The organism is Pseudomonas arsenicoxydans (assembly GCF_006438915.1).
GTDB lineage: Bacteria > Pseudomonadota > Gammaproteobacteria > Pseudomonadales > Pseudomonadaceae > Aquipseudomonas > Aquipseudomonas arsenicoxydans_A.
On record NZ_RCZE01000015.1, the window covers coordinates 1 to 57,123 of the forward strand.

Genomic DNA, 57,123 nt, shown 5'->3' on the forward strand with positions numbered 1-57,123 from the left:
TCGCGCGATGTACATGGCCTGTTGGGTGGTGATCCGGCGACAGCCTGAGTTCAAGGCTCGGTATCAAGCATTACGCCAGAAAGGTAAATGCGCCAAAGTAGCGCTGATCGCCTGCATGCGAGTGTTGTTGATACGGCTGAATGCCATGATTCGAGAGAAAACTGAGTGGCGAGAACAGGCAGCCTAAACAGGCTGCGTGTTTTGTAAGGAATTTGCATGGCCTGGAGCCGTGGGAGTTCAGCTGTCTTCCGATAAGCCTTAAAAATAAAGTCATCAAGACAGTTGCTCCCACATTTGAACGAGTTGTCTGAACTTACTCGGTTAAATGTGGGAGCGGGCTTGCTCGCGAAGGGGCCCGAAAAAGCACCGATCATCACACTGACACACCGCCTGCGACACCCCGCCACGCCACGACCTTGGTCGACACTGACTAACCGGGGCGGGCGTGCGAGACTGTCTCACCGGGCGGGAGTCCCGGGTGTCTTTCGTCTGGAGTTCCCATGTCGCTGTCCAGCGGGCTGATCGCCGCCGTCGCCCTGGCCTATATGGCCATCATGTTCGCCATCGCCTTCTACGGTGACCGTCGCAGTACGCCGCTGCCTCCGCGCATGCGCGCGTGGGTGTACAGCCTGTCACTGGCAGTCTATTGCACCAGCTGGACATTCTTTGGCGCTGTGGGCCAGGCGGCGGAACAGCTCTGGTCGTTCCTGCCGATCTACCTTGGGCCGATCCTGCTGCTGGTGGGCGCGCCGTGGGTCCTGCAAAAAATGGTGATGATCAGCAAGCAGGAAAACATCACCTCCATCGCCGACTTCATCGCCGCCCGCTACGGTAAATCCCAGTCACTGGCGATTGTAGTGGCACTGATCTGTCTGGTCGGCGTGCTGCCCTACATCGCCTTGCAGCTCAAGGGCATCGTGCTCGGGGTGAACCTGCTGATTGGCGCGGGCGCCGACGCCATGGGGGTTCGCGCCCAGGACACGGCGTTGATTGTGTCGCTGGTGCTGGCGCTGTTCACCATTGTCTTCGGTACCCGCAACCTCGATGCCACGGAACACCACCGTGGCATGGTGCTGGCCATTGCGTTTGAGGCTTTGGTCAAACTGTTCGCGTTTCTCGCCGTCGGCGCGTTTGTGACGTTCGGCCTGTACGACGGTTTCGACGATCTGTTCAACCAGGCCATGCTCGCCCCGCGCCTAGAAGAATACTGGAAGGAAACCGTCAACTGGCCCTCGATGGTGGTGCAGACCGGCGTAGCGATGATGGCGATCATTTGCCTGCCCCGGCAGTTCCACGTGACGGTGGTGGAGAACATTGATCCTCAGGATTTGCGTCTGGCCAAATGGGTGTTTCCGGCCTACCTGGCCTTGGCCGCGTTGTTTGTCGTACCGATCGCCCTCGCCGGTCAGATGATGCTGCCCAGCTCGGTGCTGCCGGACTCGTTCGTCATCAGCCTGCCGCTCGCCCAGGCTCACCCTGCCCTCGCCTTGCTGGCGTTTATCGGCGGTGCCTCGGCGGCGACCGGCATGGTGATTGTCGCCAGCGTCGCGCTGTCAACCATGGTGTCCAACGACATGCTGCTGCCCTGGTTGTTACGCCGCAACAATGCCGAGCGGCCGTTCGAAGTGTTTCGCCAGTGGATGCTCTCGGTGCGCCGCGTGAGCATCGTGGTGATTTTGCTCCTCGCCTATGTCAGCTATCGCCTGCTGGGCTCGACCGCCAGCCTGGCAACCATCGGCCAGATCGCCTTTGCCGCCGTGACGCAACTGGCCCCAGCCATGCTCGGCGCGCTGTACTGGAAGCAGGCCAACCGTCGCGGCGTATTCGCCGGCCTCGCCGCCGGAACATTCTTGTGGTTCTACACGCTGATCTTGCCGATTGCGGCCCGTAGCCTCGGCTGGCCATTGGAGAGCTTCCCGGGCCTTGCGTGGTTGCACAGCAACCCGATGAACCTGCCGATCACCCCGCTGACCCAAGGCGTGGTGCTGTCGCTGGCCGGTAATTTCACCTTGTTTGCCTGGGTCTCGGTGTTGTCCCGCACGCGGGTGTCGGAGCACTGGCAGGCCGGTCGTTTTATCGGCCAGGAAATCAGCGCACGCCCCAACGCCCGTTCGATGCTCGCCGTGCAGATCGATGATTTGCTGCAACTGGCCGCCCGTTTCGTCGGTGAAGAACGGGCGCGTCAGAGTTTCATCCGTTTCGCCTACCGCCAGGGCAAAGGCTTCAACCCGAATCAAAACGCCGACGGTGAATGGATCGCCCACACCGAACGCTTGCTGGCGGGTGTACTCGGCGCGTCTTCGACTCGGGCGGTGGTAAAAGCGGCCATCGAAGGTCGGGAAATGCAGCTGGAAGATGTCGTGCGGATCGCCGACGAAGCATCGGAAGTGCTGCAGTTCAACCGCGCCCTGCTGCAAGGCGCGATCGAAAACATTACCCAGGGCATCAGCGTGGTCGACCAGTCGCTGAAACTGGTGGCCTGGAACCGGCGTTATCTGGAGCTGTTCAACTACCCGGACGGCCTGATCAGCGTCGGACGACCGATTGCGGACATCATTCGCCACAACGCCGAACGCGGCTTGTGCGGTCCCGGGGAAGCCGAAGTGCATGTCGCACGCCGCCTGCACTGGATGCGCCAGGGTCGCGCCCATACCTCGGAACGACTGTTCCCCAACGGGCGGGTGATCGAGCTGATCGGCAATCCGATGCCCGGTGGTGGTTTCGTCATGAGTTTCACCGACATCACTGCGTTCCGCGAAGCCGAACAAGCGCTGACCGAAGCCAACGAAGGCCTGGAGCAGCGGGTGGCCGAGCGCACCCACGAGTTGTCGCAACTCAACGTGGCGTTGACGGAAGCCAAGGGCACTGCCGAATCCGCCAACCAGTCGAAAACCCGCTTCCTGGCCGCCGTAAGCCATGACTTGATGCAACCGCTGAACGCTGCGCGCCTGTTCTCCGCCGCGCTGTCTCACCAGGACGATGGCCTGTCGGGCGAGGCGCAAAAACTGGTCCAACACCTGGACAGTTCGTTGCGTTCGGCAGAGGACTTGATCAGCGACCTGCTGGACATTTCCCGCCTGGAAAACGGCAAGATCAACCCGGACATCAAACCGTTCGCGCTCAATGAACTGTTCGCCCCCCTCGACGCCGAATTCAAGGCGCAGGCTCAGGAGCAAGGACTGACCTTTCGGGTTCGCAGCAGCACGTTGCGGGTCGACAGCGACATCAAGCTGCTGCGACGGATCCTGCAAAACTTCCTGACCAATGCGTTCCGCTATGCCAAAGGGCCGGTGCTGCTGGGCGTTCGCCGGCGCAAAGGAGAACTGTGTCTGGAGGTCTGGGACCGCGGGCCGGGCATCGAGCAAGACAAACTGCAGGTGATTTTCGAAGAATTCAAACGTCTGGACAGTCACCAGACTCGCGCCGAGAAAGGCCTGGGATTAGGCCTGGCGATTGCCGATGGGTTGTGTAATGTCTTGGGACACACGCTACAAGTTCGCTCCTGGCCGGGACGCGGCAGTGTGTTCAGCGTCAGTGTGCCGCTGGCGCTGGCACAAACCGTGGCGCCGACCAAGACCGCCGAACTCAACGGCCATGTGTTGAGCGGCGCGCAGGTGCTGTGCATCGACAATGAAGACAGCATTCTGATCGGCATGAACAGCCTGCTGACACGCTGGGGTTGTCAGGTCTGGACGGCACGTAACAGAAAGGAATGTGCCGCCCTGCTCAATGCCGGGGTTCGTCCGCAACTGGCGCTGGTGGATTACCATCTGGACCATGGCGAAACCGGGACCGAGCTGATGGCGTGGTTGCGCACTCAACTGGGGGAACCGGTGCCGGGGGTGGTAATCAGCGCCGATGGCCGGCCCGAGACGGTGGCACAGGTGCATGCGGCGGGGCTGGATTATTTGGCTAAACCGGTGAAACCGGCGGCGCTTAGGGCGTTGTTGAGTCGGCATTTGCCGTTGTAGCGCGGCCTTTCTGCCAATACAAAACCTGTGGCGAGGGAGCTTGCTCCCGCTCGGCTGCGCAGCAGTCGTAATTCAGGTTTCGCGGTACACCCGGAATGCGCAGTGGCCAGGACATGGGGCCGCTTCGCAACCCAACGGGGGCAAGCCCCCTCGCCACAAGTTCAGTGGAAACTTACTCCGGCAACTCGGCCAAGCCATCCACATCGGTCATCGCCCGCTCAAGCAAGTCCGCCGGCAAGCTCTTGCTGGCGCGCGCCCCGAGCAACTTCAGCTGTTCGCTGCGACTGACCAGATTCCCGCGGCCTTCTGTCAGCTTGTTGCGCGCAGAGCTGTAGGCTTTATCCAGTTGCTGCAAGCGATTGCCGACTTCGTCCAGGTCCTGGATGAACAACACAAACTTGTCGTACAGCCACCCGGCACGCTCGGCGATTTCCCGGGCGTTCTGGCTCTGGCGCTCCTGCTTCCACAGGCTGTCGATGACCCGCAGAGTCGCCAACAAAGTGGTGGGGCTGACGATCACGATGTTGCGGTCGAAAGCTTCCTGGAACAGCGTCGGCTCTGCCTGCAAAGCCGCGGAAAACGCCGCTTCGATCGGTACGAAAAGCAAGACGAAATCCAGGCTGTGCAAGCCGTCGAGCCGTTTGTAATCCTTGCCGGACAGACCTTTGACGTGATTACGCAGCGACAGTACGTGCTGTTTGATGGCGATCTGGCCGATCGCATCGTCTTCGGCCGCTACGTACTGCTGATAGGCCGTCAGGCTGACCTTGGAGTCGACCACCACCTGCTTGTCGCCCGGCAGGTAAATAATCACATCCGGTTGGAAGCGCTCGCCGTCCGGGCCTTTGAGAGTGACCTGGGTCTGGTACTCGCGGCCCTTCTCCAGGCCCGCGTGTTCAAGCACTCGCTCGAGAATCAGTTCGCCCCAGTTGCCTTGGGTTTTTTGCCCTTTCAAAGCGCGCGTGAGGTTGGTGGCTTCGTCGCTCAGGCGCAGGTTCAGCTGTTGCAGGCGTTCCAGTTCCTTGGCCAGCGAGAAACGCTCACGGGCTTCGGCTTGATAACTTTCCTCGACGCGTTTTTCGAAGGACTGAATGCGTTCTTTCAACGGATCGAGCAGTTGGCCCAACCGCTGTTGACTGGTTTCGGCGAAGCGCTGCTCACGCTCATCGAAAATCTTGCCCGCCAGCTCGGCGAACTGCGCTCGCAGCTCGTCTCTCGAACCTTGCAGGTCACTGAGGCGTTGCTGATGGCTTTCCTGTTGCTCGCGCAGCTCGGCGTTGAGCGACGCCGCCAGCGTGTCCAGGCGACGCAGCTCAGCCTCTTTACCGGCGCGCTCGATGTTCCAGGCGTGAGACGCATCGCGGGCGTCATCGCGCTCGATTTGCAGCAGTTCGACTTCACGGCGCGTGGCAGCAAGGTCCGCTTGCTTGGCGGCATTGGCTTGGCTCAGGTCACCGATTTCATCGCGACAGGCGTCGAGTTGGGCATTCAGGCCGTCCTGCGCCAGTTGGGCCATGGCCAGACGTTCTTCCAGCAGAGCGGCCTCGGCTTGCGAGCCACTCGCACGGCGCTGAATTTGCCAGGCCAGTACCAGCAATGGCAGGCCCGCGCCCGCCAGACCGAGTAATAGGCTGGTCAAGTCCATAGCCATAGAGATTCCTGCCGATGAGATAAAGCTTGAAGGTTAACCAAGGCCACCTGACTTGGACAGCTCAGTCTTCGATCAGACCCAGTTCCTGCTGGGCGCGCGAGTCCCCTGCCCGGGCGGCCTGACGCAGCAGGTCCTGACCAATGCGGCGATCACGGGCATTCCCGCATTCACGGCACATCAGTTGCCCAAGGCGACTTTGCGCAGCCACCACGCCTTCACGGGCAGGCTGTTTGAGCAATCGCCCGGCGAAGTGCTTGATGGTGGGGTTATCCCCAAGACGCGGACTGTCCAGCAGCCATTCGGCTACACGCATCGAAAAACGCTTAGGTGGGGTAACACGTGAAGGTGTGGAGGTAGCAGAGATTGATACTGAGCGAAACTTCATAAAGCACTGTGGGACAGATCGGAAGGCGCGCAACTCTACTCTTTTTTTCTTACAGGTAAAGCCTAAAAAAACCCGGCACGCCCGTGCTAGAGCAAGCGCTCGGGACAATCCACAGAAGCTGTGGATAACTCAGTGGACAACCGCCCTTGAACTCGCGCAAAGCCCTGTGGAATGGGGCTCGCAGTCAAACTGACGATTTTTTCACCAGTAAAAAAAAGCGATGTTTTTCATTGACTTAAATTTTCAATACAGGCACCCACTGTAGGTGAGGCCTGGATGACAGTGGGGTTACAGTCTGCGCAACTTTTGTGCACAAGTACCTTGACGGCGGTTATATGGATGCACTTTTTCGGCGCGTTTTGGCACGGCCTCTGGGGATAAATCGGCAAAACCCTTGATCCAGCCAGATCGCGAACCGATGAGTGACAGCCACCACCGGTCGGAATATGAGCCATTTCAGGAGGAGCGACCAAGGTTCTTCAATCTTTTTTGCCAACATACTTCCATTCTCAAATTCAATCCGTTAGTATCCGCGGCGTTAGTACCAAGCTGAAAGTCAATTCTGGTCGAACAAATCCTCGCGGTCAGCCTTCCCTCAAGAGAAGCCTCCACCGACAAAACAGGATCGACCACCTCGATGGTTTCCAGGTAAACCTTGCGCCAACACAGCCTTCGAACCAAGCGAAGGGTGTTGCGAAGCTCACTTACTCTGACCGAACCAGCCTGCAAATTGATCAGGATCTTCACCCCGGGCCCCGAACCTTTGCCCTTGATGTGTTGCCTGCCCTCCTAAGTACCTACCTGCCAGCCCAAGCGCGCCAATTATCAGCGCTTCAAACTGGCTGCTTTGTTCCAGTCGGGTTCTTCGTTCGACCAATGGTGGTTGTCGTCACTGGAACGTTTTAATTTTGCACGGCTCTTATCCGTGTCGCTTGTAGGAACACCAACACTATGTCTACTCAAATCCACACTCAGGATGCCATTCGCACCCTAACCAACGCTTTTGCTCCAATGAACTGCCTGATCATGGCTGCTCGCAAAGGCTGCTTCAGTTTCACTCTGGTCAACGAACACGGCATCGCTCGTCACAGCGAACGCCTGTACCCCGATCAATACTCCAGCGCAGAGCCGCTGCAGGCCGTGATCGAGCGTACCCGCCAGGCATTGATTGCCTGAGACGCCAGAAAGACTGAAAAACCAAAGCCCCGCTCAAAAAAGCGGGGCTTTTTATTGCCCGATATTTCCCTTTTTGCGGTATCTCACTAAGCACTAACCGATATAACGGTTATAACTCGAAGCTGGAAATATTTTAAAAACAGTCCTTTACAGCGCGATTTTGACACTACACTTCAACTCAAGCGGCTTGATCCGCTTCCGGCGAGCCTGATTCGAACCACCGCTGCCAAGGCCTCCTTCAGGTATCGCCGCCCACTTCATGTTTCGAGGGCTTTATGGGTATCGCTGCCAGCGAACTGTGCCGTTATGTGATTCGTCCGACCTTGATCTACCTCGGACGCCATAGCGCAACTGCCGAATCCTTGCTGCTGGGCATCGCCGCCAGTCAGTCAGCCCTTGGTTCCGCCCTGCATGACCGCCGTGGACACGGCCTGTACCGAATCGCCGAACCCCGCCACCAGGCACTCTGGGATCACTATCTGGCACTGGACCCGGAACGGGCAAGCCTCGTTCGTGGCCTGGCCAGCCAACATGCCTTTCTCAGCGGGCCGCACCTGGAATTGACCGTTAACCTGCGTTACGCCACCGCCATTGCCTGGCTGCTGGTCGAAGAACAGAACACTCCCCTCCCCGCCGCCGATGATTTGTTGGGCATGGCCCGAATCTGGCGTCAGACCTTTCAGCCTCAGGGACGCCTGCGCGACTTCACTTACGCCTGGCAAACCTGTGTTTCACCGCTGAATCAGGTCGCCTGCTGACCCCCCGGTTTTACAAAATCGTGCATCCGGCCGCGAATCTGGTCTGATTGTCCTACAAAACCGCTCTAACTCAAGCCATACAGCCTATAGCGCTGGGACGAAAATGTTGGTAATTTTCGCCCCGGTGATCACCAGGAGTTCTAATAATGAAAAAAGTAATGCTCAAAACCACCCTTAGCCTCGCCGTTACCCTGGCATCCACCCAGCTCTTTGCAAGTGGCTTTGCCCTGAACGAACAAAGCATCAGCGGGATGGGAACAGGTTTTGCCGGGCGATCTTCTTCTGCCGACGACGCATCCACCATTGTTGGCAACCCTGCCGGCATGTCTCGCATCAAGCGCGAACAAGTGACCGGCGGTGTTGCATTCATCGACGCGCACACTGACATCAGTGACGCCAGCTCCCGTCCGAATGGCGGTACCAACAAAGGTGACATGGTCCCTTTCATGGGCGTGCCGATGGGTTACTACGTCAAGCCAATCGACGACCACTGGGCATTCGGTATTGGTGTATACGCACCGTTCGGCCTGGTGACCGACTACGAAAACGGCTTTGCCGGTCGTTACTTTGGCAGCAAGAGCGAAGTTAAGATCGTTACCCTGCAACCGACTGTCAGCTACGCCTTCAACGACAAGGTGTCCATCGGTTTCGGCCCAACCATCAACCGCATCGACGGCACCCTGGAATCGAACCTGTCGATCACCCAGGCTGCGCCAGATGGCAAGGTCAAGATCAAGGGTGACGACACCGCGCTGGGCTACAACATCGGCGTGCTGGTTCAAGCCACCGACAGCACCCGCGTCGGCCTGACCTACCACTCGAAAGTGAAATACAAGCTCGACGGTGACACCAAGGTCAACTACAACGTGCTGGGCCTGATCGGCCAGAACCCGAACCAGAAGTATGACGCTTCGCTGGACCTGACCACGCCTGAATCGGTGGACTTCTCGGTCACTCACCAGCTCGACGACAAGTGGACTCTTTACGCAGGCAGCACCTGGACTCGCTGGAGCCGCCTGAAAGAAATCACCGTCGAAAACAAAGGTGTTCCGGCCGTGCTGAACGGCCAATTCGGCACCATTACCGAAGAACAGAACTGGCACGACACCTGGGCTCACGCCATCGGCGCGTCTTACCAGCTGAACAAGGAATGGGTCCTGCGTACCGGTCTGTCCGTTGACCAGGCGCCGACCAACAACACCGACCGTTCCCCACGCATCCCGACTGGCGATCGCAAGATTTTCAGCCTGGGCGCTGGCTGGAGCCCAACCGACGACCTGACCATCGACGTGGCGTATTCGTACCTGCGCGAAGAATCGGTCAAGATCAACAACACCAACGACCGTGGCCAGACTTACAACGCCAAGTATGAAAACTGGGCGAACGGTTTCGGTGTCGGCGCGACCTACCGCTTCTGATGATCCAAGGCGAGGTTGAACCGCTCGCCAGTTGAATCAAAAAAGCCCCGCTCTCTTGTACAGAGGCGGGGCTTTTTAGCGGGGCGCTGATCAGGGTTGGGAAGCCAGCGCTTGCTGCACCGCGGCAATGAACTCGGGATCATCGGGTTTGGTCAGGCTGGAGAAATTGGCGATTACCTGGCCTTTGCGATCGACCACGTATTTGTAGAAATTCCACTTCGGCGCGCTGCTCTGCGCGGCCAGGATCTTGAACAGGTGTGTCGCGTCGTCGCCTCGCACGCTCCGCGGTTCGGTCATGGTGAACGTCACGCCGTAATTCACGTAACAAACCTTGGCGGTCTCAGCGGTATCCTTGGACTCTTGCTTGAAATCGTTGGAAGGAACGCCAATCACCTCCAGCCCCTCTCCCTTGAAACGCTGATTGAGCGCCTCAAGGCTCTTGAACTGCGGGGCGAAACCGCAGTGACTGGCGGTATTGACCACCACCAGCGGCTTACCTTCAAACCGTTGGCACAGGTCGATCGATTCTTTGGCCCGCAATTTTTGCAACGAACCTTGTAGCAGTTCAGGGCACTCGGCCCGAGCCAGCCCGGTCATTGCCATCAGCAACGCGGGGACTGCAATCCAGCGCATCAGTATGTCGGTGCATCCTTGATAAGTCGTCAAAAACGAAGTTACTCGCCCTCGCCGCCCGCTAGCAAGCACCCATGCCCAACTGCATCAGCGCCAGACCGCCCTGATGCCAGCCCCACCATGACAATGCCAGCAGCAAGGCGCAGACAGCCGCTACAGCGATTCGCGGCCAAAGACTGTTCATATCGCACTCATCTGCGTTTGCAGGCGCGCCACCGGCTGCTCACGCACCGGCCAGTTGAGGGCCGCGGCCAGCAGACTCAAGAGAATTGCCACTTGCCAGATCAAGTCATAGCTCCCGGTCCGGTCATACACCACCCCGCCCAACCAGCCGCCAAGAAACGAACCGAGCTGGTGAAACAGGAACACAATCCCGCCAAGCATGGACAGGTTGCGCACACCGAACAAGGTCGCCACGGTGCCGTTGGTCAGCGGTACGGTAGAGAGCCACAAGAACCCCATGGCCATGCCGAACAGGTACGCCGTGGTCGTCGTGACCGGTGCCCACAGGAACAGCGTGATCACCACCGCCCGCAACAGGTACAAGACGGTGAGCAAGCGCGGTTTGGACAGGCGCCCGCCTAGCCATCCGGCGGTGTACGTTCCGAAGATGTTGAACAACCCGATCAGTGCCAGCACTGTGGTGCCGACCGTGGCTGGAAGGTGTTGATCCACCAGATAGGCCGGCAGATGCACGCCGATGAACACCACCTGGAAACCACACACGAAAAAGCCGAACGCCAACAGCCAGAACCCCGAATGGGAGCAGGCTTCGCGCAGCGCCTCGGAGAGGGTTTGTTCATGGCCGAGAGTCGGCAGCGGCTTGTCCTTGAGCATGCTCACCAACGGCACGATCAATGCCACCAACAGACCCAGCACCAGCAACGCGGCGGACCAGCCGAGCCAGCCGATCAAGCCCAACGTGCCGGGCAACATCGCGAACTGTCCGAACGAGCCGGCCGCACTGGCGATGCCCATGCCCATGCTGCGCTTCTCCGGCGGCACCGCACGCCCCACCACACCGAGGATCACCGAGAACGAAGTGCCGGACAGGCCGATGCCGATCAACAGGCCGGCGCTCAGGGACAGGGTCATAGCGGAATCGGACATCCCCATGAACACCAGGCCCAGCGCATAAAATACGCCACCGACCAGCACCACTTTCGCCGCCCCGAAGCGGTCGGCCAGCGCGCCGGTGAAGGGCTGCGCCAGGCCCCAGATCAGATTCTGCAAGGCGATGGCAAACGCAAAGGTCTCACGTCCCCAGCCGAACTCGGCACTCATCGGCGCCAGAAACAGCCCGAAGCCGTGGCGCACGCCCAACGACAACGCGAGGATCAGCGCACTCCCCACCAACACCCAACCGCATGTACGCCACATCGATGTCATTTCTTATTCTCCGGTAGCGGGTATATACCCGCTTAAAATCGGAAAAACCGGCGTCAGGCCAGTTCGTCCAGCAGTCGCAGCAAGGTTTCGCGTTTCTCGGCGCCCAGTCGGTCGATCAACCGTTGTTGAGCCGCTTCCCAAGCCGGCAAGGCCGCTGCCAGCCGTTCGGCACCGGCCTCGGTCAGGCGAACAATGCGATTGCGCATGTCCTCGCCCTCGACCAGCATCACCAGCCCCTCGCCCTCCAGCACACGCAAATTGCGCCCGAGAGTGCTGCGGTCCAGGCCCATGGCTTCAGCGAGGGTGGAAATACTCGGTTGATCCAGACGCTGCAAATTGCACAGCAAAGAATACTGGGCAACGTTGATCCCGAAGCCGTCGAGAGCGCCGTCGTAATGCCTGCTGACGCCACGGGCGGCACGACGCAGGTTGATGCATAAACATTGGGAGTCGAGCATGGTGCGTGTATATACCCGCGGTTGTGTTAAATCAAGTTACAGATGGTTTTAATCTCAAGATTTGGAGTGTCTGGCAGGCCGTCTTCGCGAGCAAGCCCGCTCCCACATTCGACCGCATTCTCTCTGGAGGAACTCTGTTAAATGTGGGAGCGGGCTTGCTCGCGAAGAGGCCAGCACATCCTGCACAAAAACCATCAGATCAACGCCATTCCTACCAGCACTGCCATCTCCAGCAACTCCAGCATCGCCCCGGCCGTGTCCCCCGTCGTCCCGCCCAATCGACGCACCATCAACTGCCGCAGCCACGCAAAAACCACTGCCGCCAGCACCAGCGCCCAAACACCGCTAAGCCCCGCAATCAGCACACACGCTACCGCACTGACCGCCAACACCTGCTGACCCGCCAATCGTGGCAGATGATCCGCCAGCGCCTGGCCCAATCCGCCCGCACGCACATACGGCGTGGTCAGAAACAAGCCCAGCATCGCGCTGCGGCCAATCAGCGGAACGATGATCAGTACAATACCGTGCTGCTGCTCGATCAACGCCAATAACGCCGCGAACTTCAGCAACAACACCAACACCAGCGTCACCACCGCAATCGGCCCACTGCGCGGGTCTTTCATGATAATCAGCGTGCGTTCCCGATCACCAAAACCACCCAGCCACGCGTCGGCGCTATCGGCCAGACCGTCCAGGTGCAACGCGCCGCTGAGCAAGACCCAAGCCGTCAGCAACAACGCCGCATGCAGCAACAACGGCGTGCCCAGTAACAGCCAGTTCAGTGCCCACAGAATCGCGCCGAACAGCAGCCCCACCAGCGGATAAAACAGCAGCGACCGGCCCAGCTCCTGAGGCGTCGGCATCCCGGGCAGACGAATCGGCAGACTGCTCAGAAATTGCAGGGCGATCCAGAATGGCAGCATGGTCAAATCGCTTCCTTGAGAATGACGCCGGGTTCGACGCGCAACGAAAACAATGCGCCATGAGCCACTTCGACATTGAGCAATTGCTCACGCGGCAACCCCCGCGCTTGAGCCAGCAATAAACGCATGACCCCACCATGGCTGATCAACAGGACCCGCTCGCCAGCGTAGGCCAGGGACAAGCGCTCAATGGCCGCCAGTACTCGAACGGAAAAGTCAGCCACCCGCTCGCCGTCCGGCGGCGTAAACGAATAAGGATCAGCCCAGAACAACCCCAACGCCTCGGCATCGGTTTCCATCAATGCCGCTGCGCTCTGCCCTTCCCAGGCACCGAAGTGCAGCTCTTGCAGGTCTTTGTCTAACTGCACCAACAAACCCAGTTGCCCACCAAGCTCTTCAGCGAAGCGCGCACAACGCTGCAACGGCGAACTGACCAATCGATCCCACGGCCCCTGCTCGATCACCGCTGCGCGCATCTGCGCCCAGCCTTTTGCGGTCAGCGCATCATCGAGACTGCCACGCAACCCGCCACCGAGCTCGGTCTCGCCATGGCGCAGCAGGTCCAGACGCAACGTCATGCCGGGCGGTCCGCAACCGCCGCTTCGGCGAAGGTCGCCATCCGCCCGTGAAGGTCGCAGGCCAGGCGCAACAACGGCACAGCCAACGCGGCACCGCTGCCCTCGCCCAGTCGCAAACCAAGATCCAGCAACGGTTCGGCGTTCAGGGTTTCCAGCACATGACGATGACCCGGCTCGGCACCGCGATGGCCGAACAGCAGCCACGCGCGGCACTCGGGATTCAAGCGCACTGCCACCAGTGCCGCGACGCTGCAAATGAAGCCGTCGACCAGCACCGCCACGCCTTCCTGCGCGCACGCCAGATAGGCACCCACCAGCGCGGCAATTTCAAAACCGCCCAGATTGAACAATGTCTGTAACGCGTCCCCGCGCTGTGCACCGTGCAGCGCCAACGCGCGCTCGATGACCTGAACCTTGTGGCTGACACCCGCCACATCCAGACCGGTGCCCGGCCCGGCCAGATGCACCACCGGGCAATCGAGCAAGGCACAGGCCAACGCACTGGCGGCGGTGGTGTTGCCGATGCCCATTTCGCCGCCGATAAACAACTGCGCCCCGGCTGCGATGGCGCGCTGCACGCTGTCACGACCGGCCTGTAAGGCCAACTCGCCCTGGGCCGGCGTCATGGCCGGGCCTTTGACGAAATTCGCCGTGCCGGGGCCAACGTTCAAGTGGCGAACACCGGGCAGATTCAAAGTCGGGGTCACCGTGCCCAGATCCACCACTTCCAGGGACGCGCCCAGCTGCCGCGCCAACACGCTGATCGCCGCACCGCCGGTGACGAAGTTGTGCAGCATCTGCCCGGTGACTTCCTGAGGAAACGCCGACACGCCTTCAGCCACGACACCATGGTCACCGGCAAAAATCGCGATCCACAGCTGATCGAGGCTCGGCTTGACCTGCCCCTGCAACCCGGCCAATTGCACCGCCACCGACTCCAGTCGACCGAGGGAGCCGGCCGGTTTGGTCAGTTGCTGTTGACGCGCCTGCGCCTGTTCGACGGCTTGGGCATCGATCGGTTTGCATGGGTTCAGCCACCAGGATTGAGTCATAACGCAGTTCCTTTCAAAGTCAGGGGCAGGCCGGCGACGGTCAGGACGACACGTTGGCAGCGCTCGGCCAGGGCTTGATGGAGCCAACCGGCTTCATCGACATAGCGGCGAGTCAATTCGCCCAGCGGCACGACACCCATTCCGGTCTCGTTGCTGACAAAAATGATTTCACCCGGCAACGCGGCCAGGCAGTCCAGCAGGGCTTCACGCTCAGCATTGAGGCGTTCGGCGTCGTCGAGCATCAGCAGATTGGTCATCCACAGCGTCAGGCAATCCACCAGCAGGCAACGATTGGCGCTGGCGGTTTCACGCAGGACGCGGGCGAGTTCGACCGGTTCTTCGATCAATGCCCATTCGGCGGGACGGCGGGCGCGGTGATGGGCGACGCGGTCGTTCATTTCGCCGTCCAGCGGTTGGCTGGTGGCGATGTAGGTCACGGCGAGCTGGCTGTCGGTGGCGAGTTTTTCGGCCAGTCGACTTTTACCGGAGCGGGCGCCGCCGAGGATGAGTTGGAGCATGGGTTATTCCTTAAAATCATCGGTGAGGCGCCTGCCGCCTTCGCGAGCAAGCCCGCTCCCACATTAAATCTCCAGTGAACATGGATTTTGTGTTCAACGCCGATCAAATGTGGGAGCGGGCTTGCTCGCGAAGAGGCCAGCAAAACCACCCTAAATCCCGCAGAGTTTACGCAGCAATCGGGTATCCAGATGCTTATCCACCAGATCCGCCAACCGTTCGATATCGCGCTCGCGCAACGCGTGGTAATCGACCTCCTGCACATTCCGCAACCCCGCCCAGCGCAGCAACGCACTGCATGCCGCCGGCGATTCAAACAGACCATGCAGGTACGTGCCGAAAATCTGCCCATCCACACTTTGCGCGCCATCGCAGCGACCATCGTCCAGCTGCACGGCGGCGTTTTCCAGCGCAGGCCCGGTAGTCACGCCGGCATGAATTTCATAGCCGCTGACAGCCGCCTCTTCCAACGCCAGACGACCGCGCACATTGCGCAATTGCTTCTCTTCTTCGAGCTGCGTTTCAAACGCCAGCAACCCCAGACCAGCGCTGGAACCCGGTGCCCCTTCCAGGCCCAACGGGTCGTGTACGTGCTCGCCGAGCATTTGCAAACCGCCGCAAATCCCTAAGACTTTGCCGCCATAGCGCAGATGACGACTGATCGCCGAATCCCAGCCATTGGCCCGCAAATACGCGAGGTCGCTGCGCACGCTTTTCGAGCCGGGCAAGATGATCAGGTCAGCCGGCGGAATCGCCTGCCCGGGGCCGATGAATTGCAGATCGACTTGTGGATGCAATCGCAGCGGATCGAAATCAGTGTGGTTGCTGATGCGCGGCAGCACCGGCACCACGACTTTCAGTACCTGGTCGGCCTTGTCGGTCTGGCGCTGATCGATGCCATCCTCAGCCTCCAGATGCAGGTCCATCACGTACGGCAGGACACCGATCACCGGTTTGCCGGTGCGTTCTTCAAGCCAGTCGAGACCGGGCTGCAGCAAGGCGATGTCGCCACGAAAACGATTGATGATGAAGCCCTTGACCCGCGCCTGTTCGGTCGGCGACAGCAACTCCAGCGTGCCCACCAGATGCGCGAATACCCCGCCGCGATTGATGTCGGCGATCAACACCACCGGGCAATCCACCGCTTCGGCAAAGCCCATGTTGGCGATATCGCCGGCCCGCAGATTGATCTCGGCCGGCGAGCCTGCGCCTTCGACCATCACCACCGGATACGCCGCACTCAGGCGTTCGTGGGAGGCCAGCACCGCTTGCATGGCGATGGCTTTGTAGTCGTGATAGGCGACGGCGTTCATCGTCGTGACCGCCCGACCGTGGATGATCACTTGGGCGCCGGTGTCGCTGCTGGGTTTGAGCAGCACCGGGTTCATGTCAGTGTGCGGCTCGAGGTTGGCGGCTTGGGCTTGCACGGCTTGCGCACGACCGATCTCGCCACCGTCCGCCGTCACCGCGCTGTTGAGCGCCATATTCTGCGGCTTGAACGGCACGACGCTTACGCCCTGGCGCACCACCCAGCGACACAGCGCCGTCACCAGCGTGCTTTTGCCGGCATCGGACGTGGTGCCCTGCACCATTAATGTGGTCATTGTGCTTCCTTGGCGTAGGCTTCAAAGGCTTGCGTCAGGCGAGTCCAGTCCGCTTCGTCAGCGGGCAGTCCAAAACGCAGGCTGCTGTTGTGTGGGAACAAACGCAGCAAAATGCCCTGACGGGCCATGAACTCATGCAACTGCTCGGCTTGATCGGTGATCAGCCACTGAAACAAGGCGCATCCGCCCTGCGCCTTGAACCCGAACTGCTCCAGCAGTCGCGCCAGACGTTCACTGGCTTCTTCACTGCGCTGGCGTTGGCGGGCGTGACCTTCGGTGTCCAGCAGACAAGCCCGGCCAATCACTCGGGTCGGCCCACTGACCGCCCACGGCCCGACTTGCTCGGCGAGCAGTTTGAGCAGCTTGCGTTCCGCCAGCACAAAGCCCAGCCGTACACCGGCCAGACCAAAAAATTTGCCGAACGAACGCAACACGATCAAGCCGACCAGATGGGTAAACGGCGCCACACTCAACTGCGGCGTGTTGTCCATGAACGCCTCGTCTACCACCAGCCAGCCACCGCGCGAGGCCAGACGAGTGTGCCAGTCGAGCAGGCGGCTCGGGGCCAGGCTCAGGCCGGTCGGGTTGTTCGGGTTGACCACCACCAGCACGTCGAGGCTGTCGATAAAGAAGTCGACTTCCTGCTCCAGCACTTCGCGCACGATGTAACCGCAGCGACGCCAGGCTTCGGCGTGCTCGGCATAACACGGCGACAGCACGCCGACCTTGCCGGCACGCCGTAAACGCGGCAGCAACTGGATGGCCATCTGCGAACCGGCCACCGGCAGCACCTGCGCTGCGCTGTAATAATCGCAGGCCGCCTGTTCCAGGCCGTCATCGGTTTCCGGCAGGCGCGACCAGGCGCGCAGCGGAATGTCCGGGACCGGAAATGGCCAGGGCGCCAAGCCGCTGGACAGGTCAAGCCAATCCCCTTCTGCAATGCCGTATTCGAGCGCCGCCTTGCGCAACCGGCCACCATGCTCAAGCATAGAATTCAGCCCCCACGCAGAGAATCAGCAACCATAACCATACCCCGCGCTGAACCAATTGCCAGCCGCGATCAATGGAGTCGGCGTCCGCTGGCACACCTTCGCCCAGTTGCGGACGCTGATGCAGTTCACCGTGATAAATCGCCGCCCCGCCCAACTCCACGCCCAATGCGCCGGCACCCGCCGCCATCACCGGGCCGGCATTCGGGCTGTCCCAGGTCGGGCCTTGGGTCCGCCAGCATTTCAACGCCAGTCGGGTTTTTCCCAGCAGCGCGTAGGTCAACGCCACCAGTCGTGCAGGAATGTAGTTGAGGACGTCGTCGATCTTCGCCGCGGCCCAGCCGAAGCGTTCGAAGCGTTCATTGCGATAACCCCACATGGCATCCAGCGTGTTGCTCAATCGATAGAGCACCACGCCGGGCGCACCGGCCACGGCAAACCAGAACAGCGCGGCGAACACCGCATCGCTGCCGTTCTCCAGCACCGACTCGGTGGCCGCGCGGGCGACTTCGGTCTTATCCAGTTCGCTGGTCTGGCGGCTGACCAGATAGCCGACCCGTGTGCGGGCTTCTTCCAGATCATCACTGCGCAGCGCCTTGGCCACCGGCTCGACGTGTTCACCCAGGCTGCGCATGCCGAGGGCGCAATACAAAGCGAGAATCTCGACGATCCAACCGACATAAGGCGCCCAGGACAACGCCGTGGCGAGTAACGTCAGCGGCACGACCGCCATCACCCACGCGGTGACCCCATGACTGCGCCAGCCGCGACCGCCCCCATTAAATCGTTGCTCGATGCGCTCGGCAAAACGACCGAACGCCACCAGCGGATGCCAGCGTTTGGGTTCACCCAGCAGCGCGTCCAGCGCTACCGCGGCGACACTCAATAACGCCACACTCATTGACTCACTCCCCAATAATTTTCATACAGCAATTCGCTAAGCGGACGCGCTTGCGCCCAGCCTTCGAGTACCAGCATCGGCGCCGGATAGAATTCCTTGACCGGCCCCAGGCAAAGAACCGCCAACGGCTTGGCTCCGGCTGGCAAACCCAGCAGGTCCGCCAGCGCTTGTGGCTCGAACAGCGACACCCAGCCCATGCCCAGACCTTCGGCGCGGGAGGCCAGCCACAGGTTCTGGATCGCGCAGGACAACGAGGCCATGTCCATTTCCGGCAAGGTGCGACGGCCGAAGATGTGGCGCTCGCGATCATCCATCAGCGCGGCGACCAGCACCTCGGCGCAGTCGCTGATGCCTTCGACCTTGAGCTTCATGAATTCGTCGGTGCGCTCGCCGAGCGCTTCGGCGGTGCGCATGCGCTCCTCTTCCACCAACGACTGGATCTTGCCGCGCAGGGCCCGGTCGCTGATGCGGATGAATCGCCAGGGCTGCATCAGGCCGACGCTGGGTGCCTGGTGTGCGGCTTCGAGCAGGCGACGCAACAGCTCGGGCTCGACGGTGCCGCCGCTGAAGTGGCGCATGTCGCGGCGTTCAGCGATGGCTCGGTAGACCGCTTCGCGTTCGGCTTCGGAGAATGCGTTGTCGGTCATGGCCTCTTCGCGAGCAAGCCCGCTCCCACATTAGAAAGTGGTTTACCGGAAGAAGCGTGATCAAATGTGGGAGCGGCGGTGCGACGATTCGACTTGCTCGCGAAGGCGTCCTGATGGTCAGGCGCAAACAGCGCGGCAACCGCCGATGGATTGGACGGAAAATAAAAGTGCACATATGAAGCCGTCATCCGCCCCTCACGATAAACCGCCTCCGCCCCCCGCCCGCCGTTCGGGCTCAGGCCACGCGCAATCGGCTCAAGCTCGGTGCTGGTCAACGAATGGTGATACGTGTGCCCGCGCAACGAACCTTCCGGCAGTTCGACCGCTTGCAACGCCAACGCGGCCAGACGCTTTTGCATCACCGCATCGCCCTTCAACAAGCCCACCAGTTCGGCGCGAGTGCCGTCGACATCCGTCAGCGAATCGAGCAGATACAACATGCCGCCACACTCGGCCAACAACGGTTTACCGGCCGCATGATGCGCACGGATCGCGTCGAGCATCGTGGTGTTCTGCGACAGCGCAACATGGTGCAGTTCCGGATAACCGCCCGGCAGATACAGGCTGTCTGCCTCGGGTAATTGGCTGTCACGAATCGGCGAGAAAAACCGCAACTCGGCGCCCATGGCTCGCAGCAAATCCAGGCTAGCGCCGTAGGTGAACGCGAACGCCTCATCACGCGCCACGGCTATTCGTACACCAGCGAGCAAGGGCTCGGCAGGGATCACATCCGGGGCGGCGAATTCGACCGCGGGAGGCAGCGCGACCTCGCAACTGCTGGCCAATGCATCGGCCGCCGCATCAAGGCGCAGATCCAGATCGTTCAACTCGCTGGCCTGAACCAGCCCCAAATGACGGCTCGGTAATTCGATCCCGGTTTCCCGCGACAAAGCGCCGTACCAGCGCAAGCCTTCGGTCAGGCTGCCTTCGAGCAATTGCGCATGACGCAGCGTGCCAACGCGGTTGGCCAACACGCCGGCAAACGGCAAGTCCGGCTGATACTTCGCCAGGCCCAACGCCAATGCACCAAAGGTCTGAGCCATGGCGGTGCCGTCAATTACCGCGAGCACCGGCACACCAAAGTGCCGCGCCAGATCGGCGCTGGATGGCGTGCCGTCGAACAAGCCCATGACGCCTTCGATGAGGATCAAGTCGGCTTCAGCGGCGGCTTCCCACAACAGTCGACGACTTTCCTGTTCGCCGACCATCCACATGTCCAGTTGATACACCGGCGCACCGCTGGCGCGCTCGAGAATCATCGGGTCGAGAAAGTCCGGGCCGCATTTGAACACGCGCACCTTGCGCCCCTGATTGCGGTGCAAACGGGCCAGCGCGGCGGTGACGGTGGTCTTGCCCTGACCGGAGGCCGGCGCGGCAATCAGTACCGCCGGGCAATGACGAGGTTGATTCACAGCTCGACGCCTTTTTGCGCTTTGATCCCGGCCTGGAACGCGTGCTTGATCACGCCCATTTCGGTGACGGTGTCGGCGAGTTCGATCATCTCTGGCTTGGCGCCGCGACCGGTCACTACCACGTGCTGCATCGGCGGACGTGCCTGCAAATCGCTGAGCACCTGATCGAGGTCGAGATAACCGTGTTTGAGCGCGATGTTCAGCTCATCCAGCACCACCAGCCCTATGGACGGATCGTTGAGCAATTCGCGGGACACCGCCCAGGCGGCTTCAGCGGCGGCAATGTCACGCTGGCGGTCCTGGGTTTCCCAGGTGAAGCCCTCGCCCATGACATGGAAACGCACTTGCTCCGGGAAGCGACGGAAGAACAGTTCTTCGCCGGTGCTGTTGCGGCCCTTGATGAATTGCACCACACCGCACTGCATGCCGTGGCCCATGGAACGGGCGAGCATGCCGAACGCCGAACTGCTTTTGCCTTTGCCGTTGCCGGTCAGCACCAGCAACAAGCCGCACTCGTTCGGGGAATTGGCAATGCGTTCGTCGATCACGGCTTTTTTGCGCTGCATGCGCGCCAAATGGCGTTCGTCGCGATCTGGGGTATCGGTCATGGGGGAGCTCTCCGTTGAGGCTGGATAACGGCGGGCAGGCACAAGAATAGACGGCAAGAAGCCTGGCATCGCCCACCGTGATGCCGCTGGTTGAATCAGGCCGGTCTCCGGGCTCATGAGCGGCTTTGGCCGGACTGCGCGCCTTCCCATGTCAACAATAGACACAGTGGCTCAAGGCGCAGTCTTCACTCATTTACCGTTGCGGGGGCAGCGCCGGGATCGTGACACTTCGTCGCTTGACGATAGTCACTCACCGACTTCCCTGTTTCACTCTGTCGGCCATCGCCACAGAGCACCTGAAACAAGCCGCGAAGGTTAGAGGGTTGGGGGTGGAGCGTCAAATGAAGACAAAGCCACGGCGAGCGATATACTGCCGCCGATCAATTTACTGACGCCAATCTTGCACCACACTGTCAGCAGTGATATCAAAGAGCCACAAACCCAACAACACAATTACAAGGGTGAGCAACATGCAAGGCATGATTATCAGCAATCCGAAGCTGGAATTCCTGCGACCGGTGCTGGAACGCTGGTTTGACTGTATCGACCGCTACAACTCGGTTCGCGGCGATAACGAAGCGCCTTACTGGCATGACGAAAAGGCCAACCTTGGCCTGCTCAATGCCGCTGCGTGGATGGCGGAAATGGTCACACTGCAAAACACCACGACGCGCAAACAGAACGAAGAAGGCGAGCGCAATGCCCGCGCGGACCTGTTTATCGCGACCGCCGAAGAGCGCGCCTATTTTCAGGCCACTCAACGCTGGCCCAAGGTCAACAGCTTGAATCTGACGCAAGCGCTGCAAGACATCACCAGCGACGCCAAACGCATCAGCTATGCCAGCGACCTGAAACTCGGCTGCCTGTTCGTGGCGCCGCAAAAAGCCCAGCAGAGCGCGACCCCCGAAGAACTTCAGGACATGGTCGACGACCTGCAAAAGGAACACAGCTGCGCCGTCGCCTGGTATTTCCCTTACGCCTACCGCAAGTTGCGCAACGAAGCCGGCAACTATCACCCCGGTATCGCGGTGCTGCTCAAGGAAGCTCGCGGCTGAGCCGTTGAACCATCGCTCTGTTTATCTTCTCTATGAATTAAGACACTGCATTCATAGGGAAGACCAGTATGCGCAAGCCCCCGCTCGTTCTCGTCATCATGCTCGCCGGAGGGCTTGCCGCCTGTGGTGAAACCTCCAGCCTGCAAGTCTCCGACGGCACCGGACCGTCACCCAAGTTACCCGAACCGAATAAAACCCTGATCCCGACGGTGAACATCGCCCCGGCGATCGGCTGGCCGGCCGGCGCGAAACCCACCGCTGCCGCCGGCACCCAAGTCGCGGCCTTCGCTGAAGGCCTCGATCACCCGCGCTGGCTCTACGTGCTGCCTAACGGTGATGTGCTGGTGGCCGAAACCAACGCGCCGCCTAAACCCGATGACGGTAAAGGCATTCGTGGCTGGGTCATGAAGAAAACCATGGCCCGCGCTGGTGCGACCGTCCCCAGCCCGAATCGCATCACGCTGCTGCGTGACAAGGACCACGACGGCGTCGCCGAAACCCGAACGGTGTTCCTGGAAAATCTCAATTCGCCGTTTGGCATGACACTGGTTGGCAATGATCTGTACGTGGCCGACACTGACCGCTTGTTGCGTTTTCACTATGAGAACGGTGACACCGCGATCAAGTCGCCGCCGATCAAGGTCGTCGATCTGCCGGGAGGCACGCTGAATCATCACTGGACCAAAAACGTCATCGCCAGCAAGGACGGCAGCAAGCTGTACGTCACGGTAGGTTCGAACAGCAACGTCGGTGAAAACGGCCTGGACAAGGAAGAAGGCCGCGCAGCGATCTGGGAAGTGGACCGCGCCACCGGAAATCACCGGATATTCGCCTCAGGGATTCGCAACCCCAATGGTTTGGCCTGGGAGCCTCGCAGCGGCGCGCTGTGGACCGCCGTCAACGAACGGGACGAGATCGGCAGCGACCTGGTGCCGGATTACATTACTTCGGTCAAGGATGGCGCGTTCTACGGCTGGCCCTTCAGCTATTACGGCCAGCACATCGACATTCGCGTCGAGCCGCAAAATCCGGACCTGGTGGCCAAGGCCATAGCGCCGGACTACGCGGTCGGCCCGCACACCGCTTCGTTGGGCCTGACGTTCGCTGAAGGCAACACCTTGCCTGCGCAATTCAGGGAAGGCGCGTTCATCGGCCAGCATGGCTCGTGGAATCGCAAGCCGCACAGTGGCTATAAAGTGATTTTCGTACCATTCACGGGTGGCAAACCGACCGGGCAACCGGTGGATGTGCTGACCGGCTTCCTTAATAAAGACGAGGACGCCATGGGCCGGCCGGTGGGCGTGGTGATTGATCAGCAGGGCGGGTTGCTGGTCGCGGATGATGTCGGCAATAAAGTCTGGCGCGTGTCCGCAACCAAGTAACCGCCTCCCCCATTCCCTGTAGGAGGGCAGCAGCGGGACTAAGGATTACGCGCCAGGTGCTCGGACTGCAGAACGCGCTTAGCGCTCAGGTACGCTTTCTGCCAGTACGCCTTGGACAGGCTGTCGAGCTTCACCGTGCCGCCCGTGGCGGGCGCATGAACGAAGCGCCCTTCGCCGACGTAAATCCCGGCATGACTGACCTGAGAGCCGCCATTGGTGGCGAAGAAAATCAGGTCACCGGTTTGCAAACCTTCCTTGCCTACATTGGCGGCTTGCATGCTGATCATTTCGCGCGTGGTGCGCGGCAGGGAAATGCCGGCGGCATCCCGGTAGACGTAGCCGATCAGCCCACTGCAATCGAACCCGGAGTCAGGTGTATTGCCGCCCCAGCGGTAAGGTGTGCCCACCAGGCCCAACGCACGGAACAACACTTCTTCAGCCTCGGGCGAGAATGCTTGGGAAGAACCAAAGACGATGGGCGCGCGAACCACCGGCGCAGGAGGCGGTGTGCGGCTGGCGCAGGCGCTGAGCAGCGCTGCGAAGAACATGAGTGCGAGGCGGGCCGACATCGTCATAAGCAGAACATCCTGATCTGGCTGCGGCTTTTTCTGCCGGGAAGACAGAAAAGAAAACCGCCTGCGTTGGACGCAGGCGGTTTGCCATCAATATTAGATCAGGATTCTAGCGGCTACGCGGCAAACTTCAAGTAAGACTTTAACTTCGCCTTACAAACTGTAAGTTTACTTGCGAGCGGTGACCACGGTCGGGGCCATCGCGAGGGCGCGCTTGGCTTCGATGAAGGTCTTGCTCCAGTAGCTGTCACCCAGGCTATCGACCCGGACACCACCGCTTTTGCGGCTGCTGGAGTGAATGAACTGGTTGTCACCCAGGTAGATCCCGGCGTGACTGACGCGTCCGCGGCGACCGTTGGTGGCGAAGAACAGCAAGTCGCCAGGCTTCAGCGCGCTGCGAGCCACCAGGGGTGCGTTAACGTTGATCATTTCGCGAGTGGAGCGTGGCAGGTTCATGCCCGCTTCTTCACGGAACAGATAACCGATGAAGCCGCTGCAATCGAAACCGGCTTCCGAGGTACCGCCGAAACGGTAACGGGTACCGATCAGGGACATGCCACGTTCGAGGATGCTGTCGGCCAGAACTGGAAGCTGGTACGACTTGCCGTCGGCGAAGGCAGCCAGTTCTTTATCGGTGGCCAGTTCTTCCTGGAAAAGAACGGAAGAGGATTGCGCGGTGACTGAATTTTTAACCTGCTGTTGTTGCTCTTGCTGAGACACTGGGGAGTGAGCAGCGCAACCGAACAACAGGGTGACGAGTGCGAGAGGCACGAGGGGTGCGAAGCGCTTTAGCATGGGCACGACCGTGGCTGATAGTTGTAAAGAAGTCGAGACTATGCCCGCTATCATCCTCATTTGCAAATTCAATCGAACTTTATGTGACTTATCGGTTTCTCGTTAACATCTAAGCGCTTAAGCCCGTTTTAGACGCTTGCGCAGCCTGCAACCCTGTAGGAAGGCGCATTTCCTGGCGCCTGAAATATGCCGAACCCCCTGCCGGGCTTAGGTTTACCAGGCTTTTTTACCAGCCAAGGGTTTCTTTCAGGAAGGGGATGGTCAGCTTGCGCTGAGCTTGAAGAGAGGCCTGATCGAGACGCTCCAGCAGTTCGAACAGCGCACTCATGCTGCGAGTACCGCGGGTCAAGATAAAATGTCCGACTTCATCGGTCAGGTGCAATCCGCGACGCGACGCGCGCAATTGCAAGGCGCGCAATTTGTCTTCGTCGGAGAGCGGACGCATCTGAAAGATCAGGGCCAGGGTCAAGCGCGATTTCAAGTCCGCCAGCTTCACCGGCAGTTCACGTGGCGAGGTCGACGCGGCGATCAGCAGGCGCCGACCACTATCGCGCAAGCGATTGAACAGATGAAACAGCGCCTCTTCCCAATCCGCCCGGCCGGCAACCGCCTGCAAATCATCCAGGCAGACCAGTTCGTATTGTTCGAGGTTATCGAGAATTGAGATACCACGATCAAGCAGCTCGGCCAGTGGCAAGTAGACCGCTGGCTCCCCCAGTTGCTCGAAGCGCAGGCAGGCCGCCTGCAACAAGTGCGTACGCCCTACCCCGTCCTTGCCCCAGAGATAAATCAGGCTTTCGGTCCACCCGGCGTCGGCTTCGCATAGCCGCTCGACATAGCCGAGTGCAGCGGCATTGGCGCCTGGGTAGTAATTGATAAAGGTAGCGTCATCACGCAGACGCACACCTAGGGGCAGCTGAATCGGTTTCATGCTGACTGAACAGTTCCAAAGGAACCGTTAGTGGCCTCTGTGTAAAGTTTGCGAAGTTTATACCCGTGACGCTAGTCGCACAATGCGACAGACCACAAGCAAAATCAAAGGTTTGCGTTAACGCACTGGTTTTATGCCAGTTTTGTTGGCGGTGCATGTGACAGCCTGGCGAGGAACGCAAGCCAACCCGGCGATGATCCGGGGTGGCCGCGACGACCTTTCAACGAACCTTACAGCTGCGGCTCGTCCTCACCGCCGTACATCTCAGAATCTTTATACAAATCATGCACATGGCGCACCAGCACCATAATCACCGCCGCCACTGGCAACGCCAGCAACACACCGGTGAAACCGAACAGCTCGCCGCCCGCCAGAATGGCGAAAATCACCGCCACCGGATGCAGCCCAATCCGGTCCCCAACCAACAATGGCGTCAACACCATACCTTCGAGTGCCTGCCCAACCATGAACACCGCGACAATGCCCAACATCGGATAAAGGTCACCATGAAACTGGAACAGACCGGCAATCAACGCCGCGCCAATCCCGATGACAAAACCCATGTACGGCACGATCGCGGCCAAACCGGCGATCAGACCAATCAACAGCCCCAACTCCAGCCCCACCAGCATCAGGCCTGACGCGTAGATCACGCCCAGCGCCACCATCACCAGCAATTGACCCCGCACAAACGCACCGAGCACTTCATGACATTCACCGGCGAGCTCGACTACGCGCTCTTCGCGATCACGTGGCAGCAGGCTGCGGATCTTCGCCACCATCAGGTCCCAGTCCCGCAGCAGATAAAAACTCACCACCGGGATCAACACCAGATTGGCCAGCCAGCCAATCAACGCAAGACCGGACGCCGTAGCCTGACTCAACACCACACCGACAATGTCGCTGGTCTGGCCCATGTGCTCGCTGATCGCGGCCTTGAGCTTGTCGAACTTCCAGAAGCCCTCCGACAACCCGAATTTTGACTGCGCCCACGGCAATGCAGTGTGCTGCAGCCAGTCGAGCATTTGCGGTGCCAGCTCATACAAGCGAAACAACTGCCGGGCCAGCAGCGGCACCAACACCAGCAGCAACGTGGTGAAAATCAGCGTAAAGAGCGCGAACACCGCCACCACGCCCCACGTTCTTGAAAGCCCGAGCCTCTCCAGCCGATCCACCAGAGGATCGAACAGATAGGCCAGCAACAGCGCCACCAGAAATGGCGTCAGGATAGGATGCAGCAGCCAGACAAACGCGCAGAGCAGAACCACTCCACCCAACCAGAACCAACGGCGCGTATCGACCATGTACCACTCCCTATGCATCTATATAAAGAAAGAAAACCTTACCAGCGGAATCGCAACTGCGGCGTCGGTGCCGGAGCTGGCGCTGCAGCAGGGGTCGCACCCTGCGTGACAGGCTGAACCGGGGCGACGGCTACAGGCGCTTCACCGGCTGGCACTTCCTGCAACTTGGCCAGCGACAACTGCGAGCGCAACTGTTCGGCGCTGCCATTCACCCGATAAAGAATGCGATCACCGTCAACACTTTGCAGGCGCGCGCCAAACGGGTCGAGCAAGCGTCCCAGCGCCGCGTAACGCTCCAGGTTCATGCCCTGCACTTCCAGCAATTGCTCGCCCGACGCCCCTGCCTTGACCACAAACCGCGGCGCCAGTCGCTCGCTGACCGCCAGCATCACGGCATCAGCCACGGCAGCCTGATCCGCGCCTTGCACGCTGCCTGCTTCCTTCTTGTCGCCCAGCCACAAATTCCACTTGGCCTGCCACTGGCCACCCTCTTCCTTGGCATGCACCGCGAGCAAGGCGTCAGCGTTGTAACGCTCCGAGGCATTGTGCAGCGGCGTCGCATCCGCACCTTCAAGCGTCGGCGCGGTCGCCACCAACTGCTCACTCAAATCCGCCAGCGGCAAACGCAATGGCAAACCACGGTGCTGCGCCGCGCGCCGCAATGGCGCAGCACTGGACTGGCCATCGCCCACCAGGCTCGAACCTTCGGTGGAGTCGTTCAGCCACCAGCCGAGGATCGAAGGCCGATTTGCGCCCCACAACGACAGCCCCGCACGACGCAACGCCTGCTCGGTGGTGGCTGGATCGAAATCGACCTTCAACACTTCCGGGGGTCCTGCATCAAAGCCGTACTGACTGATGATCTGCTGAGGGTCTTTGCGCAGTGCCGCCAACCCCGGGCTCTGCGCGGCTTTCGGATCGCCGGTCAGGCGCAGCACCAGCGTGTCCAGCGCCCGCTGGGTCGCCTGGTCACGCTCCTCGGTCGACTGACTGGTGACCGGCTCGCGCACCTGATAAAGACCTTTGACGTTCTCGGCATGGCTCGCGAGGCTGAAAAGGGAAAAACAGCTCAGACACAAAAATTTAGAAAGAAAACGCATGGAAGATTCCTGACGACAAAAGCGGCTGGAAACAAACCGCATGAAGACGATCGAACAGGGCTGTGACCACATCCCTGTGCAAAACATTCACACGGCCGCGATAAGTTTTCGCACTGTCATAACGATAGACGGTTAATCGGGATACCTTATACAGCCATGCAAGAGGCCACTAACACGGCCAATATCAATTTTTTTAATAGGATATGCCCCTGCTGTCGGCCTGAGGATGGCCGCTGCCCCTCAAGCCTGATAAAATCGCGCGCCTTCGCAGACCGGCAACAGCCGGACGGCTCGAATTTCGCGTGAGGCAATCGCCCCCGTCGAATTCGGCGTCCCCGCTGGACTCGGTCGTTACCCCTGAATCCCCCCTAAAGGCCTGGATCATGAGCAAGCAACCCTCCCTGAGCTACAAGGACGCCGGTGTAGACATCGACGCCGGTGAAGCATTGGTCGAACGCATCAAGAGCGTCGCCAAGCGCACTGCGCGCCCGGAAGTCATGGGCGGCCTGGGCGGTTTCGGCGCCCTCTGCGAAATCCCGGCTGGCTACAAGCAGCCTGTGCTGGTTTCCGGCACCGACGGCGTGGGCACCAAGCTGCGCCTGGCGCTGAACCTGAACAAGCACGACAGCATCGGCATCGACCTGGTGGCCATGTGCGTAAACGACCTGGTGGTCTGCGGCGCCGAGCCACTGTTCTTCCTCGACTACTACGCCACCGGCAAACTCAACGTCGAAACCGCGACCCAGGTCGTGACCGGCATCGGTGCAGGCTGCGAACTGTCCGGCTGCTCCCTGGTCGGCGGCGAAACCGCTGAAATGCCTGGCATGTACGAAGGCGAAGACTACGACCTGGCCGGCTTCTGCGTCGGCGTCGTGGAAAAATCCGAAATCATCGACGGTTCGAAAGTCGCTGCCGGCGATGCCCTGCTCGCCCTGCCGTCTTCCGGCCCGCACTCCAATGGCTACTCGCTGATCCGCAAGATCATCGAAGTGTCCGGTGCCGATATCGAAAACATCCAGCTCGACGGCAAGCCGCTGACCGATCTGCTGATGGCCCCGACCCGCATCTATGTGAAGCCGCTGCTCAAGCTGATCAAGGACACCGGCGCGGTCAAAGCCATGGCGCACATCACCGGCGGCGGCCTGCTGGACAACATCCCGCGCGTTCTGCCAAAAGGCGCACAAGCCGTGGTTGACGTGGCGAGCTGGACCCGCCCTGCCGTGTTCGACTGGCTGCAAGAGAAAGGCAACGTCGACGAAAACGAAATGCACCGCGTGTTGAACTGCGGCGTCGGCATGGTCATCTGCGTGGCTCAAGAGCACGTTGAAACCGCGCTGAACGTGTTGCGTGAAGCCGGCGAGCAGCCTTGGGTCATCGGTCAGATCGCTACCGCTGGCGAAGGCGCAGCCCAGGTTGAACTGAAGAACCTCAAGGCTCATTGATGTCTCAGACCTGTGATGTGGTGGTGCTGTTGTCCGGCACTGGCAGTAACTTGCAGGCCTTGATCGACAGCACGCGGACCGGCGACAGCCCGGTCCGCATCGCTGCGGTGATTTCCAACCGCGCCGACGCCTACGGCCTGCAACGCGCCAGGGACGCGGGTATCGACACCCGCTCCCTGGATCACAAGGCTTTCGAAGGCCGCGAGGCCTTTGATGCCGCGCTGATCGAACTGATCGACGCCTTCAATCCCAAACTCGTGGTACTGGCCGGTTTCATGCGCATTCTCAGCGCTGATTTCGTGCGCCACTACGCGGGTCGCCTGCTCAACATCCATCCCTCGCTGCTACCCAAATACAAAGGGTTACACACTCATCAGCGCGCGCTGGAGGCCGGCGACACCGAGCACGGCTGCTCCGTCCACTTCGTCACCGAGGAACTCGATGGCGGACCACTGGTCGTACAGGCAGTAATACCGGTAGAGTTGCACGATTCGCCGCAGAGTCTGGCGCAGCGAGTCCATGCTCAGGAACACCTGATCTACCCGTTGGCTGTACGCTGGTTTGCCGAGGGTCGGTTATCACTCTGCGAACAAGGTGCTTTACTGGATGGAAAGTTACTCGCGGCCAGCGGCCACTTGATTCGAAACTAGGAGATATTATGCGTCGCGCCCTGCTCTTCGCTTGCGCTCTGTTTGCCTTGCCCCTGGCACAGGCTTCGGAACTTCAACCTTTCTCCGCCAGCTACACCGCCGACTGGAAACAGCTGCCCATGAGCGGCACGGCTGAACGCAGCCTGACCCAACAATCCAATGGCGTCTGGAAACTCAGCTTCAAGGCATCGATGATGATCGCCAGCCTGACCGAAGAAAGCACCCTGACCCTGGACAAGGGCACTCTGCTGCCTCAGTCCTACAACTTTGAACGTAGCGGCCTGGGCAAAGCCAAGAAGTCGAATCTGGATTTCGACTGGACCACCAAGATGGTCACTGGCACGGATCGCGGCGACCCGGTCAAGGTCCCGCTAAACACTGGCATGGTCGACAAATCCACTTATCAACTGGCCTTGCAACGCGACGTCGCCGCCGGCAAAAAAAGCATGAGCTATCAGGTAGTCGACGGCAATGACGTCGATACCTACGATTTCCGCGTGTTGGCCTCGGAAAAGGTAGAGACCAAGGCTGGCAACATCGATGCGATCAAGGTCGAGCGTGTGCGCGACCCGACACAAAACAAGCGCACCACCGTCCTGTGGTTCGCCAAGGACTGGGATTACCTGCTGGTCCGCCTGCAACAAGTTGAAACCGACGGCAAGGAGTACAACATCATGCTCCTCGACGGCAAGGTCAACGGTAAGTCTGTCAAAGGCAGCTGATCCGCGATCGACACAAAAATCCGGAATCTGCTGAGGGTTCCGGATTTTTTTGCCTGTCGAACAGTCAGATCCGCGCCAGCGCCTGCGCCAGATCGGTGCGCAGGTCTTCGACATCCTCGACCCCCACGGACAATCGCACCAACGCATCACCGATGCCGAGCTCCGCACGGGTATCAGCGGGGATCGTGGCGTGGGTCATGATCGCCGGGTGCTCGATCAGGCTTTCCACCCCGCCGAGGCTCTCCGCCAGCGCAAAGATGTGCACGTTCTCCAGAAAACGCTTGGACCCCGCCAGGTCAGTGTTCAGGTCGAGTGAAATCATCCCGCCGAAACCGCGCATCTGCTGCCGCGCCAGTTCATGTTGTGGATGCGACGGCAATCCCGGGTAATAGACCCGCGCGACTTGCGGCTGTTGCTCCAGCCATTGCGCCAGCGCTAATGCGTTGCTGCAGTGACGCTCCATGCGCAACGCCAGGGTCTTCACGCCGCGCAAGGTGAGGAACGCGTCAAACGGCCCGGCGATAGCGCCCACGGCGTTTTGCAGAAAGCCCAGACGCTCGGCCAACTCTGCGTTCTGCCCGACGACTGCGATGCCGCCGATGACATCGGAGTGGCCATTCAGATACTTGGTGGTCGAGTGCACCACGACATCGAAGCCGAGTTCCAGAGGACGCTGGATCCACGGGCTCGCAAAGGTGTTGTCAGCCACGCAAATGATTCCGCGCTGACGGCAGATGCGTGCGATGGCGGCAAGGTCCGTGAGGCGCAGCAACGGATTGCTCGGCGTCTCGACGCAGACCATGCGCGTGTCGTCCTGCAACGCTGCTTCGAAGGCCGCGAGGTCCGTCAGATCAACAAAGCTGAAGCGATGCCCGGCGCTGCGCCGACGCACCTTGTCGAACAGGCGGAACGTGCCTCCATACAAATCATTGCCCGAGACGATATGCGAATCGGCATCGAGCAGTTCGAGCACCGTGGAAATCGCCGCCAGCCCGGACGCAAACGCGAACGCCTGGGTGCCACCTTCAAGATCCGCCACGCAACGCTCCAGCGCAAAGCGCGTCGGGTTATGCGAGCGTCCGTAGTCGAAGCCTTTGTGCACGCCCGGGCTTTGCTGCAAATAGGTGGAGTTGGCGTAAATCGGCGGCATCAACGCGCCGGTGGAAGGGTCCGGCGCCTGCCCCGCATGGATCACGCGAGTGGCAAAGCCATGGGGCGCAGCATCTTTATCGTGACTCATGTCAGGGATCTCCGTAGATGATTGAGTAGGTCGACGCGGGTAATCAGGCCATGGAAGCCCGAGGCATCGGCAATGATCGCCACCAGCCCACGATCAAGTTCCGCCTGCAATTCAGTCAGGCTGGCAGCGGCCGGCAGGGTTTGCAGTTTGTCGGTCATCGCGCTGGCCACCGTCAAGCGAAACTGCGAGGCGTCCTGGTGCACCCGCAGCAGAATGTCGGACTCGTCGATGACACCGACCAGCCGCTGGCCGTCCACCAGCACCGGCAGTTGCGACACGTCCGCCAGACGCATGCGCTGGAAAGCGGTCAGCAGCGTGTCATCCGGACCGACGCTGATCACCCGGCCGTCCTCGAAACGGCGCGAGATCAGGTCGCGCAGATCACCGTAGCGTTTGTATTGCAGCAGGCCCTGATCGTTCATCCACTGGTCGTTGTAGACCTTCGACAGATAGCGTGTGCCGGTGTCGCAGACAAAACTCACGACCCGTTTCGGCTCGGTTTGCTCACGGCAATAACGCAGCGCCGCCGCCAGCAAGGTGCCGGTCGACGAACCGCCGAGAATGCCCTCGGCGCGCAGCAGTTGACGGGCATGATCGAAGCTTTCTTCGTCGCTGATCGAATACGCGTGGCGCACGCTGGACAGGTCGGCAATCGAGGGAATGAAGTCTTCGCCAATGCCTTCTACCGCCCACGAACCGGGCGTCCCGAGGGTGCCGCTGCGGCTGTATTCGGCCATCACCGAGCCGACCGGATCGGCCAGCACCATGGCCAGGTTCGGCTGCACGCGTTTGAAAAACCGGGTCAAGCCAGTCAGCGTCCCCGCCGAACCGACACCAACAACGATGGCATCGACGTCATGCTGGGTTTGCGCCCAGATCTCCGGCGCGGTGCTGCATTCATGGGCCAGCGGGTTGGCCGGGTTGTTGAATTGATCGGCAAAGAACGCGTCGGGAATTTCCCTGGCCAGCCGCGCGGCCACGTCCTGGTAGTACTCGGGATGACCCTTGCCGACATCGGAGCGGGTGATGTGTACCTCGGCGCCCATCGCCTTGAGGTGCAGGACTTTCTCGGTGGACATCTTGTCGGGTACCACCAACACCACGCGGTAACCCTTGGCCCGGCCGACCAACGCCAGGCCGAGGCCGGTGTTGCCAGCCGTGGCCTCGACGATGGTGCCGCCGGGTTGCAGGCGACCGTCGCGCTCGGCGGCGTCGATCATCGCCAAGCCGATGCGGTCCTTGATCGAACCGCCGGGGTTTTGTGATTCAAGCTTGAGGAACAGCGTGCACGGGCCGGTATCGAAGCGGCTGACACGCACCAGTGGCGTGTTGCCGATGAGTTCGAGTACCGCGGGGCGGGAGTCGTTTGGCATGTCTTCACCTTGCTATGGTTTTCGCACTGGATGGACACCAACCTGCGGCGCGTCATTGTGTGACAGTCGCAGGCAATACCTCGCTTGGACCATAGGCCGCGATTGCCTCATTCGCAACCGCGCACGGCCGGCCGGTAAGCCGGTATCCATTCAGCGAACCGGGAACCCCCGCAAGAAAGTGGAACGCGCCCGCTGAGGAATGCTCTATAACTTCAAGGTCTTTTTGATCGAACGACTTTTCCAGCCTGGGAGGCTTTCCATGACCGTTACCGTCAATACCGTTTCCGCCGAAGGTTTTCGCCACAGTGTTCAAATCGATGAGCACGAGCTGTTTGCCGACGTGCCGACCGCTTCCGGCGGCGAAGGCTCGGCGCCAGAACCCCACGATTATTTCGATGCAGCCTTGGGTGCGTGCAAAGCCTTGACCCTGAAGATGTACGCGAAGAAAAAGGACATCCCGCTGACCGGTGTCACCGTCGAGGTCAAACGCGACAACAGCGAAGAACAGAAAGGCAAATACGCCCTGCACGTCAAACTGACCCTCAAGGGTGTGCTGACCGATGCACAGCGCGACGAATTGCACCGCGTCGCCGACCGCTGCCCGGTTCACAAGCTGATGACCACCACAGACGTCAGCATCGAAACCCACCTGTCCGAAGGCGCGTTCAGCCAATAGCGGCAAGGGCTGCGCAAGCGGGTTATGCTCAACGCATCACCCGCTCAGCCTGGAATGCAGCATGAACTCTCCGCTCGTGATCCGCCCCCGCGCCGAAGATGTCGAAGGCCAGCCGATTCTTCGCCCGTTGCCGTCAGCCCAATGCCGCAGCGTCGGGCCTTTCGTGTTTTTCGACCACATGCTGCAAACCCGGTATCCGGCGGGCAAAGGCATGAACATCCGCCAGCATCCGCATATCGGCCTGTCGACCCTCACCTATCTGTTTGAAGGGCAAATCCAGCACAAGGACAGCCTCGGCTCCGATCAGGTGGTCAATGCCGGTGATGTCAGCTGGATGACCGCCGGCAGTGCGATAGCCCATGTCGAGCGCACACCGCAGGCGTTGAAGGACAGTGGCTTTACGATGCACGGTTTGCAGATCTGGCTGGCATCGCCGAAGGAGCATGAACAAGGCCCGGGGCACTACAGCCATCATCCGGCGAGCACCTTGCCGGTCAGCGATAACCTTGGCGTGAAGATCCGGATGATTGCCGGGTCAGGCTTTTGTCTGGAATCGCCGGTGCCGGTACTTTCTCCTACGTTGTACGCGGAGTTAAGCCTGCAAACGGCGACCACGCTGCTGATCCCTACCGAGCATGAAGAGCGCGCGTTGTATGTCTTGAGCGGCGAAGCGCAGCTGGATGGCGAGTCGCTGGAATTGAATTCGCTGGTGGTGTTGCCTGCGGGGGAAGAAATGACGCTGTTTGCCGAGAGCGACTGTCACGCCGTGTTGTTTGGCGGCGCGCCACTGGACGGGCCACGGCGGATCAACTGGAATTTTGTCGCGAGTGACTCGGCGGTTATCGATGAAGCCCGGCGGCGCTGGGCGGCAGGGGATTGGCCGACGGTGCCGGGGGAAAGTGAGCGGATCGAACTGCCCTGAGATATTTCTCGCCAGCGACTCCGCTTTCGCGAGCAAGCCCGCTCCCACATTTGACCGCGATCTAATGTGGGAGCGGCGGTGCGACGATTCGACTTGCTCGCGAAGAGGCCGGCACTAACAGCAAAAGTGTCAGGGCCAAGAGCAGTGATCAGCCTTTAAACACTTCATCCAGCAAGTTGTGCATCGACGTAAACGCCCGAGCCGCAATCTTCGCGTCGTACATCATCATGCCCGGCACATTGGCATGCGGATCGGTAAAGGAATGCACCGCACCGCCGTAGCTCAGCAATTGCCAGTCCACACCCGCCGCATTCATTTCCGCCTCAAAAGCAGGCAGTTGCTCTTTAGGCACCAACGGATCGGCTGCACCGTGCAGCACCAACACCGAGCCCTTGATGTTTTTGGCATCCGCCGGATTCGGCGAATCCAGTGTGCCGTGGAACGACACTGCCGCTTTCAATGGTACGCCCGTGCGGGCCAGGTCCAGCGCGCAGCAACCACCAAAACAGAAACCGAATGCCGCCAGTTTCGAGGTATCGACCGCTGCTTCGCCCTGGCTTTGCAGCTGTTCAAACGCTGCTTGCAGACGTTTGCGCAACAACGCACGGTCATGCTTCAACGGCATCATCGCCGCGCCCGCCTCGTCGCCATTCTGCGGACGAACTGATTGACCGTACACGTCTGCAATCAGCACCACATAGCCCTTGGACGCCACGGACTTGGCAATCACTTCGGCCCCGGCGCTGACACCCATCCAGTTCGGCGCCATCAGCAAACCCGGGCGCGGGCCTTTATGGTCGACGTCGTACGCCAGGCGGCCTTCATACGGCTGGCCATCAATTTGATATACGACAGAACAAACAGTGATTTGACTCATGACCCACTCCCAGTAACAAACACCAGAATGAAAAAAACCCGCCGAAGCGGGTTTTTTTACAACGCAGTTAAACCGACAGTTCAACCAGCAGCTTATTCAGACGGCGCACATACGCGGCCGGATCCTTCAAGCTGTCACCGGCAGCCAGCGCTGCCTGATCGAAGAGAATGTGCGACAGGTCGCCGAAGCGCTCTTCGCTCTGCTCGTTGTCGAGCTTCTCGATCAGCGGGTGAGCCGGGTTGAATTCAAAGATCGGCTTCGAGTCCGGAACCTTCTGACCGCTGGCTTCGAGGATCTGACGCATTTGCATGCCCAGGTCCTGCTCGCCGATGGCCAGAATCGCCGGGGAGTCGGTCAGACGGTGGGAAACCCGTACTTCAGCCACCGAGTCGCCCAGTGCGGTTTTCAGGCGCTCAACCAGACCTTCTTTGGACTTGGCGACTTCTTCCGCAGCTTTCTTGTCCTCTTCCGAGTCCAGATTGCCCAGGTCCAAGTCACCGCGTGCCACGTCGACAAAGCTCTTGCCGTCGAAGTCGTTGAGGTAGCTCATCAGCCACTCGTCGATACGATCGGTCAGCAGCAGCACTTCGATGCCTTTCTTGCGGAAGACTTCCAGGTGCGGGCTGTTTTTGACTTGTGCGTAGGTTTCACCGGTCAAGTAGTAGATCTTGTCCTGACCTTCCTTGGCGCGAGCCAGGTACTCGGCCAGGCCCACCACTTGCTCGCCTTCATCACCGTTGGTCGATGCGAAACGCAGCAGACCCGCGATTTTCTCTTTGTTGGCGAAATCTTCTGCCGGGCCTTCTTTCATGACCTGACCGAAGTTCTTCCAGAAGCTCTTGTATTGCTCAGGCTCGTTCTTCGCCAGTTTTTCCAGCATGTCCAGAACGCGCTTGGTCAGCGCCGACTTCATCGAATCGATGATCGGGTCTTTCTGCAGGATTTCCCGCGAGACGTTCAGCGACAGGTCGTTGGAATCGACCACGCCTTTGATAAAGCGCAGGTACAGCGGCAGGAACGATTCGGCCTGGTCCATCACGAACACACGCTGGACGTACAGCTTCAGGCCTTTCGGCGCTTCACGCTGGTACAGGTCGAACGGAGCACGGGCCGGCACGTACAGCAGCGAGCTGTATTCGAGCTTGCCTTCGACCTTGTTGTGGCTCCAGCTCAGCGGGTTCTCGAAATCGTGAGCAACGTGCTTGTAGAACTCCTGGTATTCCTCGTCCTTCACTTCAGTGCGAGGACGGGTCCACAGGGCGCTGGCGCGGTTAACGGTTTCCCATTCGGCGGCAGGCTGCTCTTCACCTTCGGCAGCGGCCACTTCTTTTGGCAACTCGATCGGCAGGGCGATGTGGTCGGAGTACTTCTTGATGATGTTGCGCAGACGCCAGCCATCGGCGAACTCGTCTTCACCGGACTTCAGGTGCAGGACGATGCGAGTGCCACGCTCGGCTTTCTCAACGGTGGCGACTTCGAAATCGCCTTCGCCCTTGGACGACCAGTGCACGCCTTCGCTGGCCGAATCACCGGCACGACGGCTGAACACGTCGACTTTGTCGGCGACGATGAAGGCAGAATAGAAACCCACACCGAACTGACCGATCAGGTGCGAATCTTTCTTCTGATCGCCCGACAGGTGTTTCATGAAATCGGCAGTGCCGGATTTGGCGATGGTACCCAGGTGGGTGATCGCTTCTTCACGGTTCATGCCGATGCCGTTGTCTTCGAGGGTGACGGTTTTGGCGTCCTTGTCGAAGCTCACACGGATTTTCAGTTCGGCGCCACCTTCCAGCAACTCAGGCTTGGACAGGGCTTCGAAACGTAATTTGTCGACAGCGTCAGAGGCGTTCGAGATCAATTCGCGAAGGAAAATTTCCTTGTTGGAATACAGCGAATGGATCATGAGGTGCAGCAGTTGCTTCACCTCGGTCTGGAAGCCCAGGGTTTCCTTTTGAGTTTCCACACTCATGGTCATCAAACTCCAATCAGATGGCAGTGGCCGCGACCTGAAGGGTCGGCGGCGGGTTGTCATCAAAGTTGGGGGCTGAGTTCAGGATTTCAAGGGCTCTTCAATTTTGAAATGGCCGCGGGCCGTCGCAATGGGCTCGGCTTCGGTGCTTTGCCAGGCGGTAACGGCCACGTTGGCGACTCGGCGCCCCTGTCGGCACACCTGACATTTGGCCCAGGTATCGCGAAACTGCCCGGCCCGCAGGTAGTCGAGGGAGAAGTCGATGATTTTCGGCACACCCGGAGAACCGGTGCAAATCAGCAGATGCAGCGCCGCCGAGAGCTCCATGAACCCGGCGATCACGCCGCCATGAATTGCCGGCAATAAAGGGTTACCAATGTTGTCCTTGTTGGCCGGCAGGCGGAACAGCAGATCGTCCCCGACCCGCGAACATTCGACGCCGATCAGTTTTGCGTAGGGAATCAGGTGCAACAGCGAGGCATAGTCGCCTTTCTCGTGGGCCTGCTGCAGTTGTTCCTTGAAGAAATCGGTCATTGCGCACCTCCGGCGATGACGCCGCCAAAGCCTTTGGTGCCTTTGATGGCTTTGCCCATGCGCATGAACGTGCCGACAACGTGGGCGATGGGGTGCTCGGGATCATCCTGATAGGCAAAACCACGGGCGAAGATCACGTCAGTGGTGACCCGATAGCATTGGGCGAAGCCGTAGACGTCCTTATGCGGCTCGGCGGCATGCATGTAATCGATGCGCAAATCGAGGGTCGGACAGACTTCGAATTCGGGCAGCACGCACAGGGTCGACATGCCGCACGCGGTGTCCATCAGAGTGGTCAGTGCGCCTCCGTGGATCACGCCAGTTTGCGGGTTGCCAACGATTTGAGGACCGTACGGCAAGATGACCGTTAGTCCGTCATTACTGGCGCTGTGAACCCGCAGCCCGAGGACCTGACAATGACGCAACGCCGACATGAATCGCGTCGCACGCTCAAAAACGGGGTTTTCGGCCATTTCAAAAAACTCTTCTTAATGTTCGATCAAAGTAGCTCGCCTGCGAGCAAAAGTTCCATCGCATCACAAACTTATATATCTGAACGAATTGAGGAACTTAACGCTGAGGGCTGTGCTCGAAAGGCCAGTAGTTATTTCCATAAGGAGAAACACCCCATGCGTAAGACTTTAGCTATTGCCTTGATGTTGACCGCTTCCCTCGGTCTCGCTGCCTGCGATAAAAAATCCGAGGACAAAGCTCAAGATGCTACTAAACATGCTGAGCAAGCTCAGCAAGACATGAACAAAGCTCAGGATAAAGTGAACGACGCTGCGAAAGAAAACGCCGAAGCTGCCAAAGCTCAGGCTGAATCGAACGAAGCCGCCGCAAAAGAAGCACCTAAGAACTAAATCAGTTTTTAGCGTGTTAAAGAAAACCCGCCAAGTGCGGGTTTTCTTTTGCCTGCGATTTGCGTCGTTAGAGCAAAACGGTTCTAAAAGTCGGACTAATCATCAATAACAATGAACAGACGAAACCAATAACCCAGACGAGACTGCGCTGCCAGGGCAAATCGCCCCAGTAACACAGTAAGTAAATAACGCGCGAGATCACAAAAATGATCGCCAGCAAGTCAATCAGCCACCCCGCTGTTTGCGTGGTGTGCGCCATCAACACCCCCACCGCAAACACTATAAAGGCCTCGAAACAGTTCTGGTGCGCGGCCACGGCACGGGCGCCGAAGCCAGTGAGGTGCGCCTGTTGCTCGCGTGGGGCGTGATTGTTGTAACCGCCCTGCTCTTTCATCGCCTTGGCCACCGGCATGCGGGCCACGTAAATCAGTAATGCACTGATAAACACACACCAGAACGGGATACTCATCAAACGGCCTCTCTGTTCGCCTCGGGCAAGGGTGCCTCTGTAGGGGTATAGACCATCACGTCGAGAACGTCGGAATGAAACTCCCGGCGATACAACACCAGCACTACCCCCGCACTCATCAGCATGAACAGCCACGGACTGACGAACCAGGCCAGCATGGTCATGCCGAAATAATAGGAACGCAGGCCGAAGTTGAACTGGTTGGCTGCCATCGAGATGACCCGAGCCGCGCGGGCCGCGAAGGCTTTGCGTTCCTGTTCGGATACATGGCGCTCACCCACCATCGGCGCCGAGCCAATCAGAATCGCCGCGAAGTTGTACTGGCGCATGCACCAGCTGAACGTGAAAAACGCGTAGACAAACACCAGCGCCAGGCACAGCAACTTGATCTCCGACATGCCTTGGGACGCCTGCTGCACCATCGGGATGTCCGCCAGCAACGACACTGCCCTTTCGGAAGCACCGAGCACCGTAAGAATGCCGGCGAGGATAATCAAGGTGCTGGAGGCGAAGAACGAGGCGTTGCGCTCCAGGTTGCCGATCACACTGGCGTCAGCGATGCGGTTGTCGCGCAGCAGCATGCGGCGCATCCAGTCTTCGCGGTAGAGGTGCAACACGCTGGCCAGGCACGCGGTGTCGCGGCCCTTCCATGAGGCATACCGGGTGTAACCGCCCCAGCAGATGACAAACCAGAGCGCGGCGAGGATGTGGATCAGGTTGGCGTGGATGAACGACATGCAGGTCCTTGTGATGTAGGTGCGGAAAACCGAAAACCTGTGGGAGCGGGCTTTTGTGGCGAGGGGGCTTGCCCCCGTTGGACTGCGCAGCAGTCCCCGAAACGCGCAGGGCCGCTGCGCGCCCCAACGGGGGCAAGCCCCCCTCGCCACAAAGGTTCGCCCCCAGAAGTGGGTTTTGCATTGCTTCGACGTTAGCTCAAGGAAAAAGACACTGCCTCACGCCCATAAAAAATGCCCCGTATCGATTGATACGGGGCATTTCTGTTTTGGCCTGCGCCCGCTTGTGGCGGGCGGTCTGGTTTAAGCCAGGGCTTCGGCGCGCTTGCCCAGCAGACGGTCGCAAACCACTGCGACCACCAGGGTCATGACCGACGGCACCAGCCACGCCAGGCCCTGCTCGCTCAGCGGCAGGTGGGACAACTGAGTCGGCATCCAGTCCGCCAGACCTGCGCCCTTGAGCGCGTCGATCATGCCGAAGATGAAAGACACCAGCATCACCGGACCGACGATGCGGCCCTGCTCATGCCAGAAGTCCTTGCAGAAGCTCAGGGCCACCAAGGCGATGCACGGCGGGTAAATCGCCGTCAGTACCGGGATCGAGAACGCAATCAGCTTGGTCAGGCCCAGGTTGGACACAAACAAGGAGAACACCGCCAGGATGATCACCAAGGTCTTGTAGGACAGTGGCAGCACGCGGCTAAAGTATTCGGCGCAGGCGCAGGTCAGGCCGACCGCCGTCACCAGACAGGCCAGGGAGATCAGCACCGCGAGGAAACCGCTGCCCAACGAACCGAAGGTGTGCTGAACGTAGGCGTGCAAGACCGCCGCGCCGTTGGTTGCACCGGCGGCCACTTCATGGCTGCCCGAACCGAGGCGAAACAGGCTGACGTAAACCAGCGCCAGGCCCACGCCGGCAATCAGCCCGGCAATGATCGCGTAACGGGTAATCAGCGCTGGCGACTCGACACCACGCGAGCGGATCGCATTGACGATGACGATGCCGAACACCAGCGCGCCCAGGGTATCCATGGTCAGGTAACCATTGATGAATCCTTGGGAGAACGGTGCCGCTACATATTCAGGTGTGGCCACGCCAATATCACCGGCCGGCAGCATGAACGCGGCAATGCCGAGTGCGGCCAGGGCAATGATCTTCAATGGCGCGAGGAAACGTCCGACGGTGTCCAGCAAACGGCCTGGATACAGCGAGATGAAAAACACCAGCAGGAAATACACCGAGCTGTAGAGGAACAGCGCCAGCGGGCTTTCGCCGGTCAATGGCGCCAGACCGACTTCGAACGATACGGTCGCAGTGCGCGGCGTCGCGAACAGCGGTCCAACGGTGAGGTAACACGCAGCGGCCAGCAGGCCACCGGCGATTTTGCCGATCGGGCTGCTCAACGCATCCATCGTGCCACCGACCTTCGCCAGCGCTACCACAGTGATCACAGGCAAACCGACCGCAGTGATCAGGAAGCCCAGCGCCGCCATCCAGACATTAGGCCCGGACTGCAAACCGACGATAGGCGGGAAGATGATGTTGCCGGCCCCGACAAACAGGGCAAACGTCATAAAACCAAGTGCCAGGATGTCCTGGCCTTTCAACACTTTCATTAAGGAAATACCACACTACTGAATCGGAATTTAGAGAGGGATTTCCCTGTGGGGTGAGGGAAATGCTGTCGGTCCGTATAGGACTGACCCTTTAGCGCGTAGCAGCCTTGTGGGTCGCGGACGCAAAAATGGCGGCTAGCCTAACTAATCTGGCTTGGAAACGCACTGTTAGAGGGCAAACTATCCGATACACGACGTTTCTGTGTCGCGTTTTTGCATGTAAATGGTTGTCGTCTGTAAGTCCGTCTTCGCGAGCAGGCCCGCTCCCACATTAGAATGCGGTCAAATGTGGGAGCGGGCTTGCTCGCGAAGAGGTCCGCAAGATCACCGCGAATCCCGGAAACGACAAAGGCCACCCGAAGGTGGCCTTTGTTTGGTGAAGCGTGAATTAAGCGCGAGGCTTACTTCATCGCCCAACCGGTCAGCTCGGACAAAGCCTTGCCGATGTCTGCCAGCGAACGCACGGTTTTAACGCCTGCGTCTTCCAGGGCAGCAAACTTCTCGTCTGCAGTGCCCTTGCCGCCAGAGATGATTGCGCCAGCATGGCCCATGCGCTTGCCCGCAGGGGCAGTCACACCAGCGATGTAGGAAACAACCGGCTTGGTCACGTGTGCCTTGATGTAGGCAGCCGCTTCTTCTTCAGCCGAACCGCCGATCTCGCCGATCATCACGATCGCTTCGGTCTTCGGGTCTTCCTGGAACAGCTTCAGGATGTCGATGAAGTTCGAACCCGGGATCGGGTCACCGCCGATGCCGACGCAAGTCGACTGACCGAAACCGGCGTCAGTAGTCTGCTTAACAGCTTCGTAGGTCAGGGTGCCGGAACGGGAAACGATACCGACCTTGCCTGGCAAGTGAATGTGACCTGGCATGATGCCGATCTTGCATTCGCCTGGAGTGATCACGCCTGGGCAGTTAGGGCCGATCAGGACTACGCCCAGCTCGTCGCACTTGACCTTGGCATCCAGCATGTCCAGGGTAGGAATGCCTTCAGTGATGCAAACGATCAGCTTGATGCCGCCGAAAGCTGCTTCCAGGATGGAGTCCTTGCAGAAAGGAGCTGGAACGTAGATCACGCTGGCGGTGGCGCCAGTGGCAGCTACAGCGTCTTTCACGGTGTTGAACACTGGCAGACCCAGGTGCTCGGTGCCGCCTTTGCCCGGCGTTACGCCGCCAACCATCTTGGTGCCGTATTCCAGAGCTTGCTGGGTGTGGAAACTACCTTGCGAACCGGTAATACCCTGGCAGATAACTTTGGTGTCTTTATTGATCAGGACGCTCATTATTTGCCCTCCGCAGCTTTAACGACTTGTTGAGCAGCGTCGGTCAGGCTGGTAGCAGCGATGATGTTCAAACCGCTTTCTGCCAGTACTTTAGCGCCCAGCTCAGCGTTGTTGCCTTCAAGGCGAACAACAACCGGGATTTTCACGCCGACTTCTTTCACAGCGCCGATGATGCCTTCGGCAATCATGTCGCAACGAACGATGCCGCCGAAGATGTTGACCAATACTGCAGCGACGTTAGTGTCGGACAGGATGATCTTGAACGCTTCGGTAACGCGTTCTTTGGTAGCACCGCCGCCCACGTCGAGGAAGTTGGCTGGTTTGCCGCCATGCAGGTTGACGATGTCCATGGTACCCATGGCCAGGCCAGCACCGTTGACCATGCAACCGATGTTGCCTTCCAGCGCTACGTAGTTCAGTTCGAACTTGGCAGCGTGCGCTTCGCGCGGATCGTCTTGCGACGGATCGTGGAAAGTCTTCAGCTTAGGCTGACGGTACATGGCGTTGGCGTCGATGTTGATCTTGGCGTCGAGGCAATGCAGATCGCCGTCAGCCTTGATCACCAGCGGGTTCACTTCCAGCAGAGCCAGGTCGTGATCCTTGAACAGCTTGGCCAGACCTACGAAGATCTTGGCGAACTGAGCAACTTGCTTGCCTTCCAGACCCAGCTGGAATGCCAGCTCGCGACCCTGGAATGGCTGAGCGCCAACCAGTGGATCGATAGTGGCTTTCAGGATTTTTTCTGGAGTGTCGTGAGCGATTTTCTCGATGTCCACGCCACCTTCGGTGGAAGCCATGAACACGATACGACGGCTCGAACGGTCAACGACAGCGCCCAGGTACAGCTCTTTAGCGATATCAGTGCACGATTCAACCAGGATCTTGGTGACTGGCTGACCATTGGCGTCAGTCTGGTAAGTCACCAGACGCTTGCCCAGCCACTGCTGTGCGAATGCCTTAGCGTCTTCTTTGCTGCGAACCAGCTTAACGCCGCCCGCTTTACCGCGACCACCAGCGTGAACCTGGGCTTTGACAACCCACTCGGTGCCGCCGATTTTGTCGCAAGCTTCTGCTGCTGCTTCCGGGGTGTCTACTGCGTAACCGGTGGAAACTGGCAGGCCGTATTCAGCGAACAGCTGCTTACCCTGATACTCGTGAAGATTCATGCTTATTACCGTCTTCGTTAGGTACTGCGCATTCGGTGCTGCACTTGTTCAAGTGCCGCACCACCTGTGACTGCTGCTTGCGTAGCCTTTCCGGACAACCGGTGCAGCTACGCAAGACTGCGTCCAGCGGATATTCCGCGGTGAGTCTTGCATGCAAGGCTCACGACGGGCCATACCGCCGTGGTTTCTTATTGTCTTAACGCTTCTTGCGGTTGGCGATGTGAATGGCGCCGCCATTCACTGCCAGAGCAGCTTCGTGCAAGGCTTCAGACAGGGTCGGATGGGAGAAAACCATCATGCCCAGGTCTTCAGCACTGGTGCCGAATTCCATGCCGATCGCGCCTTGCTGAACCAGTTCTGCAGCGCTCGGGCCAATTACGTGGACGCCCAATACGCGGTCAGTCTTGGCATCGGCAATGACTTTGACGAAACCGCCGGTGTCGTTGGCTGCCATGGCACGGCCACTGGCTGCGAACGGGAAGGTGCCAACGTTAACTTCAACGCCTTCAGCCTTCAAGGCCTGCTCGGTTTTACCCACCCACGCGATTTCCGGATGAGTATAAATAACCGAAGGGATCAAATCATAGTTCATCTGGGCTTTGTGGCCCTTGATGCGCTCGACGACCATGATGCCCTCTTCCGAGGCCTTGTGTGCCAGCATCATGCCGCGAACCACGTCGCCGATGGCGTAGACGCCCGGTACGGTGGTGGCGCAGTGATCATCAACGTGCACAAAACCGCGCTCGTCCAGGGTCACGCCGCAATCAGCGGACAGCAGATCAGTGGTCACCGGACGGCGACCAACGGCTACGATCAGCTTGTCGAAAGTAATGTTCTGTTCGCCGTTGGCATCGGTGTAGTTCACAACGACTTCGTCGCCGTTCACTTTGGAACCGGTCACACGAGCGCCCAGCTTGATGTCCAGGCCCTGTTTGGTCAGGGTTTTCAGCGCTTCCTTGGAAACGGCAGCGTCAGCGGCCATCAGGAAGGTATCCAGTGCTTCAAGAACGGTCACTTCTGCACCCAGACGGGACCAGACCGAACCCAGTTCCAGACCGATAACGCCAGCGCCAATCACGCCCAGACGCTTAGGTACGGATTGGAATTCCAGTGCGCCAGTCGAATCGACGATCACATTCTGGTCAACCGGAGCGGGGGGAATGTCGATCGGACGCGAACCTGGAGCCAGAATCACGTTCTCGGCTTCAATGATTTCTACCGAACCGTCAGGCTTGGTGACTTCGACTTTCTTGCCGGCCAGCAGCTTGCCGTGACCCTCGATCGAGGTCACACCGTTGGCTTTGAACAGGGTGGCAACACCCGAGGTCAGGCCTTTGACGATGTTGGCTTTACGGCCAACCATTGCCGCCACGTCCATGGTCACGCCAGCGTGATTGATACCGTGGATCGCGAAGCCTTCTTTGGCTTCCTTGTATTTCCAGGAGCTGTCCAGCAGCGCCTTGGATGGAATGCAGCCGACGTTCAGGCAAGTACCACCAAGGGCCAGCTTGCCCTCTTTGTCGGTGTACTTCTCGATGCAGGCGGTGGTGAGACCCAGCTGAGCTGCTTTGATGGCAGCTACGTAGCCGCCAGGGCCCGCGCCGATTACTACTACGTCAAATTTCTGCGACATTCAAAAAATCCTCTTTTTTGCAAGCTTGAAGCCGCAAGCCTCTAGCCAGACTGCACTTTCGCGCAGACTGGCGCTTGAAACCTGCGGCCGCTTCTATCAGATATCCAGCAACAAACGAGCCGGGTCTTCCAGCAGGTTCTTGATGGTAACCAGGAAGGTCACAGCTTCTTTGCCATCGATCAGACGGTGATCGTAGGACAGAGCCAGGTACATCATCGGACGGATAACGACCTGACCGTTGATCGCCATCGGGCGCTGCAGAATGTTGTGCATGCCCAGGATAGCCGCTTGCGGCGGGTTGACGATCGGGGTCGACATCATCGAACCGAAGGTACCACCGTTGGTGATGGTGAACGTGCCGCCGGTCATTTCGTCCATCGACAGTTTGCCGTCACGGGCTTTCTTGCCAAAGGTTGCGATGCCGCCTTCGATTTCAGCCAGGCTCATCAGTTCGGCGTTACGCAGAACCGGTACCACCAGACCACGGTCGCTGGAAACAGCAACACCAACGTCGGCGTAGCCGTGGTAAACGATGTCAGCACCGTCGATCGACGCGTTGACAGCCGGGAAGCGTTTCAGCGCTTCGGTGGCCGCTTTCACGAAGAACGACATGAAGCCCAGGCGTACGCCGTTGTGGGACTTCTCGAACAGGTCCTTGTACTTCGAACGCAGGGCCATGACTTCGGTCATGTCGACTTCGTTGAAAGTGGTCAGCATCGCCATGTTCGACTGAGCTTCTACCAGGCGCTTGGCCACGGTAGCGCGAACGCGGGTCATCGGAACGCGCTTCTCGATGCGGTCGCCAGCGGCGAACACAGGAGCGGCGGCGGCAGGAGCAGCAGCCTTGGCAGGCGCGGCAGCCGGAGCGGCTTTCTTGGCAGCAACCGCTGCAACCACGTCTTCCTTGGTCACACGACCGCCTTTGCCAGTGCCGGCAACGGAAGCGATGTTGATGCCGTTTTCTTCAGCCAGCTTGCGAGCAGCCGGTGCAGCAACAGGATCGTCTTCGCCTTCAGCGGCTGGAGCAGCAGCTTGTGCAGCGGCCGGAGCAGCAGCGGCAGCCGGGGCAGCAGCAGCGCCGCCCGCTTCGATGGAGCCCAGGACTTCGTCGGACAGAACGGTGTCGCCTTCGTTCTTGACGATAGCGCCCAGTACGCCGTCAGCAGTCGCCAACACTTCCAGCACAACCTTGTCGGTTTCGATGTCGACAATCAGGTCATCACGCTTTACAGCGTCGCCCGGTTTTTTGTGCCAGGTGGCAACGGTGCCATCGGCAACCGATTCCGGGAAGGTGGGGGCTTTGATTTCGATAGCCATTATCTGTGGGTCCTTAAATTCGGTTTCAGGTGCGCGAAGGCGTTAAACAGTAAAGGCGTCTTGCAGCAGTTTTTCCTGCTGCTCAGCGTGCATCGACGCATAACCACAAGCAGGTGCAGCAGAAGCCTCACGGCCCGCGTACTCGAGTACGAGAGACTTGTTGAGATTGCTGATGCTACGACGCAAGTGGTGTTGGCTGCAGTACCAGGCACCCTGGTTCATCGGCTCTTCCTGACACCAAACGGCATGTTTGGCGTTGGTGTAAGGAGCCAGGACTTCTTTCAAGTCGTCCTCAGGGAATGGGTACAGCTGCTCGATACGCACGACGGCGATGTCGTCACGACCTTCAGTACGGCGTTTTTCCAGCAGGTCGTAGTAGACCTTGCCGCTACACAGAACAATGCGCTCGACCTTGGACGGGTCTTGGGCATCGATTTCCGGGATCACGGTCTGGAACGAACCTTCGGCCAGATCTTCCAGGGTCGAAATTGCCAGTTTGTGACGCAGCAGCGACTTCGGAGTCAGAACGATCAATGGCTTGCGCAGCGGGCGAATCACCTGACGACGCAGCAAGTGGTAGATCTGAGCCGGGGTGGTCGGTACGGCTACCTGAATGTTGTGCTCGGCGCACAGTTGCAGGTAACGCTCCAGACGAGCCGAGGAGTGCTCCGGGCCCTGACCTTCATAACCGTGCGGCAGCAGCATGGTCAGACCGCAGAGACGGCCCCACTTGTGCTCGCCACTGGTGATGAACTGGTCGATAACCACCTGGGCACCGTTGGCGAAGTCGCCGAACTGGGCTTCCCAGATCACCAGCGCCTCAGGCGTGGTAGTCGAGTAACCGTATTCGAACGCCAGTACGGCTTCTTCGGACAGGAACGAATCGAACAGGTCGAAACGTGGCTGGCCCTTGTACAGATTTTGCAGCGGGACGTAGGTGCCCGCGTCTTTCTGGTTGTGCAAGACAGCGTGACGGTGCGAGAACGTACCGCGACCGATGTCCTGACCCGTCATGCGAATCGGGTGACCTTCGAACGCCAGGGTCGCGTACGCCATGGTTTCGGCGTAACCCCAGTTGATCGGCAGGCCGCCGGCTTGCATTTTCTGACGGTCTTCGTAGATTTTCGAGACTTGGCGCTGAACCACGAAGCCTTCCGGAATTTCCAGCAGCTTGGCGGACAGTTCCTGCAAGGTTTTCAGGTCGAAGCGAGTGTCGTGACGTGCGGTCCAGGCGTGGCCCAGATACGGACGCCAGTCCACGAACAACTCTTTGTTCGGCTCTTTGACCAGGCTTTTTACAACGTGCAGACCGTTGTCGAGCGCGTTGCGGTATTCGTCGATCTTGGCTTGAACGCGGGCATCGTCAACCACATTGCCCTGGATCAGACGCTCGGCGTACAGCTCACGGGTAGTGCGCTGCTTGGCGATTTGCTGATACATCAGTGGCTGAGTACCACTTGGCTCGTCGGCCTCGTTGTGGCCGCGACGACGGTAGCAGAACATATCGATCACTACGTCACGCTTGAACTGCATGCGGTAATCGATGGCCAGCTGAGTCACGAACAATACGGCTTCCGGATCATCACCATTCACATGGAGGATCGGCGCCTGGATCATTTTCGCAACGTCGGTCGCGTACTCGGTGGAGCGCGAGTCTTCGGGGTTGCTGATAGTGAAACCGACCTGGTTGTTGATCACGATGTGCACAGTGCCGCCGGTCTTGAAACCGCGGGTCTGCGACATCTGGAAAGTTTCCATGACCACACCCTGACCCGCGAAAGCAGCATCACCGTGGATGGAGATCGGCAGAACCTTTTCACCGGTAGGGTCGTTACGACGATCCTGACGGGCGCGAACCGAACCCTCGACCACTGGAGAAACGATTTCCAGGTGGGACGGGTTGAAGGCCATGGCCAGGTGAACTTCACCGCCGGTGGTCATGACGTTGGACGAGAAGCCCTGGTGATATTTAACGTCACCGGAACCCAGCTCGACCTTCTTCTTGCCTTCGAACTCGTCGAACAGCTCGCGCGGGTTCTTGCCGAAGGTGTTGACCAACACGTTCAGACGACCACGGTGGGCCATGCCGATCACGATTTCCTTGGTGCCGTAGGAGCCGGAACGCTGGATCAGCTCGTCGAGCATCGGAATCAGGCTCTCGCCACCTTCCAGGCCGAAACGCTTGGTACCCGGGTATTTGGTGCCCAGGTACTTTTCCAGACCTTCGCCGGCAGTGACGCGCTCGAGCAGGTGGCTCTTGATGTCAGCGGAGTACGTCGGACGGCCACGCACGCTTTCCAGACGCTGCTGGAACCAATGGCGCTGCTCGGAATCGGTGATGTGCGTAAATTCAGCGCCGATGGTGCGGCAATATGTCTGCTGCAACGCTTCGTGAATTTCGCGTAGGCTCGCCTCCTCTTTGCCGATGAACAGGTCGCCGGCACGGAAGGTCGTATCAAGATCGGCATTGGTCAAGCCGTAATGATTGATTGACAGGTCTGCAGGTGCAGGACGCTGCCACAGCCCCAGCGGATCAAGCTGGGCTGCCTGGTGGCCACGCATACGGTAGGCCTGGATCAATCGCAGCACTTCAACTTGCTTCTTCTCGTGCTCACTGCTCACGCTGCCGGCGGAAACCGGTTGTGCGCGGCGCTGGTTCTTTGCCAGCAAGACGAAATGATCGCGAATTGTGGAGTGCGAAACATCGGTGGCAGTGTTGCCGTCAGCCGGCAACTTCTGGAAGTAGGTGCGCCACTCTTCTGGCACAGCGTTAGGGTCGTGCAGGTAGAGCTCGTAGAGCTCTTCCACATAGGCAGCGTTACTACCGGATAGGTAGGCGCTGTTCCACATGCGCTGCATCACGCTTTCTTGCATGCTTGGTCACCCTCGGTTAGGGGAACACCACCGGCGTCGACACCGAGCAAACTTGCAGAAGTCCGAATGCAGCGACCAAAACAAGCCACTTAGGATCACGCTGATAGTCCGGGTACCAGCCCGGATGCCCCTGCTTGTCTCATTTCTTCAAAATAAGAGCCGCAGCTTTATGGGCTGCTGCTCAGGTTAAGACTACGGCGCCGGTTGAAGCCTGCGCCGTAGCATCTTCGGTAAAACGGTCTTGCAGTTACAGCAGCTGAATCACACGCCGCTTTGCAGCAGCATGTTACGTACGTGACCGATGGCCTTAGTCGGGTTCAGGCCTTTCGGACAGACGTTGACGCAGTTCATGATCCCGCGGCAGCGGAATACGCTGAACGGGTCATCCAGCGAAGCCAGACGCTCGGCAGTCTTGGTGTCGCGGCTGTCTGCCAGGAAGCGATACGCTTGCAGCAGAGCAGCTGGACCCAGGAACTTGTCCGGGTTCCACCAGAAGGACGGGCAAGAGGTCGAGCAGCAAGCGCACAGGATGCACTCGTACAGACCATCGAGCTTTTCACGCTCTTCAGGGGACTGCAGACGTTCGATGGCCGGAGCCGGCGTGTCGTTCTGCAGGTATGGCTTCACCTTCTCGTATTGCTTGTAGAAGATGCTCATATCGACGACCAGGTCACGGATAACCGGCAAACCTGGCAGAGGACGAACGATCAGTTTGTTACCTTTTACGACAGCGGACAGCGGCGTGACGCACGCCAGGCCGTTTTTGCCGTTGATGTTCATGCCGTCGGAACCGCAAACACCTTCACGGCAAGAGCGACGATAGGAGAAACCTTCGTCCTGCTCTTTGATCAGGGCCAGCACGTCCAGCACCATCAGGTCTTTACCACCGGTATCGACCGTAAATTCCTGCATGAACGGCGCGGCGTCCTGATCAGGGTTGTAGCGATAAACACTGACTTGCAACATGGCGGCCACCCTTAATAAGTCCGAATCTTAGGTTCAAAAGTCGGAACAGTCTTCGGCGAGAAGTTCACAGCACGCTTGGTCACGCGCTTGTCACCCGGGAAGTACAGGGTGTGGCACAACCAGTTTTCGTCGTCGCGGTCTTCGTAGTCTTCACGGGCGTGAGCGCCGCGGGACTCTTTGCGGATCTCTGCAGCGATGGCGGTGGCTTCGGCCACTTCCAGCAGGTTCTGCAGTTCCAGCGCTTCGATACGAGCGGTGTTGAATGCCTGGCTCTTGTCGTTGATCTTGACGTTGGCGATACGGCCACGCAGGTCAGCGAGCTGGGCGATACCCTTCTGCATGTATTCGCCGGTACGGAACACACCGAAGTAGTTCTGCATGCAGCTTTGCAGTTCTTTACGCAGGGTGGCGACGTCTTCACCTTCGGTACGCGAGTTCAGGCCATCGAGACGAGCCAAGGCTGCGTCGATGTCAGACTGCCGAGGGCGAGCGTAGTCGACGCCTTCTTTCAGGGTCTGCTCAAGGAACAGGCCGGCAGCACGGCCGAATACCACCAGGTCGAGCAGCGAGTTGCCGCCCAGACGGTTGGCACCGTGAACCGATACGCACGCCACTTCGCCTACAGCGAACAGACCAGGAATGATCTGGTCAACGCCTTCGGCGTCCTGAGTGATTGCCTGGCCATGAATGTTGGTCGGCACGCCGCCCATCATATAGTGGCAGGTTGGAACGACCGGGATCGGCGCCACGGCTGGATCGACGTGTGCGAAGGTCTTGGACAGTTCCATGATGCCTGGCAGACGGCTGTGCAGAACTTCTTCACCGAGGTGATCGAGTTTCAGCATTACGTGGTCGCCATCCGGACCGCAACCGTTGCCGGCGATGATTTCTTTAACCATCGAACGGGCAACCACGTCACGACCAGCAAGGTCTTTCGCGTTCGGAGCATAACGCTCCATGAAACGCTCGCCGTGCTTGTTGATCAGGTAACCGCCTTCACCACGGCAGCCTTCAGTCACCAGTACACCGGCGCCGGCGATGCCGGTCGGGTGGAACTGCCACATTTCGATGTCTTGTACCGGCACGCCAGCACGCAGAGCCATGCCGACGCCGTCACCGGTGTTGATCAGGGCATTGGTGGTGGACGAGTAGATACGACCTGCACCGCCAGTCGCCAGAACGGTGGCGTTAGCGCGAACGTAGGAGGTTTCGCCGGTTTCGATGCAGATGACGATCATGCCGACAAAGGCACCGTCTTCGTTCTTCACCAGGTCGACGCCGTAGTATTCGTTGAGGAATACGGTGCCGGCCTTCAGGTTGGCCTGGTACAGGGTGTGCAGCAGCGCGTGACCGGTACGGTCCGCAGCGGCGCATGTACGGGCAGCCTGGCCACCTTTACCGAAGTCTTTCGACTGACCGCCGAACGGACGCTGGTAGATGCGGCCCTGTTCGGTACGGGAGAACGGCAAGCCCATGTGCTCGAGCTCGAACACCGCTTCCGGACCTACGGAACACATGTATTCGATAGCGTCCTGGTCACCGATGTAGTCGGAACCCTTGACGGTATCGTACATGTGCCAGCGCCAGTCATCGTTCGGGTCTGCCGAGGCGATGGCGCAGGTGATGCCACCCTGGGCGGATACAGTGTGCGAACGAGTCGGGAAAACCTTGGTAACTACGGCAGTCTTGTGACCACCTTGCGCCAACTGCAGAGCAGCGCGCATACCAGCACCGCCGCCACCAATGATGATGGCGTCGAACGAAAGCGTATTAACTGTAGTAGACATGAATCAGATACCCCAAAGAATCTGCACACCCCAGACGAAGTAGGCGAACATCGCGACGCCGCATACTGCCTGGAAGAGGAAACGTACTGCAGTCGCGGACTTGCCGAACGCCATTGGCGTCAGGTAGTCGGTCGCGATGGTCCACATGCCGACCCAGGCGTGGGCGCCGAGGGCAACGAGAGCCAGGAGACTGAAAATACGCATCCAGTTGCTTGCGAACAGTTCATGCCATTGGGCGTAGCCGATGCCAGGATGGGCAACGACGTATCCGATCAGGAAAATGAAATAAGCCGCGAGAACGACCGCAGACACACGTTGTGCCATCCAGTCATAGAGGCCCGAACGCGACAGGTTCGTGACGTTAGTTACCATATCCAAACTCCTGCCAGAACGATTACCACCATGGAAACGGCGATAACGATTTTCGAGCCCAGTTTGCCGCCTTCAAGCGACTCGCCGATGCCCATGTCCATGATCAAATGGCGCACACCGGCTACCAGGTGATACAGCAAGGCGGACAGGATTCCCCAAATCACTAGCTTGGCTAGCGGACTGGTCAGACACGCTTTCACCTGGCCGAAACCTTCTTCCGAGCTCAGCGACTTGTCCAATGCGTAAAGCATGATGGCCAGGCTGACAAAGAGAATGATTCCAGAGATCCGGTGAAGAATGGACGTGTAAGCAGTGACTGGGAGTTTGATGGTCCTTAGGTCTAGGTTTACAGGTCGTTGGCTATTCACGGCTTTTTTTCACACTGAAGAGCCCCTAACAATCAGGGCAAAGTTGTTGGGGAGTGCACTGGTCAGGTACCCACCACCCAGGGAGTGCGACCCCCAATAAAGCAGGCCCAAAAGCCCCTGGCGGTCGGAGGCCGAGTATAGACAGTTAGGCTACTAATGACAACGCGTTCACCTTCCCCTAATAGCTGATTGCACAAGTTGGATAAAAGGCGTAAATGGCAGTCAATTTCGAGGAAAAAGTCCGGTTAAAGCCTTCTGGAGCAAGACTTTAGGCAAATTGACATTCGAATTTATCTCACTATAGTGGTGCGGGCCCTGCGTGGGGGGTCTGTCTGATGATTTCAAGCATAAATAGGAGGCCACATGGCTGACAAAAAAGCGCAGTTGATCATCGAGGGCGCAGCCCCCGTCGAGCTGCCCATTTTAACCGGCACCGTTGGTCCCGATGTTATCGATGTTCGGGGCCTGACGGCCACGGGCCGTTTCACCTTTGACCCTGGTTTCATGTCGACAGCTTCCTGCGAGTCGAAGATCACCTATATCGACGGCGACAACGGCATTCTGTTGCACCGCGGTTACCCGATCGAACAGCTGGCTGAAAAGTCGGACTACCTGGAAACCTGCTATCTGCTGCTGAACGGCGAATTGCCGACCGCAGAACAGAAGGCCCAGTTCGTCAGCACCGTCAAGAACCACACCATGGTTCACGAGCAGCTGAAGACCTTCTTCAACGGCTTCCGTCGCGACGCCCACCCGATGGCCGTCATGTGCGGCGTAGTCGGCGCCCTCTCGGCCTTCTACCACGACTCCCTGGACATCAATAACCCGCAGCATCGCGAAATCTCCGCGATCCGCCTGGTTGCCAAGATGCCGACCCTGGCAGCGATGGTTTACAAGTACTCCATGGGCCAACCCATGATGTACCCGCGCAACGACCTGACGTACGCGGAAAACTTCCTGCACATGATGTTCAACACCCCGTGCGAGATCAAACCGATCAGCCCGGTACTCGCCAAGGCCATGGACCGGATCTTCATCCTCCATGCCGACCACGAGCAGAACGCATCGACGTCAACCGTTCGTCTGGCCGGCTCTTCGGGTGCCAACCCGTTCGCCTGTATCGCCGCCGGCATCGCTGCACTGTGGGGCCCTGCCCACGGCGGTGCGAACGAAGCCGTTCTGACCATGCTCGATGAAATTGGCGATGTCTCGAACATCGACAAGTACATCGCCAAGGCCAAGGACAAAAACGATCCGTTCAAACTGATGGGCTTCGGTCACCGGGTTTACAAAAACCGCGACCCACGCGCTACCGTCATGAAGCAGACGTGCGACGAAGTACTGAAAGAACTGGGCATCAAGAACGACAAACAACTCGAACTGGCCATGCGCCTGGAAGAGATCGCCCTGACCGACCCGTACTTTATCGAACGCTCGCTGTACCCGAACGTCGACTTCTACTCGGGGATCATCCTCAAGGCGATCGGCATTCCAACCAGCATGTTCACCGTGATCTTCGCTCTGGCGCGGACCGTGGGCTGGATCTCCCACTGGAAAGAAATGCTCTCCAGCCCGTACAAGATTGGCCGCCCGCGCCAGCTGTACACCGGCTACGAGTCGCGTGACATCACCAAGCTGGAAGACCGCAAATAAGACCTGTCTTGCGATAACGTCTTAAGCTGCACCGGAAACGGCCTCTATTTATATAGAGGCCGTTTTTGTTTGTGCGATGAACCGGAGCGTGGGAACGACCAGTGAGCGGCGGGCTGTTGATCTGGCTTTGGCTTTTGATGTTGATCCTGCTTTTGATCTTTCGCCCCTTCGGCAGGCCGAGCGTAGGTGTTCATCAGGGGATCAGGCGCGTAGCGCCGTTCGGCGAAGCCGAACACATCGAGAGGAGGTCGTAGCGAAGCAGACCGTAGGCGATGTCCCCTGATGGATACCGTAGCGAGGGAACACTGAGCTTTAGCGAAGTGCCGTACGCCGGGGCGAAGCCTTTTGGTTCCTTTTTGGCGTTTGAAAAAGGGACTCGCTGTAAAAGCGAAACCATAATCAGCCGTTACCGCAGCAATGGATATGTACACAATCAAACCGCTCAACAAAAAAATGCCCCGATCTCTCGACCGGGGCATTTCTGTTTAACGCAGCTTACATAACCAAACTTGAAGCCTTAGTGCGAAACCGCCCCACTCGCCCCCAAACCTGTCTGCGAACGCACAAACTGAGGGAAGAACAGCGCGCGCTCGTTGGCACCCGCAGTCGACTTATCAGTGATCGAGAAGAACCAGATACCGACAAAGGCAATCGCCATCGAGAACAACGCAGGGTATTCATACGGGAAGATCGCCTTCTCGTGATGCAGGATCTGCACCCAGATGGTTGGCCCAAGGATCATCAAGCCAACAGCACTGATCAGCCCCAACCAGCCGCCGATCATCGCACCGCGTGTGGTCAGCTTCTTCCAGTACATGGAAAGCAGCAGCACCGGGAAGTTACAGCTTGCCGCGATGGAGAACGCCAGGCCCACCATGAACGCGATGTTTTGGCTTTCGAACAGAATGCCCAGACCAATCGCCAGCACCGCCAGAGCGATCGTGGTGATTTTCGACACGCGGATCTCATCCTTGTCGTTAGCCTTGCCCTTCTTGATCACGCTGGCATACAGATCGTGAGACACCGCTGAAGCACCGGCCAATGTCAGACCCGCCACAACCGCCAGGATGGTCGCGAACGCTACCGCCGAGATGAAGCCCAGGAAAATACTGCCACCGACCGCGTTAGCCAGATGCACCGCCGCCATATTGTTACCACCCAACAGCGCGCCAGCCGCATCTTTGAAGGCCGGGTTGGTGCTGACCAGCAGAATCGCGCCGAAGCCGATGATGAAGGTCAGGATGTAGAAGTAACCAATGAAGCCGGTTGCATACAGCACGCTTTTGCGAGCTTCTTTTGCGTCACTCACAGTGAAGAAGCGCATCAGAATGTGCGGCAAGCCAGCGGTACCGAACATCAGCGCAAGCCCTAGGGAGAACGCCGAGATCGGGTCTTTCACCAG

At 59.3% G+C, this 57,123-nt stretch carries 54 protein-coding genes, 1 pseudogene and 1 riboswitch (1 of these 56 only partly in view); of the genes and pseudogenes, 14 read left to right on the forward strand and 41 right to left on the reverse strand.

Annotated features, from left to right (window positions below; genetic code table 11):
• A pseudogene (locus EAH78_RS32480) lies at positions 1–187 on the forward strand (IS110 family transposase); the annotation flags it as partial.
• Positions 188–500: 313 nt separating this feature from the next.
• On the forward strand, positions 501–3,971 hold the full coding sequence (locus EAH78_RS26530; protein WP_140670561.1) for a hybrid sensor histidine kinase/response regulator: 3,471 nt from the start codon (positions 501–503) through the stop codon (positions 3,969–3,971).
• A 172-nt stretch (positions 3,972–4,143) separates the two neighbouring features.
• Here the strand turns inward: EAH78_RS26530 and rmuC are convergent, their stop codons facing one another.
• The 3 genes from rmuC to EAH78_RS32200 form a co-directional block, all read right to left on the reverse strand.
• A complete protein-coding gene (rmuC, locus tag EAH78_RS26535) occupies positions 4,144–5,508 on the reverse strand; it encodes a DNA recombination protein RmuC (RefSeq protein ID WP_170219178.1) in 1,365 nt (454 codons plus the stop codon).
• 175 nt (positions 5,509–5,683) lie between these two features.
• Entirely contained in the window at positions 5,684–6,007 is a 324-nt protein-coding gene (locus tag EAH78_RS26540) for a sel1 repeat family protein (protein ID WP_140670563.1), read from the reverse strand.
• A 456-nt stretch (positions 6,008–6,463) separates the two neighbouring features.
• On the reverse strand, positions 6,464–6,754 hold the full coding sequence (locus EAH78_RS32200) for a hypothetical protein (protein ID WP_161599709.1): 291 nt from the start codon (positions 6,752–6,754) through the stop codon (positions 6,464–6,466).
• Between the two features lie 204 nt (positions 6,755–6,958).
• On the opposite strand from EAH78_RS32200, the gene EAH78_RS26550 reads away from it, so the two are divergent.
• The 3 genes from EAH78_RS26550 to EAH78_RS26560 all read left to right on the forward strand — a co-directional run bounded on the left by EAH78_RS26550 (position 6,959) and on the right by EAH78_RS26560 (position 9,359).
• Positions 6,959–7,183 carry a hypothetical protein gene (locus EAH78_RS26550; protein ID WP_019407963.1) on the forward strand — a complete coding sequence of 75 codons (225 nt, stop codon included), beginning with the start codon at positions 6,959–6,961 and terminating at the stop codon, positions 7,181–7,183.
• Positions 7,184–7,458: 275 nt separating this feature from the next.
• The gene (locus EAH78_RS26555; protein WP_140670565.1) at positions 7,459–7,941 is read left to right on the forward strand and encodes a hypothetical protein; all 483 of its coding nucleotides are present in this window, start codon (positions 7,459–7,461) and stop codon (positions 7,939–7,941) included.
• A 146-nt stretch (positions 7,942–8,087) separates the two neighbouring features.
• Positions 8,088–9,359 carry an OmpP1/FadL family transporter gene (locus tag EAH78_RS26560; RefSeq protein ID WP_140670567.1) on the forward strand — a complete coding sequence of 424 codons (1,272 nt, stop codon included), beginning with the start codon at positions 8,088–8,090 and terminating at the stop codon, positions 9,357–9,359.
• Positions 9,360–9,449: 90 nt separating this feature from the next.
• Here EAH78_RS26560 and EAH78_RS26565 read toward each other — a convergent pair whose 3' ends face one another.
• From EAH78_RS26565 to cobO, 14 genes are all read right to left on the reverse strand, one after another.
• The gene (locus EAH78_RS26565; RefSeq protein ID WP_140670829.1) at positions 9,450–9,998 is read right to left on the reverse strand and encodes a glutathione peroxidase; all 549 of its coding nucleotides are present in this window, start codon (positions 9,996–9,998) and stop codon (positions 9,450–9,452) included.
• 55 nt (positions 9,999–10,053) lie between these two features.
• Positions 10,054–10,176, reverse strand: coding sequence for a hypothetical protein (locus EAH78_RS33080; RefSeq protein ID WP_007977581.1), 123 nt, complete (start codon positions 10,174–10,176; stop codon positions 10,054–10,056).
• Positions 10,173–11,381, reverse strand: a complete 1,209-nt coding sequence (locus EAH78_RS26570; RefSeq protein WP_140670569.1) for an MFS transporter — start codon at positions 11,379–11,381, stop codon at positions 10,173–10,175. The genes EAH78_RS33080 and EAH78_RS26570 overlap by 4 nt, the downstream gene beginning before the upstream one ends.
• A gap of 53 nt (positions 11,382–11,434) precedes the next feature.
• The gene (locus tag EAH78_RS26575; protein WP_140670571.1) at positions 11,435–11,839 is read right to left on the reverse strand and encodes a MarR family winged helix-turn-helix transcriptional regulator; all 405 of its coding nucleotides are present in this window, start codon (positions 11,837–11,839) and stop codon (positions 11,435–11,437) included.
• Between the two features lie 194 nt (positions 11,840–12,033).
• Entirely contained in the window at positions 12,034–12,765 is a 732-nt protein-coding gene (locus EAH78_RS26580) for an adenosylcobinamide-GDP ribazoletransferase (RefSeq protein WP_140670573.1), read from the reverse strand.
• A gap of 2 nt (positions 12,766–12,767) precedes the next feature.
• A complete protein-coding gene (gene cobC, locus EAH78_RS26585; RefSeq protein WP_140670575.1) occupies positions 12,768–13,343 on the reverse strand; it encodes an alpha-ribazole phosphatase family protein in 576 nt (191 codons plus the stop codon).
• Complete coding sequence (cobT, locus tag EAH78_RS26590) at positions 13,340–14,395, reverse strand: nicotinate-nucleotide--dimethylbenzimidazole phosphoribosyltransferase (RefSeq protein ID WP_140670577.1); 1,056 nt, start codon at positions 14,393–14,395, stop codon at positions 13,340–13,342. The genes cobC and cobT overlap by 4 nt, the downstream gene beginning before the upstream one ends.
• Complete coding sequence (cobU, locus tag EAH78_RS26595) at positions 14,392–14,913, reverse strand: bifunctional adenosylcobinamide kinase/adenosylcobinamide-phosphate guanylyltransferase (RefSeq protein WP_140670579.1); 522 nt, start codon at positions 14,911–14,913, stop codon at positions 14,392–14,394. Before cobU ends, cobT begins: the two co-directional genes overlap by 4 nt.
• Before the next feature lie 150 nt (positions 14,914–15,063).
• On the reverse strand, positions 15,064–16,515 hold the full coding sequence (locus EAH78_RS26600; protein WP_140670582.1) for a cobyric acid synthase: 1,452 nt from the start codon (positions 16,513–16,515) through the stop codon (positions 15,064–15,066).
• Complete coding sequence (gene cobD / locus EAH78_RS26605; RefSeq protein ID WP_140670584.1) at positions 16,512–17,504, reverse strand: threonine-phosphate decarboxylase CobD; 993 nt, start codon at positions 17,502–17,504, stop codon at positions 16,512–16,514. Before cobD ends, EAH78_RS26600 begins: the two co-directional genes overlap by 4 nt.
• Positions 17,497–18,405, reverse strand: coding sequence for an adenosylcobinamide-phosphate synthase CbiB (gene cbiB / locus EAH78_RS26610; RefSeq protein WP_140670586.1), 909 nt, complete (start codon positions 18,403–18,405; stop codon positions 17,497–17,499). Before cbiB ends, cobD begins: the two co-directional genes overlap by 8 nt.
• Positions 18,402–19,052, reverse strand: a complete 651-nt coding sequence (gene bluB / locus EAH78_RS26615; protein WP_140670589.1) for a 5,6-dimethylbenzimidazole synthase — start codon at positions 19,050–19,052, stop codon at positions 18,402–18,404. The genes cbiB and bluB overlap by 4 nt, the downstream gene beginning before the upstream one ends.
• Positions 19,049–20,464: a cobyrinate a,c-diamide synthase gene (locus EAH78_RS26620; protein ID WP_140670591.1), complete on the reverse strand. Its 1,416-nt coding sequence runs from the start codon at positions 20,462–20,464 to the stop codon at positions 19,049–19,051. Before EAH78_RS26620 ends, bluB begins: the two co-directional genes overlap by 4 nt.
• Entirely contained in the window at positions 20,461–21,072 is a 612-nt protein-coding gene (gene cobO / locus EAH78_RS26625) for a cob(I)yrinic acid a,c-diamide adenosyltransferase (protein ID WP_140670593.1), read from the reverse strand. The genes EAH78_RS26620 and cobO overlap by 4 nt, the downstream gene beginning before the upstream one ends.
• Positions 21,073–21,153: 81 nt before the next feature.
• Positions 21,154–21,387, reverse strand: a riboswitch (cobalamin riboswitch).
• A gap of 155 nt (positions 21,388–21,542) precedes the next feature.
• On the opposite strand from cobO, the gene EAH78_RS26630 reads away from it, so the two are divergent.
• Entirely contained in the window at positions 21,543–22,127 is a 585-nt protein-coding gene (locus EAH78_RS26630) for a hypothetical protein (RefSeq protein ID WP_140670595.1), read from the forward strand.
• 68 nt (positions 22,128–22,195) lie between these two features.
• Positions 22,196–23,509 carry a PQQ-dependent sugar dehydrogenase gene (locus tag EAH78_RS26635; RefSeq protein WP_140670598.1) on the forward strand — a complete coding sequence of 438 codons (1,314 nt, stop codon included), beginning with the start codon at positions 22,196–22,198 and terminating at the stop codon, positions 23,507–23,509.
• A gap of 38 nt (positions 23,510–23,547) precedes the next feature.
• Here the strand turns inward: EAH78_RS26635 and EAH78_RS26640 are convergent, their stop codons facing one another.
• The 5 genes from EAH78_RS26640 to EAH78_RS26660 all read right to left on the reverse strand — a co-directional run bounded on the left by EAH78_RS26640 (position 23,548) and on the right by EAH78_RS26660 (position 28,211).
• Positions 23,548–24,084: a C40 family peptidase gene (locus EAH78_RS26640; RefSeq protein ID WP_140670600.1), complete on the reverse strand. Its 537-nt coding sequence runs from the start codon at positions 24,082–24,084 to the stop codon at positions 23,548–23,550.
• Positions 24,085–24,249: 165 nt separating this feature from the next.
• Complete coding sequence (locus tag EAH78_RS26645; protein ID WP_140670602.1) at positions 24,250–24,876, reverse strand: C40 family peptidase; 627 nt, start codon at positions 24,874–24,876, stop codon at positions 24,250–24,252.
• A gap of 226 nt (positions 24,877–25,102) precedes the next feature.
• Positions 25,103–25,807 carry a DnaA regulatory inactivator Hda gene (hda, locus tag EAH78_RS26650; protein ID WP_010456804.1) on the reverse strand — a complete coding sequence of 235 codons (705 nt, stop codon included), beginning with the start codon at positions 25,805–25,807 and terminating at the stop codon, positions 25,103–25,105.
• A gap of 230 nt (positions 25,808–26,037) precedes the next feature.
• Positions 26,038–27,111, reverse strand: coding sequence for an AI-2E family transporter (locus EAH78_RS26655; protein WP_140670604.1), 1,074 nt, complete (start codon positions 27,109–27,111; stop codon positions 26,038–26,040).
• A gap of 38 nt (positions 27,112–27,149) precedes the next feature.
• Positions 27,150–28,211, reverse strand: coding sequence for a DUF2066 domain-containing protein (locus EAH78_RS26660; protein WP_140670606.1), 1,062 nt, complete (start codon positions 28,209–28,211; stop codon positions 27,150–27,152).
• A gap of 383 nt (positions 28,212–28,594) precedes the next feature.
• Between EAH78_RS26660 and purM the strand changes: the two genes are divergently transcribed.
• Genes purM through EAH78_RS26675 form a run of 3 tightly spaced genes read left to right on the forward strand, consistent with a single transcriptional unit; the run spans position 28,595 to position 31,025 of the window.
• Positions 28,595–29,653 carry a phosphoribosylformylglycinamidine cyclo-ligase gene (gene purM / locus EAH78_RS26665; RefSeq protein ID WP_140670608.1) on the forward strand — a complete coding sequence of 353 codons (1,059 nt, stop codon included), beginning with the start codon at positions 28,595–28,597 and terminating at the stop codon, positions 29,651–29,653.
• Positions 29,653–30,303, forward strand: a complete 651-nt coding sequence (purN, locus tag EAH78_RS26670; RefSeq protein ID WP_140670610.1) for a phosphoribosylglycinamide formyltransferase — start codon at positions 29,653–29,655, stop codon at positions 30,301–30,303. Before purM ends, purN begins: the two co-directional genes overlap by 1 nt.
• Before the next feature lie 8 nt (positions 30,304–30,311).
• Entirely contained in the window at positions 30,312–31,025 is a 714-nt protein-coding gene (locus EAH78_RS26675) for a DUF3108 domain-containing protein (RefSeq protein ID WP_140670612.1), read from the forward strand.
• Between the two features lie 64 nt (positions 31,026–31,089).
• On the opposite strand, the gene EAH78_RS26680 is transcribed toward EAH78_RS26675, so the two are convergent.
• A complete protein-coding gene (locus EAH78_RS26680) occupies positions 31,090–32,265 on the reverse strand; it encodes a trans-sulfuration enzyme family protein (RefSeq protein ID WP_140670615.1) in 1,176 nt (391 codons plus the stop codon).
• A complete protein-coding gene (locus EAH78_RS26685; protein ID WP_140670617.1) occupies positions 32,262–33,638 on the reverse strand; it encodes a pyridoxal-phosphate dependent enzyme in 1,377 nt (458 codons plus the stop codon). Before EAH78_RS26685 ends, EAH78_RS26680 begins: the two co-directional genes overlap by 4 nt.
• Before the next feature lie 259 nt (positions 33,639–33,897).
• Here EAH78_RS26685 and EAH78_RS26690 point away from each other — a divergent pair, with 259 nt between their 5' ends.
• Positions 33,898–34,314 (forward strand): OsmC family protein, encoded by a 417-nt coding sequence (locus EAH78_RS26690; RefSeq protein ID WP_140670619.1) that lies wholly within the window; start codon positions 33,898–33,900, stop codon positions 34,312–34,314.
• 61 nt (positions 34,315–34,375) lie between these two features.
• Positions 34,376–35,236, forward strand: a complete 861-nt coding sequence (locus EAH78_RS26695; protein ID WP_140670621.1) for a pirin family protein — start codon at positions 34,376–34,378, stop codon at positions 35,234–35,236.
• 148 nt (positions 35,237–35,384) lie between these two features.
• Here EAH78_RS26695 and EAH78_RS26700 read toward each other — a convergent pair whose 3' ends face one another.
• From EAH78_RS26700 to EAH78_RS26715, 4 genes are all read right to left on the reverse strand, one after another.
• Positions 35,385–36,113, reverse strand: coding sequence for a dienelactone hydrolase family protein (locus EAH78_RS26700; RefSeq protein WP_140670623.1), 729 nt, complete (start codon positions 36,111–36,113; stop codon positions 35,385–35,387).
• A 67-nt stretch (positions 36,114–36,180) separates the two neighbouring features.
• The gene (htpG, locus tag EAH78_RS26705) at positions 36,181–38,085 is read right to left on the reverse strand and encodes a molecular chaperone HtpG (protein ID WP_140670625.1); all 1,905 of its coding nucleotides are present in this window, start codon (positions 38,083–38,085) and stop codon (positions 36,181–36,183) included.
• Positions 38,086–38,166: 81 nt separating this feature from the next.
• Complete coding sequence (locus EAH78_RS26710) at positions 38,167–38,619, reverse strand: PaaI family thioesterase (RefSeq protein ID WP_140670627.1); 453 nt, start codon at positions 38,617–38,619, stop codon at positions 38,167–38,169.
• Complete coding sequence (locus EAH78_RS26715) at positions 38,616–39,092, reverse strand: PaaI family thioesterase (RefSeq protein ID WP_140670629.1); 477 nt, start codon at positions 39,090–39,092, stop codon at positions 38,616–38,618. The genes EAH78_RS26710 and EAH78_RS26715 overlap by 4 nt, the downstream gene beginning before the upstream one ends.
• A gap of 156 nt (positions 39,093–39,248) precedes the next feature.
• Here EAH78_RS26715 and EAH78_RS26720 point away from each other — a divergent pair, with 156 nt between their 5' ends.
• Positions 39,249–39,482, forward strand: a complete 234-nt coding sequence (locus tag EAH78_RS26720; protein WP_123434097.1) for a hypothetical protein — start codon at positions 39,249–39,251, stop codon at positions 39,480–39,482.
• Positions 39,483–39,549: 67 nt separating this feature from the next.
• On the opposite strand, the gene EAH78_RS26725 is transcribed toward EAH78_RS26720, so the two are convergent.
• From EAH78_RS26725 to sdhC, 12 genes are all read right to left on the reverse strand, one after another.
• Positions 39,550–39,951, reverse strand: a complete 402-nt coding sequence (locus EAH78_RS26725) for an MAPEG family protein (protein WP_140670631.1) — start codon at positions 39,949–39,951, stop codon at positions 39,550–39,552.
• Positions 39,951–40,688: a DUF599 domain-containing protein gene (locus EAH78_RS26730; protein WP_140670633.1), complete on the reverse strand. Its 738-nt coding sequence runs from the start codon at positions 40,686–40,688 to the stop codon at positions 39,951–39,953. The genes EAH78_RS26725 and EAH78_RS26730 overlap by 1 nt, the downstream gene beginning before the upstream one ends.
• A 300-nt stretch (positions 40,689–40,988) precedes the next feature.
• A complete protein-coding gene (brnQ, locus tag EAH78_RS26735) occupies positions 40,989–42,302 on the reverse strand; it encodes a branched-chain amino acid transport system II carrier protein (protein WP_140670635.1) in 1,314 nt (437 codons plus the stop codon).
• 401 nt (positions 42,303–42,703) lie between these two features.
• Positions 42,704–43,585 carry a succinate--CoA ligase subunit alpha gene (gene sucD, locus EAH78_RS26740; RefSeq protein WP_027922418.1) on the reverse strand — a complete coding sequence of 294 codons (882 nt, stop codon included), beginning with the start codon at positions 43,583–43,585 and terminating at the stop codon, positions 42,704–42,706.
• Positions 43,585–44,751 carry an ADP-forming succinate--CoA ligase subunit beta gene (gene sucC, locus EAH78_RS26745; protein WP_007898980.1) on the reverse strand — a complete coding sequence of 389 codons (1,167 nt, stop codon included), beginning with the start codon at positions 44,749–44,751 and terminating at the stop codon, positions 43,585–43,587. Before sucC ends, sucD begins: the two co-directional genes overlap by 1 nt.
• 196 nt (positions 44,752–44,947) lie before the next feature.
• Entirely contained in the window at positions 44,948–46,384 is a 1,437-nt protein-coding gene (lpdA, locus tag EAH78_RS26750) for a dihydrolipoyl dehydrogenase (RefSeq protein WP_140670637.1), read from the reverse strand.
• Between the two features lie 96 nt (positions 46,385–46,480).
• Positions 46,481–47,701, reverse strand: a complete 1,221-nt coding sequence (odhB, locus tag EAH78_RS26755; protein WP_010456848.1) for a 2-oxoglutarate dehydrogenase complex dihydrolipoyllysine-residue succinyltransferase — start codon at positions 47,699–47,701, stop codon at positions 46,481–46,483.
• A gap of 42 nt (positions 47,702–47,743) precedes the next feature.
• Complete coding sequence (locus tag EAH78_RS26760; RefSeq protein WP_140670639.1) at positions 47,744–50,575, reverse strand: 2-oxoglutarate dehydrogenase E1 component; 2,832 nt, start codon at positions 50,573–50,575, stop codon at positions 47,744–47,746.
• 261 nt (positions 50,576–50,836) lie between these two features.
• On the reverse strand, positions 50,837–51,541 hold the full coding sequence (locus EAH78_RS26765; RefSeq protein ID WP_111450757.1) for a succinate dehydrogenase iron-sulfur subunit: 705 nt from the start codon (positions 51,539–51,541) through the stop codon (positions 50,837–50,839).
• A gap of 11 nt (positions 51,542–51,552) precedes the next feature.
• On the reverse strand, positions 51,553–53,328 hold the full coding sequence (gene sdhA, locus EAH78_RS26770) for a succinate dehydrogenase flavoprotein subunit (protein WP_140670641.1): 1,776 nt from the start codon (positions 53,326–53,328) through the stop codon (positions 51,553–51,555).
• Between the two features lie 3 nt (positions 53,329–53,331).
• Entirely contained in the window at positions 53,332–53,700 is a 369-nt protein-coding gene (sdhD, locus tag EAH78_RS26775) for a succinate dehydrogenase, hydrophobic membrane anchor protein (protein ID WP_008148589.1), read from the reverse strand.
• Complete coding sequence (gene sdhC / locus EAH78_RS26780; protein ID WP_140670644.1) at positions 53,694–54,068, reverse strand: succinate dehydrogenase, cytochrome b556 subunit; 375 nt, start codon at positions 54,066–54,068, stop codon at positions 53,694–53,696. The genes sdhD and sdhC overlap by 7 nt, the downstream gene beginning before the upstream one ends.
• A gap of 363 nt (positions 54,069–54,431) precedes the next feature.
• Here sdhC and gltA point away from each other — a divergent pair, with 363 nt between their 5' ends.
• Positions 54,432–55,721: a citrate synthase gene (gene gltA, locus EAH78_RS26785; protein WP_007945132.1), complete on the forward strand. Its 1,290-nt coding sequence runs from the start codon at positions 54,432–54,434 to the stop codon at positions 55,719–55,721.
• Positions 55,722–56,238: 517 nt separating this feature from the next.
• On the opposite strand, the gene EAH78_RS26795 is transcribed toward gltA, so the two are convergent.
• A protein-coding gene (locus EAH78_RS26795; RefSeq protein WP_140670648.1) for a cation acetate symporter crosses the window boundary here: on the reverse strand, positions 56,239–57,123 show its 3' portion. The gene runs 774 nt beyond the window's last position; 885 of the gene's 1,659 nt are visible here — the last part of the coding sequence; the start codon falls outside the window, past its right edge — the gene reads right to left on this strand; it ends in the stop codon at positions 56,239–56,241.

Coding starts and splice junctions, on each gene's coding strand:
- EAH78_RS26530 (WP_140670561.1), top strand. CDS start 501: ATGTCGCTGTCCAGCGGGCTGATCGCCGCCGTCGCCCTGGCCTATATG.
- EAH78_RS26540 (WP_140670563.1), bottom strand. CDS start 6,007: ATGAAGTTTCGCTCAGTATCAATCTCTGCTACCTCCACACCTTCACGT.
- EAH78_RS26550 (WP_019407963.1), top strand. CDS start 6,959: ATGTCTACTCAAATCCACACTCAGGATGCCATTCGCACCCTAACCAAC.
- EAH78_RS26555 (WP_140670565.1), top strand. CDS start 7,459: ATGGGTATCGCTGCCAGCGAACTGTGCCGTTATGTGATTCGTCCGACC.
- EAH78_RS26560 (WP_140670567.1), top strand. CDS start 8,088: ATGAAAAAAGTAATGCTCAAAACCACCCTTAGCCTCGCCGTTACCCTG.
- EAH78_RS33080 (WP_007977581.1), bottom strand. CDS start 10,176: ATGAACAGTCTTTGGCCGCGAATCGCTGTAGCGGCTGTCTGCGCCTTG.
- EAH78_RS26570 (WP_140670569.1), bottom strand. CDS start 11,381: ATGACATCGATGTGGCGTACATGCGGTTGGGTGTTGGTGGGGAGTGCG.
- EAH78_RS26575 (WP_140670571.1), bottom strand. CDS start 11,839: ATGCTCGACTCCCAATGTTTATGCATCAACCTGCGTCGTGCCGCCCGT.
- EAH78_RS26580 (WP_140670573.1), bottom strand. CDS start 12,765: ATGCTGCCATTCTGGATCGCCCTGCAATTTCTGAGCAGTCTGCCGATT.
- cobC (WP_140670575.1), bottom strand. CDS start 13,343: ATGACGTTGCGTCTGGACCTGCTGCGCCATGGCGAGACCGAGCTCGGT.
- cobT (WP_140670577.1), bottom strand. CDS start 14,395: ATGACTCAATCCTGGTGGCTGAACCCATGCAAACCGATCGATGCCCAA.
- cobU (WP_140670579.1), bottom strand. CDS start 14,913: ATGCTCCAACTCATCCTCGGCGGCGCCCGCTCCGGTAAAAGTCGACTG.
- EAH78_RS26600 (WP_140670582.1), bottom strand. CDS start 16,515: ATGACCACATTAATGGTGCAGGGCACCACGTCCGATGCCGGCAAAAGC.
- cobD (WP_140670584.1), bottom strand. CDS start 17,504: ATGCTTGAGCATGGTGGCCGGTTGCGCAAGGCGGCGCTCGAATACGGC.
- cbiB (WP_140670586.1), bottom strand. CDS start 18,405: ATGAGTGTGGCGTTATTGAGTGTCGCCGCGGTAGCGCTGGACGCGCTG.
- bluB (WP_140670589.1), bottom strand. CDS start 19,052: ATGACCGACAACGCATTCTCCGAAGCCGAACGCGAAGCGGTCTACCGA.
- cobO (WP_140670593.1), bottom strand. CDS start 21,072: ATGACCGATACCCCAGATCGCGACGAACGCCATTTGGCGCGCATGCAG.
- EAH78_RS26630 (WP_140670595.1), top strand. CDS start 21,543: ATGCAAGGCATGATTATCAGCAATCCGAAGCTGGAATTCCTGCGACCG.
- EAH78_RS26635 (WP_140670598.1), top strand. CDS start 22,196: ATGCGCAAGCCCCCGCTCGTTCTCGTCATCATGCTCGCCGGAGGGCTT.
- EAH78_RS26640 (WP_140670600.1), bottom strand. CDS start 24,084: ATGACGATGTCGGCCCGCCTCGCACTCATGTTCTTCGCAGCGCTGCTC.
- EAH78_RS26645 (WP_140670602.1), bottom strand. CDS start 24,876: ATGCTAAAGCGCTTCGCACCCCTCGTGCCTCTCGCACTCGTCACCCTG.
- hda (WP_010456804.1), bottom strand. CDS start 25,807: ATGAAACCGATTCAGCTGCCCCTAGGTGTGCGTCTGCGTGATGACGCT.
- EAH78_RS26655 (WP_140670604.1), bottom strand. CDS start 27,111: ATGGTCGATACGCGCCGTTGGTTCTGGTTGGGTGGAGTGGTTCTGCTC.
- EAH78_RS26660 (WP_140670606.1), bottom strand. CDS start 28,211: ATGCGTTTTCTTTCTAAATTTTTGTGTCTGAGCTGTTTTTCCCTTTTC.
- purM (WP_140670608.1), top strand. CDS start 28,595: ATGAGCAAGCAACCCTCCCTGAGCTACAAGGACGCCGGTGTAGACATC.
- purN (WP_140670610.1), top strand. CDS start 29,653: ATGTCTCAGACCTGTGATGTGGTGGTGCTGTTGTCCGGCACTGGCAGT.
- EAH78_RS26675 (WP_140670612.1), top strand. CDS start 30,312: ATGCGTCGCGCCCTGCTCTTCGCTTGCGCTCTGTTTGCCTTGCCCCTG.
- EAH78_RS26680 (WP_140670615.1), bottom strand. CDS start 32,265: ATGAGTCACGATAAAGATGCTGCGCCCCATGGCTTTGCCACTCGCGTG.
- EAH78_RS26685 (WP_140670617.1), bottom strand. CDS start 33,638: ATGCCAAACGACTCCCGCCCCGCGGTACTCGAACTCATCGGCAACACG.
- EAH78_RS26690 (WP_140670619.1), top strand. CDS start 33,898: ATGACCGTTACCGTCAATACCGTTTCCGCCGAAGGTTTTCGCCACAGT.
- EAH78_RS26695 (WP_140670621.1), top strand. CDS start 34,376: ATGAACTCTCCGCTCGTGATCCGCCCCCGCGCCGAAGATGTCGAAGGC.
- EAH78_RS26700 (WP_140670623.1), bottom strand. CDS start 36,113: ATGAGTCAAATCACTGTTTGTTCTGTCGTATATCAAATTGATGGCCAG.
- htpG (WP_140670625.1), bottom strand. CDS start 38,085: ATGAGTGTGGAAACTCAAAAGGAAACCCTGGGCTTCCAGACCGAGGTG.
- EAH78_RS26710 (WP_140670627.1), bottom strand. CDS start 38,619: ATGACCGATTTCTTCAAGGAACAACTGCAGCAGGCCCACGAGAAAGGC.
- EAH78_RS26715 (WP_140670629.1), bottom strand. CDS start 39,092: ATGGCCGAAAACCCCGTTTTTGAGCGTGCGACGCGATTCATGTCGGCG.
- EAH78_RS26720 (WP_123434097.1), top strand. CDS start 39,249: ATGCGTAAGACTTTAGCTATTGCCTTGATGTTGACCGCTTCCCTCGGT.
- EAH78_RS26725 (WP_140670631.1), bottom strand. CDS start 39,951: ATGAGTATCCCGTTCTGGTGTGTGTTTATCAGTGCATTACTGATTTAC.
- EAH78_RS26730 (WP_140670633.1), bottom strand. CDS start 40,688: ATGTCGTTCATCCACGCCAACCTGATCCACATCCTCGCCGCGCTCTGG.
- brnQ (WP_140670635.1), bottom strand. CDS start 42,302: ATGAAAGTGTTGAAAGGCCAGGACATCCTGGCACTTGGTTTTATGACG.
- sucD (WP_027922418.1), bottom strand. CDS start 43,585: ATGAGCGTCCTGATCAATAAAGACACCAAAGTTATCTGCCAGGGTATT.
- sucC (WP_007898980.1), bottom strand. CDS start 44,751: ATGAATCTTCACGAGTATCAGGGTAAGCAGCTGTTCGCTGAATACGGC.
- lpdA (WP_140670637.1), bottom strand. CDS start 46,384: ATGTCGCAGAAATTTGACGTAGTAGTAATCGGCGCGGGCCCTGGCGGC.
- odhB (WP_010456848.1), bottom strand. CDS start 47,701: ATGGCTATCGAAATCAAAGCCCCCACCTTCCCGGAATCGGTTGCCGAT.
- EAH78_RS26760 (WP_140670639.1), bottom strand. CDS start 50,575: ATGCAAGAAAGCGTGATGCAGCGCATGTGGAACAGCGCCTACCTATCC.
- EAH78_RS26765 (WP_111450757.1), bottom strand. CDS start 51,541: ATGTTGCAAGTCAGTGTTTATCGCTACAACCCTGATCAGGACGCCGCG.
- sdhA (WP_140670641.1), bottom strand. CDS start 53,328: ATGTCTACTACAGTTAATACGCTTTCGTTCGACGCCATCATCATTGGT.
- sdhD (WP_008148589.1), bottom strand. CDS start 53,700: ATGGTAACTAACGTCACGAACCTGTCGCGTTCGGGCCTCTATGACTGG.
- gltA (WP_007945132.1), top strand. CDS start 54,432: ATGGCTGACAAAAAAGCGCAGTTGATCATCGAGGGCGCAGCCCCCGTC.